This is a genomic window from Nodosilinea sp. FACHB-131 (assembly GCF_014695395.1).
In the GTDB taxonomy this organism is placed as follows: Bacteria; Cyanobacteriota; Cyanobacteriia; order Phormidesmidales; family Phormidesmidaceae; genus Nodosilinea.
This window is the reverse complement of the sequence record NZ_JACJOF010000033.1, coordinates 1-57481: the sequence shown is the minus strand read 5'-3', so window position 1 is coordinate 57481 and position 57481 is coordinate 1. Positions and strand designations below refer to the sequence as shown.

Here is a 57481-nt window from a genome sequence, read left to right as displayed (position 1 = left end):
ATTCAAAAAATGGGCGGCAAAATCGTTAAGGTTGAGCTGGCTACTGGTCGGCAGGGTGCCAATACCGGTTTGCTCTAATACGCCTACTTCAGCAAAGCGTCTGATAAAAATTTTACTGCTTTTTTTCATGCTGCGATACGTGCAGGGTCGGCCTAGGGGTCAGCCCTGCCGTTGTGTTTTTAGGGGTATTTTGATGTCTTTAGGACATGCTCCACAAACTCGAAAACATACTCAAAATCTTGAGCGGCTTTCGAGTCCCTCAGCTATACTGAGCCCTTGAAAGATTTGGCCCTTAGGCACGTGGGGTAGTAGGGTGAACATTGCTCAGTTGGTTCCATGGATTGACCCCACAGTAGGCCAGTGGTCAGCGGAAGCGCGCTGGCTGCGTTGGTTGACCTTTGTCTGGCTGGGCAGCGGTCTACTGATATTGTTTTCAGCGTCCTATGCAGTGTCCGTGACGGAGCATGGCTATGGGCTGCACTATGTGATGGTGCAACTGCTGTGGGTAGCAATTGGTTTGGTAATTTTTAACCGGATCGTTCATACCTCTCTGGATCGGCTCATTCAGGGTTCGGGTATTGTGCTGCTGGTGCTGGTCGGTTTGGTAAGCCTAACGTTGGTGCCTTCCCTAGGGGTAACGGTGAATGGGGCTACTCGCTGGCTGCCTTTGGGCCCGTTTATGATTCAGCCTTCCGAACTGCTCAAGCCCTGCTTGGTGTTACAGGGGGCACGACTGTTTGGGCGGTGGCCACAGCTTACCTGGCCATCCCGGTTAACCTGGTTGGGCATTTTTGTCGCTATTTTGGCGCTGATTTTGTTGCAGCCCAACTTGAGTACAGCGGCTATTTGCGGTTTAACGCTTTGGCTAATTGCTCTGGCGGCGGGGCTGCCCTATCTGTATCTGCTGCTAACGGCGGGAGGGGGGCTGCTGACTGCGACGGTGAGTGTCAGCCTCAAGACTTATCAGCGCCAGCGAATAGTCTCGTTTTTGGACCCCTGGGCCGATCCGGGCAATCAAGGGTATCAGCTAGTGCAGAGCCTGTTAGCTGTTGGCTCTGGCGGGTTTTGGGGCCAGGGTTTTGGGCTGTCTCAGCAAAAGCTGTACTCGTTACCTATTCAATACACTGACTTTATTTTTTCGGTGTTTGCCGAGGAGTTTGGCTTTGTGGGTTGCTTAGTGTTGCTGACGGTTTTAGGCGTTTACGCTTCCTTGGCCCTGTTGGTAGCGCTCCGCCTGAAGCAACCCCTGCACCGTCTGGTAGCGGTAGGTGCGATGGTGCTACTAGTGGGGCAAGCGCTGCTAAATATGGGTGTGGCTACAGGGCTTTTGCCGACGACAGGACTGCCCTTTCCACTGCTGAGCTACGGCGGTAGCTCGATGGTAGCTAGTTTGGCAACGGCGGCGCTGTTAGTGCGGGCGGCACGGGAGATTAATTTGGATATGCCAGTACCTTTGCGGCGACGATGGTTTAAGACGGGCCCTCAGGAGTCTCTGCCCCTGTGAGTACTGGGTGGCAGCAGTACGCTTTCTTGACGCAAAAATCTGAGAGCGGGTTGCAGGATTGTTACAATAGTGAGTGCCTTTGCGTCTCACTACCTCGCTGATGTTTGAGAGCCTGCAAATTTATCTATACGAGATTGCCCAGTGGGCCAATCAACTGGTGAGTGAACAGCTCACTCAGGTGTCTTGGATGAGCCTATCAGTGGTAGGGCTGGCGGGGCTTTTAACCAGCCTATCTCCTTGTCTGCTATCGATGCTGCCGATTATGGTGGGCTATATGGGCGGCTATGAGGAAGGTAATCGAGGTGGTGCGATCGCGCGATCGCTCTCCTTTGCCCTTGGCCTTGCTACTACCCTGGCTCTGTTGGGCTTGATTGCCGGGCTTTTTGGTTATGTCTACGGTCAGGTGGCTTGGGGGCTACCAATTGCGGTGAGCCTGGTGGCGATCGTGATGGGGCTCAATCTGTTGGGAGTCATTCCCTTGGCCTTACCCGCTGGGGTTGGTCCCACCTTTGAAAATTTGAACTTCCCCCCCTGGCTGCGGGCCTATGCTCTGGGTCTCACCTTTGGCATTGTGGCGTCGCCCTGCAGCACCCCAGTGCTCGCTACCCTCCTAGCCTGGATTTCAACTACGAAAGATCCGGTGCTGGGCGGTGCTCTGCTGCTAGCCTACGCCGTGGGTTATGTAACGCCACTGGTGCTGGCTGGCACCTTCACCGCCTCTCTCAAGCGACTGCTGGATTTGCGTCAGTGGTCGAGCTGGGTGACTCCGGCAAGCGGCGCTCTACTGCTGGGCTTCGGAGTATTTTCGCTGCTGTCTCGGCTACTGCCAACCAGTTTGGTGTAATTGTCTGAATACGTCATCCGTTTCTGAGGGATACTATGGCCCCGTCTGAAGCTCCTCAACCGACTCTTTGGGACGGGGTGCGCGACTACTTTAGACAAGATCTGCTGCCGCTGCTGGCAGATTTGCGGTTGGCAATTGTGCTGCTGTTGGCGATCGCGGCTTTCAGCATCAGCGGCACAGTTATCGAGCAGGGCCAAACCCTGGAGTTTTACCAGACCAACTATCCCCAAGATCCGGCCCTGTTTGGATTCTTGAGCTGGAAGGTGATTCTCACCCTGGGGTTAGATCACGTCTACCGCACCTGGTGGTTTTTGGCGCTGCTAATTGTGTTTGGCGCTAGCCTGACCGCCTGCACCTTTACTCGCCAGTTCCCGGCTCTGGGGGCGGCTCAAAAGTGGAAGTACTATACTCAGCCCCGTCAGTTTCAAAAGCTGGCTCTGAGTGCTGAGCTGTCTGAGACCGATCTAGCCTCCCTATCGAGGAGATTGAACCAACGACGCTATCGGGTGTTTCAGGACGGCAACCAGCTCTACGGACGCAAGGGCATTGTGGGCCGCATTGGCCCCATTGTGGTTCACGCCAGCATGCTGCTGATTTTGGCGGGGGCTATTTTAGGAGCTATGACCGGCTTTTTTGCCCAGGAGATCGTGCCCAGCGGCGAGACCTTTCAAATTCGCAATATTTTTGATGCCGGCCCTTGGGCTGAGGCTCAGATTCCTAAAGACTGGTCGGTGCGGGTGAACCGATTTTGGATTGACTACAGTCCTGAAGGCAATATCGATCAGTTCTATTCTGATCTGTCCGTGCTAGATCGAGCGGGAGATGAAATCGATCGCAAGACCATCTTTGTCAATCAACCCCTGCGCCACAAGGGCGTGACTTTATACCAAGCCGACTGGGGCGTGGCGGCGGTTCAGGTAAAGCTCAACAACAGTCCGGTGCTGCAGCTACCGATGCAGCAGCTTGAAAACGATGGCCCGCGCTTTTGGGGTACCTGGCTACCGACGAAACCCGATATGAGCGAAGGCGTGACTTTGCTGGCCAGCGATCTTCAAGGTTCTGTGCTGATCTATGATAACGCCGGACAGCTCATCTCCACCGTACGTAAAGGCATGGCGGCAGAGGTAAATGGCGTTAGGCTTTCGCTGGTGGATGTAGTGGGTAGCACAGGCCTGCAAATCAAGGCTGATCCGGGCATTCCTCTGGTTTATGGGGGGTTTGGCCTGCTGATGCTGGGGGTGATCATGAGCTACGTGTCGCACTCTCAGGTGTGGGCACTGGCGCAGGAGGGCACGGTGTATGTGGGTGGCAGAACGAACCGCGCCCAGGTAGCCTTTGAGCGCGAGCTACTCGCCCTGCTGGAAGCTGTCTCTGCCGATGCTAACGAGGCCGAACTGGCTGAAGCTTCAGTTAGCTGATTTGGGTGAGGTCGGGGTAGGCAGCAAGCATTTCGTCATAGCTGAGGCTATCGCTGGCCGCTTGCGGTGCCCAGAGCAGTTCATAGACCAGCAGATAGTCGGGCGTGACGCCGCCGAGCCGTCTCAGAGCTGCCTGTAGATCGCTGGCAGAATGGATCGGCTGAGTGATCAGGGGTTGATCGTCGGCTGTGCCCACAATTAGCGTTACCACGATGTAGGCGGCCGGGTCCGCGTCAGGCTTGGGCTGATAGGTTTGGCGGCTGACTTGACCGCCGACGTTGACTAGGGTTTCGCGGCTAAATTTGCTGCGCTCGGTGACGGAGAGCTGCTCAAAAACCTGGGACGCCTGGGCGCGGGAGCGAACGGTTTGGTCGGTAACCTTGGCATGGGACCAATATTCGGGCGATCGCAGCAGGGCCAGCGCCGTCTCTTGCAGCAGCCGATTTAACCCAGGCTTGGTGTCAATATCGCTGCGAGCGGCGATGGTCTCTAGCTCGGTCTGGAGCTCGCGGGCCTGGGAGAGCAGCGCCACCTGGAGCTGAGTTATGGTGACGACATCGTTGGTCAGCTCGTTGCCGCTGTTCACAACCTGGATGCCTTGGCCAGATCTATTGACCCCCAACCGCATCAAATTTGTAATCAAAGGTAGGACCGTGAAACCGAGCACCGCCAGCAGAAACAACAGGCCGACATCGCCGCCGATCGCAATGCCGCCACCGGGGTAGCTGCCCACGTAGCCCCCGGGGTAACCACCCACATAGCCGCCAGGTATGGGCACAATCACTGGACCGCCGCTGGGGTACGAGGGATAGCCGCCACCATAGCCTGGGCCGCCATAGCTTGGACCTCCCGCAGGAGGCAATGCACCACCGCCTCCCGAAAAACCTCCCCCAGGTGAGCCGCTGCCGGAAGGACTGTCAAAGCCACCGCCGCGAGCCCGGCCGCCCGATACTCCTTGGGGGGTGGTGTCGGTAGATAATAGCCCTTGGGCATCGGTAAGGCGGGCTGTTTCGTTGCGCCGCTCAACAAAAAATCCCAGGCAGCTCAGGGTCAGCATCAGCACAATCAGGCAATAAACATTGCGGCTGTGGTGATTGGGCGAGCGCGGAGGGGTAGCCATGATCCTTCTCCTGAGCGAGCTAGGGGAGGTGGTACTGTGCAAAAACTGTGGAACAAACCGACGCTAAGGCTAGCCTAACCGGCAAACTTCAGGCGTTCAAAGAACAGGATTTTATCACTGTCCTTTGAGGGTCTGCGCCCTCCGGTTTAGCTATGTCCTTTGGCAGAATCTAAAGGGGTGATGCTCTAGACTGCCCATCGCCCTAACGCTGGTTGAGCGGCTGTGCCTACCAAGCATCATTCACGCTAAACCTAAGGTTGGCTGCCTAAATAGTTGAGAATTCCCTGGGCAATGGACTGCCCCATCTGCGCTTGCCAGCGCGGGTCGCGGAGTTTAGGGGCATCGATGGCGCCGGTCACAAAGCCAATTTCGATCAGGGCCGCGGGCATAGCGGTGCGGCGCAGCACCAGAAACCGTGCCTGGCGAACGCCGCGATCGTTCATGGCCATGGTGCTGAGCACCTGGCGCTGGAGGGCAGCCGCCAGCACTTGCCCAGCATCGGAGTAGTAGTAGGTTTCGAGCCCATTCACCTCTGGGCGCTGCATGTTGACTGCGTTGGCATGGATGCTGACAAACACCGTGGCCTGAGCCGTTGTGGCCATATCGGCCCGGGGCTGCAAATCGACGGTTTGATCGCTCTGGCGAGTCATCTGCACAGCAATGCCCTGGGCCCGCAGCACAGCTGCGGTGTGCTGGGCCACTGCCAGCACCACCCCTTTTTCTTGCAGCCCGCCAATGCCCACCGCTCCAGGGTCAGCGCCGCCGTGGCCTGGGTCGAGCATGACCAGCACCTGACCTCGGACGGGGCTAGGGGTAGGTGTTGGAGCGACGACCGATGCCGGAACTGCCGCAGCGGGGGGTCGGGATTGGGCGATCGGCGGTGGCGTTGTCACCGGGTTGAGCACAGGCAACACGACTGTGGTGGGCGGGGCCGTAATTTGGCTGGGGGCGACGCCAATGGGGGTGACCCAAATGCCGCCGCTGGGCAAGGGAGTGATTTGCCAGTCGGGGCTAAAGCCATCGAGGGTGAGGGTAAGGCGAATAGCAGGCGGGGCGGTAGCAAACTGGTTGATGCTCCAGCGATGAATGCCGTAGCGCCCCTGGGGCAGTGCCTCGGGGGTAAGGCCGGGGGCAATGGATGCGTCTAGCAGGTCAATAACGATCTGCCGCGCTTGACTGGCATCACGAGTGCGGTACACACGCACCTGAGGTGCGGCCCCAGCGGTAGGAATGAAAAAGCCCTCTGCGGTAGTTTGAACGCCGCGCAGTACGGTGGCCGTTGCCCTGACGGCGACGGTGTTGACTTGGTTGCGGCTGATCAGCGGCGGCAGCGGTTCGGCCCCAGCCGCTGTCAGCGATCGCGGTCTGGCTGCTTTAGAAAAATCTGGCATGCTCAAGCCGTCATCGGCTGCGATCGCCGGCGTCGAACCCGGTAGCTGCACCACCCACTGCTGGCTGGTCAGGCCCCACACCTTCACCTGCTTGGGGTCGAAGCTGTAGTTGGGGTTGATCTCTAGAACCATGCGGGTGGTTTGGGCGTCGGCCTGGGTGATGCGTACCGCCGTGACCGCTCCGCCAACAAACTGATTACCTAGGGCTTCCTCAGTCAAAATGCCCGGTAGATCGATGACCAACCGCTGAGGATCGCTGAGCCAGCTGACCTGAGGCTCTACCCCGCTTTCGGTGGAAAACACCAGACGGTTTTGGCCAGTGTCAAATTCCCAGGCTTGAAGCCGTGCGCTGGCTTTGGCCGGTAGGCTGCCAAATAGGCATGCCCCAGCCACCCCAACCACTCCAGTAAAAAGCTGCCTTAGCCGCAATCGGGCTGATCTCCCACACACCACAGAATTCAGCCCGCAACCGTTTGCGGCCTTACCCATTCTGCTTATGGGCTGTGAGCTCTAGTCCGCAAGCAGTGGCCTTTCAAAGGAAAAGGCTGAATCGGCTTAGATATTAGCTCACTTTTAATGAAGCAATAGACCAATTGTTTAGCTGGGATAAAACTTTGCCACAGCTTGGAAATGGGATACCACACCCATCGGTGCAGTCTGTACCATAAGCCCAGGGTGCGGACGGGGCGTAATGAGCCGTTGCCCGCCCTGTTGCTTTGGTCAATTGCTCAGGAGAGTTGCTGAGAATGCTGTTTGCTACCGTAGGTCGCTGGCCCCGCCGGACCGCGTTTTTGCTTGGGCTGCTGACATTTCTGATGGCTTGCACAGCCGGTACTAGCTGGTTGCCCAGCGCTAATTCGGCTCAGCCCGCTGTGACGGTAGCCGTGGTGAGCCCTGAGGTCATCGTGGTCTCCCTGCGCCAGGGTACCGTAACCCACGCTCGCCAGGAGCCCTACCGCCCTCAGCCCCAAGACAAGCTAGAAACTTCCGGTAACGACACTTGGGTGCTGCGGCAAGGGCAGGCTCTGGGTACCTTGGTCGGCTCCGATCAATCTGTGCTCTACGGCTTCGACCGCTACAGTGAGGAGCCGTTTAACGCCAATCGCGCCAGTCAACCGTACGGCTATCGCATTCAGTCCCAGGACGATGCCAGCTACCGACAGCCCGTAATGCCGACGGAGGTGTATCGCAAAAGCAAGCCTGTGGACACGGCCCAGGTCACCCGAGACGATCGCCGCTGGGCTATGGAGCATCGGTTCTATCTGCGGTTGCCCACTCCCCTGACTCCAGGGCAAACCTACCAAATTCAGATCACGGGGCAGGAGCTACCGCCCTTAACTCTGGCCTACCAGCCCGATCGCCAGATCAGTGAGGCCGTGCATGTGTCGGCCTTGGGGTTTCGCCCCGACGACGCCCTTAAAGTAGGATTTCTGTCGACCTGGATGGGTACGGGCGGAGGGCTGAGCTATCCCGAAGGCCTATCGTTTCAAGTCATTGACGAAGCGACGAACCAAGTGGCACTGACGGGAAGGGCTAACCGCCGCTATCGCCGTGAAGCGGTAGAGGATGCCCGCGATCGCACCTACACCCTCACCGACGTCGACCAGCTCGACTTTAGCGCCCTTAACCAGCCCGGGCAGTATCGGCTCTGTGTAGGCACCGTAGGCTGCTCAAACTCCTTTACGGTAGCTGAGAATAGCTGGCAGCAGGCCTTTTATGTGGCGGCCCGCGGATTCTATCACCAGCGCAGCGGCATTGCTCTCGGGCCGCCCTACACCGATATTGAGCGCCCTCGCCCCTTTCATCCCGACGATGGCGTCAAGGTCTACCAATCCACCGCCGGGCTGATGGATACGGGCAACGGCCTCAATGCCCAGGGCACCGACACCGGCAACTTTGCCAATCTGGTCAAGGGCAAGACCGATACGGTGGTGCCCAACGCCTGGGGCGGCTACTTCGATGCGGGCGACTGGGACCGCCGTGTTCAGCACCTGGATGTGGCTCGCTGGCTGCTCGAACTGCTCGAACTATTCCCTGAGCCTCTAAGCGATATGGCGCTCAATATTCCAGAGTCCGCCAACGATCGTCCCGATTTACTGGATGAGGCGCTGTGGGGCGTCGACTTCTATCGCCGTTTGCAAACTCCCGAGGGCGGTGTGCGGGGCGGCATTGAGTCGGCAGAGCATCCCAAGCGGGGCGAAACCAGCTGGCAAGAGTCGCTGCCGGTGATGGCCTACGCCCCCGACCCCTGGAGCAGCTATGTTTACGCTGGGGTGGCGGCCCGCACGGCCCGACTGATGGCAACCTATGTCCCCGACCAGGCAGAGGGCTACCGCGACAGCGCCCTGGCGGCGATGGCCTGGGCCGAGGCCCGTCATCAAGCCGGAATTCAAGCTCAGGAATGGCCCCGCCACCGCATTGAGGCCGATCGCGCCCTGGCGGCCCTAGAGCTTTACAACCTCACGGGCGATCGCATCTGGCACGATCGCTTTGTCGCCGCACGCGCGGCCATTCCCGCTGAGGCGCGCGGCGACTACCGGATTGCCACCCCCCAGCGAGAATTCAACTTTCTCTACAGCCGCCTACCCGCTGACCAGGTCGACGCCGAACTCCAGGCCGAGCTGCGGGCCGCGCTTCTAGCCGAGGCCGACGCCGCCGTCGAAACGGGGCAGACCACGGCCTTTGGCTGGACCAAGGTGCTCCCGACAACCCCCGTCGGCTGGGGCGATGGCCTCGGAGCGCCCAAGGCGCGCATCCTGCTGCGGGCCCACGCGCTGACCGGTAGCGATCGCTACCTCAATGCCGCTCTGCTAGCCTGTCAGTTCTCCGCCGGAGCTAACCCTGACAACATGACCTATACCACTGGCCTGGGCCACAAGTCGCCCCAAAATCCCCTCATCCTTGATCAGCGTATTACTGGTGACCTGCTGCCAGGCATTACCCTCTACGGCCCCATTGACAACGACTTTTATGGCTCTGAATGGTTTTTTGATGTGCTGGAGTCGGTGGCGGTCCCCCCGGCTCGGCAGTGGCCTTCGGTCGAGACCTATTTCGACATTTACTACGTGCCCAACATCAACGAGTTCACGATTATGCAGAGTATGGGTGATGCGGCCTACGCCTGGGGCTATCTGGCGGGGCGATCCACCCCATAAACGTCAAAAAAACCGGGTTTCTGTGCAACCTCCAAGCGTTGGAGTTAGCCTACAGAAACCCGGTTTTTAGGGACTATCGCCTCGGCTCGATTCGCGAGCCAGACGCCGTTCAACCTAGAAGAACGAGGGCTGATGGCGAATCAAGCTGAGAAACTCTTCGCGCGTCTTAGAATCTTCCTGAAATACCCCTAGCATGGCGCTGGTCACGGTCCAAGAGCCGGGTTTTTGCACGCCGCGCATCACCATACACATGTGGCTGGCCTCCACCACTACGGCCACACCCTTGGGATCTAAAATTTCCTGCACCGCTTCAGCGATCTGGCGGTTGAGGCGCTCCTGCACCTGAAGGCGGCGCGAATACATCTCAACAATGCGGGCCAGCTTGCTCAGCCCCACCACCCGCTGATTAGGAACATAAGCTACATGGGCACGACCCATAAACGGCAGCATGTGGTGCTCACATAGACTAAACAGGTTGATATCGCGCACTAGCACCATTTCGTTGTGGCCCTCGTCGAAGATGGCACCGTTGACCAGTTCCTCCAACGACTGCTGATAACCGCTGGTGAGAAATCGCATAGCCTCGGCGACGCGCTTGGGAGTTTTGAGTAGTCCCTCTCGCTCTGGGTCTTCACCCACCGACAGCAGCATAGTGCGCACCGCGTTGCTCATGTCTTCTTGGCTAGTTTCGGGGATGGGGTACTGGTCGCCCTCTTCCCGGTAGCTATGGGTGCGATCGGGCCGAATTTCGGGGGTTATGCCCTTGAGGCCAGTGCCAATGCTGCTAGAGCTGTTAGTCGCTTTGTCGTTGAGGCTGCTTGAGGATGCGGTAGTCATAGGGTTTCTAAATATCTCTAGAGGTTCAACAAAATTGAGGCCACTCGCTGAGTTGGCCAGGGCACAACAGGGTAAAAAACTAGTTACAGGGCACCGCCTGCGGGCATTAGGGTGAGGTCTTCGATCACCGCCTCGGGGGGCAAGAGAATGGTGTGCAGAACGGTCTGAGCTACAATCTCTGGCGTTAGCATGGACGACCGATCAAAATCGGCCTGCACCGTATCGGTATCCCAAATCGGGGTGTTAACCGCCCCCGGTGATACCGTTACCACCCGGATGCCGTGGGTGCGTTCTTCTGCGGCTAGAACCCGCGACAGGGCCACAATGGCGGCTTTGCTCACGGTATACGCTCCCCAATCGGAAAAAGCCGACCGGGCTGCAATGGAGGCGATGTTGACGATGGTGCCGCCACCGCCCTGCCGCAGCACAGGCAGCACCGCCTGGATGCATTGAAAAACGCTGGTAACGTTCAAATCCATCACCTGTTGCCAGTCGGTTAAGGGCATGGTGGCTAGCGCCCCGGTGTAGCCCATGCCAGCGTTGTTAACCACTACGCTAAGGGGGCCAAAGTCAGCAAGCACCGCGGCTAGTTGGGCCTGCAAACCCTCTACCTGAGCTAAGTCAACGGCATAGGCTTTTGCCAAAACGCCTTGGGTGCTCAACTCCTCCTGCACCGGCTGCAAAGTCTCTAGGGAGCGACCGAGCAGGGCGACGTCGTACCCAGCTAACGCCAGGGATTGGGCGATCGCTTTGCCGATGCCACGGCTTGCCCCAGTTACCAAGGCACGGCGCGGCAGGTCAGAAGATACAGGATTCTGCAATGGTAATCACCAATCAACGAGGAACTCAGAACGGATCGTGCCCTAGAAACGCGAGCGAATCAGGGCAGACTGCCCCTGGGAAGGGCCCGTGGGGCTAGGCACTTTTCCTATGTTAACAAATGTAAACACTTTATGAGCGCCGGTGTCGTCGGCAATCGTCTAAGTCGTCGCCTATCCTAGTGCTGACCTCGACCGAGAAAATGAGCAGGGGACTAACTCCTTCCTGGGGAAACAGGGATTGGAAACCTAGAGCACCGAGAATTTGATCAAGTAGAGCGGGTAACCCTCGCCGGCCCTAGGCGGCCTCGGCAAAGACCCCAATCTGGCGATACTTCTGATAGCGCAACTGCTGGAGGGTCGCTGGCGCGAGCTGAGACAGCTCGGTGATTTGCTCCATCAGCGCCTGCTTGAGAATGTCTGCCGCTTGAATGGGGTTGGCGTGGGCTCCACCCACGGGCTCGGGCAGCAGCTCGTCTAATATGCCCAGCTGCTTGAGATCCCAAGAGGTGATTTTGAGGGCTTCGGCTGCCTCACCCGAGCGACCCGCATCTTTCCACAAAATGGCGGCGCAGGCTTCGGGGCTGGCTACGGTATAGACCGAGTGCTCAAACATCATCAGGCGATCGCCCACGCCAATCCCCAGGGCACCGCCAGACCCCCCTTCCCCAATGATGGTGCAAACAATTGGCACCGTGAGGCCAAACATTTCTCGCAGGTTGTAGGCGATCGCCTCGCCCTGCCCCATCTCCTCGGCCTCATAGCCGGGATAAGCACCCGGAGTATCAATAAAGGTGATGATCGGCATAGAAAAACGATCGGCATGGCGCATCAGCCGCATGGCCTTACGGTAGCCACCGGGAGAGGCCATGCCAAAGTTGCGCACTACATTGTCTTTGGTGTCGCGCCCCTTCTGATGGCCCAAGATCACCACAGGCCGACCTTCGAGCCGGGCGACCCCCCCTACCAGGGCAGGATCGTCTTTGCCCGAGCCGCGATCGCCGTGCAGCTCCAGCCAGTCGTCAGTAATGGCCTGAATGTAGTCGAGGGTGCTGGGGCGGCGAGGATGGCGGGCCACCTGTAGTCGCTGAGCTGGAGTTAAGTTAGAAAAAATCTCTTGGCGAAGGTGAGTGGCGCGGGCCTCCAGCTGACGCAGCTGGGCCGACACATCCACATCGTTTTCTTCCGCCAGTTCTCGAATCTGGGCGATACGGGCCTCTAGTTCAACCAGGGGCTTTTCAAAGGACAACAAAATTGACTTGCGCTCAGGTGGGGCCATAGCCAGGGAAGAAACGAATTGTTTAAACACACCAAATTGGGCTAGGAACGCCCTGGTCGCCCAGAAAATTCTTGCCCGTCTGCCATCTAGGATACCAAGCTGAAGCCCCTCTGCTTAGGGTATAAACTTACCCGATGAGGTCATTAATTTGCGTTCAGGAAAGCTCAGTGACCAACAGAGACGTATTGAGGTCGAGCAAGGGGCGAAACCCATGCCGCCGCGATGCCTGACCGATCAAATCCATTTTCTCAAGGGTGATTTGGTTTCGCCCCCACGAAAAATTGGTGTACCACTTCTCAAACTCCAGCAGCATGGCCTCTGCAAAACAGGCGAACAGCTGGCGTCCGGGCACATCCATGTTCACAATCTGCATAATCCGCCAATCGATGTCGAGGGAGTGCTCGACAATGCCGCCCTTCAGCACGTGAACGCCATCAAAGTTAAAGTGCTGGTCGACATTTTTGGGATAGCCGCCGTCAATCATCAGGCAGGGGCGCTTGAGGCTGTTGGGGTCAACCTCAACTCCCTTGGCCATGCTGGCCACCCACACCACAATGTCAGCCTTGGGCAGAGCGGTATCGAGATCCATGGCCACGCCGCAGCCCAGCTCTTCCTGCAAACGCTGAATCCGCTCTTGATTGCGGGCAATCAGCAGCAGCTCTTTGATGTCGGTGCGGGCGGTCAGCCAGCGGCAAACGGCGCTGCCAATGTCCCCAGTGGCACCGCACACCGCCACGGTGGCATCAGAGAGGTTGATGCCAAGCTTTTCGGCAGCGGCTACTACCTGTTGGCAAATGATGTAGGCCGTGTGGGTATTGCCTGTCGTAAACCGCTCAAACTCTAGGGTGACGTTGCGCACCTGCTGAATTTGGTTGAGGTTAAAATTCTCGAAAATAATTGATGAGAAGCCGCCTAGGGCCGTGATGTCGATACCGTGCTTTTGGGCATGGGCCATGGCGTTGATGATTTTGCGGGTGGCCGCTTTAATGCGCTTGGCGGCTAGCATTTCGGGTAAAAAGCATGACTCAACGTATCGGCCCTCGATCTGCTGGCCGGTGGCGCTGGTGACTTTGATCGTGTCAACAATTTGGGGCGGGGCGCTGCACCAAAAATCGAGCCCCTGGTCAGCATATTCTGGGTATCCCAGATCTCGGGCTACAAGCTGGGCGTGGTCAAGGCTGGTTAAATGTCCGATTAGGCCAAACATTGCGTATCTAGGGTGGGGGAGAGGGAAAGTGCGCCAAAAGGTTATGGTGCAGGTCAACAATTTACCTACGATAAACTGCCCAGTGCTTGATTGAATAGCACACTGGGCAGGTCAGAGAGGTTTGAAATGGAAATGGCCGGGCCGCTGACGTTCAGGCTGTTAGTGGCTGTCGGATAGTGGTCTAGACAGCAGCTAGACCCTGGGCTGAGAGTTTCATCACCTCGCGGCTGGAGAAGCCGATGTTGGCCAACGCCTCACCGTAGGTAATCATGAAATCTTCAACTAGGGCGTCTTTTTCCATGCCGAGCACCTGGGCATCGTCAGCCACCTGATTGAGCATGGCCCAAATGATGGGTAAGTTTTGGCGATTGGCCACTTCAAGCTCGGCCTTGGCCGACTCAAAATTAGCTTTGAGCCATTCTTCCCCAAAGTTGAGGTGGCTGTATTCGTCTTTGACTACGCCCTCGGTGACTTTGCGCGCAAAGTCGTCGGCTACGGGAATGTAAATGTTGTAGGCCGCGATCGCAAAGGTCTCAATGATCAGTGACTGAATGAGTAGGCAGGTGACAATTTTGCCCTCGGCCCAAGCTTGCTGAAAATTTTCGTGCAGCTGAGAGAAAAATTTGGCGGCAAACTCCATATCGGGAGTGACAGCCAAATTTTTGCCGCAGGCCTGAAAACCTTTCATGTGACGGCTTTCCATCTTCGCTAAGCGCAGTAGGTCATCCTTAGAGTCAGGAATTGACTCTGCCAGCTTGCAGTAGTTGTCGTAGGCTTCTTGCTCACCCTCGATCACAATGGCATTGATGCGGCTGTAGGCATCTTTGTAGTGCTCTGACTGGTAGTCAAGGGTCGAAGTTGTCTCAAGCTGTTGCATGGCCATGGGTACCTGCTGGATAGCGGATAAATGTCGTTAGGGATTAATCGCAATAATACTATGCCAAAGTCAACGGGCTTGTGGGGGCACTCAGTGGACAGATATAGGGCGATGTTGCCCTAAACCCAATTCAACCCTGCTGTAAATCATCTGCCCTATAGAGAAAATAGAGACAATTGTAGAGTTTTATAAGTATTGCTAATGGATGGTTGGGCAGAGAAGAAAACCCTCAAACAGGCGATCGCCCTCAACTTGGAAAGGCGTTGGCTTAAAGTTAGCCCTAAATCTAGATGGTTTTTATGTTAGAGCAAATAGCTGCATTAAAGTCTTGAGAGGCTGTTTAAAGCGAAATTGGTTGTCGCTTTAGCCATCTGCTGCTTCCTTAAAAGAAGGCGGAAGCAGACTCAAGTTTTTCTTGAAAAGGAAAGAATTTGAGGAGATCTCAACCGTTTGTGCTACAAGACAGAATCTTTAAAGCAACCTCTGGACTTTCCCTCATGCGTACTTTAGATCAAGGCTTCTAGTAACATGCTCTGAGCCTTAAAGCAGCTTTTATCCTGCCATAAGATTATGGCTGAAAGCCGCAGCCCAAAACGGTAAATTGAACAGGGTTGACAGAGGGGCGGGCACCATATCGCCGCGAAAATCGAGGAGCTGCACTAGCACTAAATAACCAACTGCTAGCAGCAGAGAAATAACGCCGGTAACGATAGCAACGAGCTTAGAGCGATCCATAGCAGCAATTGGGAGGAGATATGACAACGGAGGAGAGAGTCGCTCTGGGCTGAACCTATACCAGGTTAGCGATCGCCCGGACCAGCGCTAGGTCAGTACCATAGTGCCACGGGGCGGGTACCCTAAACAGTAGAGATGCTGACGTTGCCTGACGTCTTAATACGGTTCTATCACGGTTTTGCGAGCACGGGTATGGGCGCTGTATTGTCACAGAATGAGCTAACCACACCGCTAGATTGGGTGCCGGTAGTGCAAACCGAGGGGCTAGGTAAAGCCTACCGCACTGGGTTTTGGCTTAACCAGCGAGTTACTTCCCTCAAGCAGTGTTCTCTCACGGTTTACCAGGGGGAAACCTTTGGTCTGCTCGGCCCTAATGGGGCTGGTAAGACTACGCTGCTGAAAATTTTGCTGGGCATTGTTCGCCCGACGGCGGGCAATGCCACTCTACTGGGTCACGCTCTGGGCGACAGTGCGGTAAAACAGCGCATTGGCTACCTGCCTGAAAATGCTTACTTCTACGACTTTTTGACCGGCTGGGAGTTTTTGCAGTATACCGCTGGTCTATTTGGCCTGTCGCGGGCGGCTCAGCAGCGCCGAATTGTGGAGCTGCTCGATCTGGTGGGCTTATCCCAGGAAGCGGCGAAGAAAAAGCAGCTGCGCCAGTACTCCAAGGGTATGCTCCAGCGAGTGGGCATGGCCCAGGCGCTGATGAACGACCCTGACGTGGTGTTTCTCGATGAGCCGATGTCGGGGCTTGACCCCACTGGGCGCTTTCAAGTGCGAGAAATTATTTTGGCCCTGAAGCGGGAGGGCAAGACGATTTTTTTTAATAGCCACATTCTGTCGGATGTGGAGGTGATCTGCGATCGCATCGCCATTCTCGACCAGGGTGAGCTGATTGCCAGCGGCAGTCTAGACCAGCTGCTGGGCACCGCCGACCAGTACGTGGCAAAAGGTCGCGGCGGTCGCCTCGTCGAACTGGAGCCCTGGCTCGACCCGATGACGGTGCAGGGCGATCTCTGGCAAGGCCATGTCAAAGGCGACCCCTATGAGTTTGCCAAGCAAATTTCCCTAGTTGGAGGGCACCTGATTGCCCTCCAGCAGACTCGCCCAACGCTGGAAGAGTTTTTTATTGCCCAAATTCGCCAGCGTCGGGGCGGGTAAACGCTTGGGCGATTTACACTTCAGCATGTTTAGGCAGGGGACACCTCAGATTGCTAGGTGTCCCCTGCCCTTACTCCACCGTCACCACTACTGCTGAGCGCGAGGGCAACACCAAGCTGTTTTCGGCCCAGGTAGCCCCGTGGTAGCTAAAGACTTCGTGGACGGTCTGCCCTTCAGAAATTACGGTATCGGTCGAGATTGGGGGCGCACTCTCTTCGCTAGCGTTGAGGACGACGATGAGGCGATCGCTCCCCAGCGTGCGACTAAACCCATAGATCTGGCCCTCGGCGTGCAGCACATCATAGGTGCCAATGCGCAGGGCCGCGTGCCGGTGGCGCAGCGCAATCAGCTCTCGGTGAATAGTCAACAGATCGAGGTGCCACTCTTTTTCAGCGGGAAAGGTGCGGCGGCAGTCGGGGTCTAGCTCGCCCGGTAGCCCCACCTCATCGCCGTAGTAAATGCTCGGAGCCCCTGGGAAGGTCAGCAACAGCAGCGTAGACAGCACCATGCTGGCGTCATCTCCATTCACCACCGAGTGGATGCGGGCGACATCGTGGCTAGAGAGCAGGTTGAGCTGGGTCAGCTGAATCTCCCAGGGGTAGAGCTTGAGCAACTGCTGAATTTTTTCGCCATAGCCCGCCGCATCCAGAGCTGGATAGGGATAGTAGTGGGGCTTTTCGACTAGATCCATGCGGATGCGATCGCCTGCCGTAAACGCCATCGTTGGCCCGGTAAACAGGTAGTTCATCACCCCATCAAACTGAGTGCCGTCGAGCCACTGGCTGGCATCGGTCCACACCTCGCCCACAATGTAGGCTTCGGGGTTGATGGCCTTGATGCGATCGCGAAATTCTTGCCAAAAACCCTCGGTTTTGATCTCAAAGGGCACATCGAGCCGCCAGCCATCAATGCCTTGGCGCACCCAGTACTCACCCACCCGCATCAGATATTCTCGCACCGCCGGGTGATCGTGTTTGAAGGCCGGCAGGGCCCGGTTGTCGACCCAGCTGCGGTAGTTGGCGGGCAGCGACCCGTCGTAGGCCGCCAGGGGCCAGCCCTCCACCTCAAACCATTCCAGCCAGGGCGAGTTGGGGCCGTTTTCAAGAATGTCGTTAAAGAAGAAAAAACCCCGGCTACAGTGGTTAAACACCCCATCTAACACCACTTTGATGTCTTTGGCGTGGGCGGCCTCCAGCAGATCAAAAAAAGCCGGATTGCCTCCCAGCAATGGGTCAACCTGGTAGTAGTCGTGGGTATGGTAGCGGTGATTGCAGGCCGACTGAAAAATCGGCGTCATGTAGATAGCTGTAACCCCTAGATCTGCCAGATAGTCGAGTTTTTCGGCCACGCCCCAGAGGTCACCGCCCTTGTAGCCAAAGGGCGTCGGCGGCGATTCCCAGGGTTCCAAGGTCACGGCCATGGCCGGGTCATCGAGATGCTGTTGGGTACGGGCAAACCGGTCGGGGAAAATTTGGTAGAAGACCGCGTGCTTTACCCAGTCTGGGGTTTGAAAAGCCATAGATGCATTGCCTCGGTTGCTACCGTCAGGCTACCGTTATCTGACCGGAGTGGCTACGTTTCAACGACATGGGTGCAGGCGCCGAGGAAGCAGCCGCTAGAATGGCGTCCCAGCAGATATAACGTCACATTGCTCACACCCACGCGAATGCTCTGGAGGTCTTCCAGGTGGGTTTCTAGCACATCGCGAAGGTTGGCGAATTTCTGCGCCAGGTGGCCGCCCTGTTCACTGGCCCAATAGGGATTGTTGAGCACAGGCCGAAAAAACGTTTCGGCGGGCCGAATTTCGAGGTGCTCCTCGCCAGCCCCCAGCTTTTGGGCTAGGGCCTCAGTATCGGGCAGGGGGTCGGCATAGATTACCAGGGAAACTAGGGCATCGCTTTCACTGGGATACCAGAGACCGGCCATTGCCCCTTCTATGGCCGATAGGGCGATCGCCAGTTCATAGTGCTCGGGTTGAAGTTCCATATCAGGCGGGTTGTAGGGTTTTGAGAATGCCCATGGCCTGCTCTACGTGGCCCTTGGGGTTGAATTGGGAATTAAAAATATGCCTTACCCTGCCGTCTTTGTCGATGATGTAGGTAACTCGACCCGGCAGTAGCCCTAGGGTGGCGGGCACACCGTAGGCCTTGCGCACGGCAGAGCCGCGATCGCTAACCAGAGTGAAAGGCAGATTGTGCTTCTGGGCAAAAGCTTTGTGGGAGTCGGGCGAGTCGCTGCTGATGCCGATCACCTCGGCCCCCACCGCCACAAAGTCTTCGTAGCTATCGCGAAACGAGCACGACTCCACGGTGCAGCCAGGGGTATCGTCTTTGGGATAAAAGTACAGCACTACCGCCTTCTGGCCACGAAAGCTGCTTAGGGTGACGGTCTCGCCCGCCTGGTTAGGCAGCGTGAAATCGGGGGCGACATCACCTACTTGGACGGCCATAGATGCGAATCTCCTGCACGGGAATAGATAGTTCTTTAGAATACTTAATAAAGCAGCTCTGCCGTCAAGCGGATCACAGTCCGCTTGGCTGAACTGGATCTTCTAGACCATCTTGAAAAGGCATCTGCTTCGAGATGGGGCAGTAGCGGAGCTGGAATCGGGAGTTTCATAACTCTCATCACCCCTATCATTCGCCAATGACTACCCTTGTCTGGTTTCGCAACGACCTTCGCCTCCACGACCATCAGCCTCTCGATGAGGCGCTGCGGGTCGGTCAGCCGGTTATTCCTCTCTACTGTTTTGACCCGCGTCAGTTTGGCCAAACCGCCTTTGGTTTTCCTAAAACGGGAGCCTATCGGGCGCAGTTTTTGCTAGAGAGTGTGGCAGATCTGCGGCGATCGCTCCAAGCCCTGGGCAGCAACCTTGTCGTGCGTGTGGGCCAGCCCGAAGACATTATTCCAGAGCTGGTCAAAGCCCACAGCGTTGAGGCGGCCTACTGGCACGAGGAAGTCACCGCTGAAGAACTGCGGGTAGAGCAGGCGGTGGAAACTAAGCTAGCGGCTATGGGCTGCAAAACAGAGATGTACTGGGGGACTACCCTCTACCATCCCGACAACTTGCCCTTCGCAATTAACCGCTTGCCAGAGGTCTTTACCCAGTTTCGCAAACAGGTAGAACAGCACAGCACGGTGGATGTGGCCCTACCCACGCCCACAAAAATGTTGCCCCTACCTCAGGTCAACCCTGGCACTCTGCCCACCCTGGCAGACTTTGGCCTGGAGGCTCCAAACCCTGACAGCCGTGCCGTGCTCACCTTTGAGGGGGGCGAAACGGCTGGCGTGGCTCGCCTCAACCACTACGTGTGGGAAGCCGACTGCCTCAAGACCTATAAGCAGACCCGCAACGGCATGGTGGGGGCCGACTATTCCTCAAAGCTGTCGGCCTGGCTGGCGATGGGTTGTCTCTCACCCCGACGGGTGTACGAGACGGTGCAAGCCTACGAGGCGGAGCGCATTCGCAATGACTCCACCTACTGGCTGGTCTTTGAGCTGCTGTGGCGCGACTACTTTCGCTTGATCTGCGCCAAGCACGGCAATAAAGTATTTTATCCCTCTGGTCTGCGGGGGCTGTTGATTGACTGGAAGCAGGACTGGCCTCGCTTTGACGCCTGGTGCAACGGCGAAACCGGCTTTCCATTGGTGGATGCCAACATGCGCGAGCTGGCCCACTCCGGGTTTATGTCGAACCGAGGGCGGCAGAATGTAGCCAGCTTTCTCACCAAAAACTTGGGCATAGACTGGCGTCTGGGGGCCGAGTGGTTTGAGTCGCTGCTGATTGATCACGACCCATGCAGCAACTACGGCAACTGGAACTACACCGCTGGAGTTGGCAACGACGCGCGGGGCTTTCGCTATTTCAACATTCCTAAGCAGTCGAAGGACTATGACCCCGACGGCCTCTACGTAAAGCACTGGTTACCAGAACTAAAAGATGTCCCCGCTGCCAAGGTGCATGAGCCGTGGAAGCTTCAGCCGGTGGAGCAAAAGCGCTTCGGGGTTATCCTTGGCGTTGACTATCCGCGCCCGGTGGTAAATTTGCAGAAATCGGTGCAGGCTAACGAAGCAATTTATAATGCCGCTCGCGAAATTGGGTAGGAGTTTTACTCACCCTAAGCTGTAACAATTTACCGATAAAAAACTGGCGGACTGTTATCCCTAGCCCCTAAAAAGTGGAAATAGGTCGATTTTTTTTTGCGCTCGGCGGAGGCTAAACAGAGCATGGCAACGCTGCTCCACAATTTACCTAAACGTAGTCTGTGTAACGGCGGTCGATGTTGAGCTAACATACACTTTATGCAGTGTTGACAATGTCATAGTTCACTGACTGATGCTGGCGGGCTGGACCCAAAAGATAACGTTAATGACTAGAACAAAAGCACCACTAACGCATTTCCATAAATCAAACCGTTAAATCAAAACCTTAAATCAAATCGTTGAATCAGCCATTTAACCTGATAACCCCAGCTTTGGACGGCTGGGGTTTTTTGTGGCCGTTATGGGCGCTGATGACACTACAGCGGGGTGGCAGAACGGGCGCAAGTGCCACGGCCCCACTGCCCGTCGTAGCCCACTGATATCTGATCACCGACCTGAGCCGCACGGGTGGAGAGATGCACTAGCGTCACACTGGCTGCGTCATTGACTGCGCCACGCCAGATCGCCTGGCCCTTGGTGTTTTTGCGATCGTAGCTGAGGAAGGTTTCGGCAATTTGTTGTCCGGTACTGCGCCGCTGCAGCACAATGCGCGAAAACCCAGCTTCTCGGGTGAAAAACACAGTGTAGTTAATGTCATTGACCAGAAATGAGCCGGGGCACTGCATTTGCAGGTTGTCTTGGTTGGGCTCGACCTGGGCTAGGGCAGGCTGATCGGAGGGAATGCTGGCGCTGGGGCTAGCGACGGAGGCTGTTACTGAACTCTGGCTAAGGAGGCCAAACCCGACAGCGAGAGCTATCTTGATTAGCGCGCAGGACATAAAAAATCCTTCATCAACACTAAATTGATGAAACGCTAATTTGCTATGAATTTTGTAGGGCGGTAGGGGAGATCGCCAACCCCTACCGCCTATTAGCCCGACAGAACCGGGCAATTCAGTAGATAAACCTACACCTTGGCAGCCAGTCGCTGGGCGACCTCAGCGGCGTACTGATCGGCGTTGAGCCCAGTTACCAGGTGCAGCACGTCATTCTGTAACCGCATAATGCCTTGAACTCCAGCGGCCTGAAGCGCAATTTCGTCGATAGCAGCGGGGTCGGTGACTTCTACCCGCAGGCGGGTCAGGGCGACGGGGTCGACAGTGCGAATATTGTTGGCACCGCCTAGGGCCGCAATCATGGCCTCGGCGTTTTCAGCGGCTTGAGGGTCAGGGGCAATTTTGACCGGATCGGGAGTGGTCTCATCCACAAAGCCCGTAGCAGGAATCTCCACGATATCGGCTTCGGGGCCGGCGGTTTTGAGGTAGTCGGCCATATCAGTCTTGAGGTTGTCAGACTGCGGCCCAAAAATAGCCTGGGCATTCTGCCCCATCTGTAAAACCCCAGAGGCTCCTAGGGCCTTTAGACGCGGAACGTTGACCTTTGCCATGTCATCTACGGTGATGCGCAGACGGGTAATACAGGCATCCAAATTTTTGATGTTGCTGCGACCGCCAAAGGCCAGCACCAAGGCCTTGGCCATTTCAGCTTTGTCGCCTGTAATGGCGGCAGTCGATTCATCTGTCTCCACATCCTCTTCGCGGCCTGGGGTCATGAGGTTAAACTGGCGAATGGCAAAGCGGAAGATGAAGTAGTACAGGGCGACAAATACCGGAGCCAGGGCTGGGATCAGCCAGACCCGCGTCCCCAAACTGTTGAATAACACAAAGTCGATCAGCCCGTGGGAGAAGGTGAAGCCCATGCGTCCGCCCAGGGTGACAAATAACCAGTCGGCGAACCCAGCCAGCACGGCGTGAATGGCAAACAGCTGGGGGGCGACGAATAAGAATGAGAACTCAATCGGCTCGGTAATGCCGGTTAAGAAGGAGGTCAGAGCGGCAGAAATCATCAGACCGCCGACCTGCTTGCGGTTCTTGGGTTTGGCACTGTGCCAGATGGCGATCGCCGCTGCCGGTAGCCCAAACATCTTGAACCAGTAGGCCCCACCCAAAATTCCTGCCGTCGGGTCGCCTGCAAAGAAGCGCGCAATGTCGCCCCGCACGGTTTCCCCAGTAATCGGATCCTGGAATGAGCCAATCTCGAAGAAGAACGGCACGTTCCAGACGTGGTGTAGACCAAAGGGAATTAGCAAGCGCTCGATGAAGCCGTAGAGGGCCACGGTCAGCGGCACGTTGCCGCCCTCCGCTGCTGCTTGGGCAAAGCCGTTGATGCCAGCCCCAATCGGTGGCCAAATCACGCTCATCACTAAGCCTGTCAAAATGGCGGCAAAGGCGGTGATGATCGGCACAAACCGCTTGCCCGCAAAGAACCCTAGGTAGCGCGGCAGGCTGATGCGAAAGAATTTGTTGAACATGTAGGCGGCGATGCAGCCCATAATCAAGCCGCCAAACACCCCCGTATCTAGCGTGGGGATGCCTAGCACTGTCTTGGTCTCCAAGCCCATGCCGAGGGCAACGGTGCCCAGGGTGGCGAGAAACACCACGAAGCCGACGGTGGCGGCCAGCGCCGAGACGCCGTCGTTGCCGGTGTAGCCGATCGCCACGGCGATCGCAAAAATCAGCGGCAGGCTGGCAAAAATGGCGTCTCCAGACGTTTTCATAATGGCGGCCAGCCACTCCGGCAGCCACCAAAACTTCGGATCGCTGAGAACGCCCTGCTCAATCTGCTGAAGCTCGATCAGGCGAGCGCTGCCCAGGCCCAGCAGCAGGCCCGCCACCGGCAGCACCGACACGGGGAGCATGAGCGACTTTCCCATTTTTTGCAGCAGCCCGAAGGCGTGGTTCCAGGTTTCTTTGATTTTCATAGGAGGTGAAGGGGGCGGATGGGTAAGGGGGTAGGGGGTGGATGGGTATGGAGTTCAAAAAGGGGCCTACACAGCAGGGTTGATGTCTTTCACCAGTCTGTTAGCAGAACAGAGGTTTAAACCGATGATCAGCTAATCCTTTCCGTGGGGTGAAGGGCGGCGGAACGCCTTTCTCGATGGGGGTCTGGGGCCAGCGAAATGGCCCCGGCGGTAGGATTGGCTTTCGTCCCTAGCTGTGCGCCACGCTTCCCCGAAAGTAATTGACTTGAATACTGCATAGTTCATGGTGGGCATTGCCCACCCTACGTGCTTTGGGTTCTTGAAGATGGTGCATTGGCGGGGCAAGAGTGGAATGACACCGATCGCAACCCTTGCCGCCGAATGCACCCTACGCTTCTTCTAGGGGCACCAGATCGCGTACTTGGGCGGCAGAATCCAAATTCAACGCCTGCTGCGCCAACTCCTGGCAGTGGGAATAGCTCAAAGCCCGTACCTGGGCCTTCACCGCCGGAATCACGGGCACGCTGACGCTTAGTTCCTTCACCCCTAAGCCCATCAGAATGGGAACGGCCTGAGGGTCACCCGCCATACCGCCGCAGACACCCACCCATTTGCCGTGCTTGTCAGCCCCCCGCACCGTCAGGTCAATCATCCGCAGCACGCTGGGGTTGAGGGCATCGACATAGGGAGCCAGCTTGGGGTGACCGCGATCCATCGCCAGGGTGTATTGGGTGAGGTCGTTGGTGCCGATGGAGAAGAAATCGACGTGCTGAGCAAAGCGCTCCGCTGACACAGCGGCGGCGGGCACCTCGACCATGATGCCAATCTCAATGGGCGGAACGCCCAGCTTCTGACGTTCCTCTTCCATCACGGCTGTAGCCATCTCCAACTCCTCCATGCGGGCAATCATGGGGAACATCACCCGTGCTTTGCCAGCGGTAGAGGCTCTAAGAATGGCGCGAAACTGGGTGCGCATCAGCTCGGGGCGATCGAAGCCCAGGCGAATGCCCCGTTCGCCTAAAAAAGGATTCTCTTCGTGGGCCATGGGTAGGTAGGGCAAGGGCTTGTCGCCGCCCACATCCAGCGTGCGAATGATCATGGGGCGATCGCCCAACACCCGCAAAATGCCGGCGTAGATTGCCTCTTGCTCATCCTCTGTGGGGGCCGAGCTGGCCTCCATAAAGACAAACTCTGTTCTCAGGAGACCAACGCCTTCGCCGCCCACCTTAAGCGATGCCTCAGCGTCTTTTTGGCTGCCGATGTTGGCGACCACCTCAATCTGCTGCCCATCCTGGGTGATGGCGGGCGCAAAGGCATGCTCCAGATCCTTCGCCTGCTTAGCCTTTTGGCGGGCAATGCGATTTTGGGTTTGCTCCAGTTCGTCTACGGAGGCGTTGAGCCTCACCCGGCCCTTGGTGCCGTCGAGAATTACCGGGGTGCCGTCAGCTAAGTCTAGAATGCGAGGTTCGATGCCGGCGATCGCCGGTATGCCCATCGACCTGGCCAAAATCGCTACGTGAGAAGTAGCCCCGCCCGCCACCGTGGCAAAGCCCACCACTCGGGCCGGGTCAAGGTTGGCCATGTCCGAGGGGGTGAGGTCTTCGGCCAGCAAAATGCTGTTGGCGGGCAACGCCAAAGCCTCTGCCTTGACGCCTGTGAGAATGCGCAGCACGCGATCGCCCACATCGCGCAAATCGTTGGCCCGCTGGGCCAGCAGCTCGCTCTTGAGCCGGGCCAACTGGTCGGCTTGGCTGGTGTAGGTCTGCTGCCAGGCAAAGGCGGCGCTCTTGCCCTGGTCAATGATGCTGGTGGCGCTATCCATCAGCTCTGGGTCGGCGAGCAGTTCCTGGTGGGCGGCGAAAATGGCGGCTTTGCTGGGGTCGCCCTGGCCGTGCACCTTGGCGCGCAGGCTCTCAATTTCGAGTGCGGCCTGGTCGATCGCTCTGTCGAGCTTGCGATGCTCGTCCTTAGGACTGTCGGCGGTTTCGTCAACGCGCAGGGCCTGCCGCTGCTGACGGTAGGTGTTGCCCACCGCTACCCCGGGTGAGGCGGCTACGCCCAAAATGATGTCGGGGTCGTCGCTCTTGGGACGCGGGGCCGGGGCGGAAATTTCGGCTTGGGCGACACTGGCCGCAGCGGCGGTTACGGGGGCAGCTCCCTCTTCACCCAAGCCATCGCGCAGGGCGGTGGAAAGGTCTGCGATCGCCGCCGCCGCATCAGCCCCGGTCGCCTCTAGCGTCACCGTATCGCCTCGGCCAATCTCTAACCCCATAATCGCGACCACGCTGCGCACGTTGGCGCTGTCGCTGCCCCGATGCAGGCGAATAGCCGACTGATACTGTTTCGCCAGCTGAGCCAGCACTGCCGCCGGTCGGGCATGCAGTCCCACCGGATTGGGAATGACAATGGCATCGGAGGTCACCGTTGGCCCCGATTCCTGAGCACTCCCGGTAGTTTCTCCGACCAGCACCAGTTCCAAGATGGTGTCGCGGGCGGCGTTGACCATACCGCTGGCGGGTTTGAACTCGGCTATGCGATCGCTGTTGGTCACCACAATCTGAGTCAGCAAACTGCGGGCGTGGAGCGCCACGTAGTCGGCATCAAACTCAATCAGGATATCGCCGGATTTAACGCGATCGCCCACTTTTACCCGGGCCGTAAACCCCTCACTCTTTAGAGCTACGGTATCTAGCCCAATGTGCATCAAGATTTCAATGCCCTCAGCGGTTCTCACGGTGACCGCATGGCTAGCGCTGTGAATTTGTAGAATATCCCCATCGCAGGGGGCTAGCAGCACCTGGCTGGTTGGGTCGATAGACACACCGTCGCCCACCATTTTTTGCGCAAATACTGGATCGGGCACGGTTTCTATGGGCACCACCAGCCCCGACAGCGGGGCCGTTAAAACCAGTCTATTGGTTTTGGTCGGGGGGGCTTCAAGGGCTGTCATAGGTAAATCCTGGGGAAAAACAGTTTTAATCGGGGCTTAATTAGGGACTGCCAAATGACCTTGGAGGCGTAGCAAAGTTCGATCTGAGCCAGACAAAGGCGTTGTGTTGAGCGTTGCCTTTGCAGGGGGAATATAAACATCAAAGATGATGGCTACCTTAGTGGGTTCAATTCAGCAATCTAACGTTGCAAAATAGCCCGGTAAGTATCTGTTTTGTTAGGTGCAATCGCGCCCTAGCGCCGTCAGCCTCGATAAGGCTGGGCACGATTGGTTTAGAATCACCACAGATAACCCTTAACCTCTCTGCATTTGGGAATGGCCCAGTCCTCTACTCCTCGCCGCCCTTCAATCAGCCCTTGGGAACGCTTGGTGGTTTTTGCCAACAGCGAGACTACCCTTTACGTGCTGAAGCGCATCTTGCAGGCCGCCCTGACGCTGCTGCTGGCCTCGGCCCTCAGCTTCTTTGTGATTCAGCTAGCGCCAGGCAATTTTCTTGATCAGTATCGACAGAGCCCGCAGTTTTCGCCCGAGACCTTGGCGCAGCTAGAGGCTCAGTTTGGCCTCGATCAACCCGCCTGGCGGCAGTACCTCAACTGGCTCTACCAGGTGATCTTCCACGGTAACTTTGGCCTCAGCTTTGCCTACCAGCGCCCGGTAGTCGACCTGCTGTGGGAACGGGTGCCCAATACCCTATTGCTCGCCTTGGCGGCCTTTCTGGTTACCTGGCTAATCGCCATTCCCATGGGCATTGTCAGCGCTGTCAACCAAAACCGTCCTGCCGATCGCGTGTTGCGGGTGCTGAGTTATCTGGGGCAGGGCATGCCCAGTATTGTGACTGGCCTGCTGCTGCTGTTCTTTGCTCAGAGCGTAGCACCGCTGTTCCCCATTGGCGGACGCACCAGCATCATCCACGACGACCTCAACTGGTTTGGCAAGATCATCGATGTGGGCTGGCACCTGATCTTGCCGACTCTGGCCCTCAGCATCACTAGCTTTGCTGGGCTCCAGCGAGTTACCCGCGGTCAGCTGCTCGACGTGCTGCGCCAAAACTACATTCAAACCGCCCGTGCTAAAGGGCTGTCAGAAAATCGGGTGGTCTACGTCCACGCCCTGCGCAATGCGGTCAACCCGCTGATTACGCTACTGGGCTTTGAGTTTGCTGGCCTGCTGGGCGGTGCATTCATCACCGAAACCTATTTCAACTGGCCTGGTCTAGGAAAACTAACCCTCGAAGCGGTACAGGCCCAGGATTTGTACCTGGTGATGGCCAGCCTGATTATGGGGGCGGTATTGCTAATTGTTGGCAACCTGCTGGCCGATCTAGCCCTGAGTTTTGTCGACCCCCGCATTCGCCTGTCGGACATTAACTGAGGCCGCGAGAAATTATGGTGTCTCAGCTCTACTATTTGCTGCGATCGCGCGCCGACGGCAGCTATTTGGTCGCCCGCCCCCACGGTGCTAGCCCCGATCAGCCTCTTCCTACGGGGTTTCTGCTGGTGTTTACCGCTGACTACGATGCCCTCAGCTATCTCAACGCCCATGCCCCCGAGCTGAGCGACAAATTTGCGATCGAAACCATCACCGCCTCCAGCCTCAAACCCTTGATCAACCGCTGGGACTTTCAGGGTCTAGGCATGGTTAATGACCCTCGCCTGCCCCAAGTCGAGTTCTTCAACCGTAGCTAAGCAGATTCATTGGGCAGGCTGAATAGCTCAACATCTAGTCGTTAAGCCATGGCCGATAGAACTCAATATCTGTTGACCTTAGTACAGCGCAGCGTCAGGCCCTACATCGCGAACCCAAAGACGAAAGCGGTGATGGTTACAGGCTCAGTGGCAGAAGGGCAGTGCGATGAGTATTCAGACTGCGACGTGATGCTGTATTACGATGAGCTACCCACTGAGGATGAGTTGACTCTGGCACGGCAGCGCAATCAGGGTGCAGAACTGATTGAGTTGTTGGGCGATCGCCAGTTGGGTGCGTTCGGTGAAACCTTTCGAGTGCAGGGGGTTGAGTGCCAGTTTGCCCACACTGCGATCGCCCAGTGGGAAGCAGAAATGGCCACTGTACTGGAAAAATTTGGGATTCAACCCGGCATTATGAAGATGCTGCACGGTACCTTGATCGGCATGCCGCTCCACGGAGAAGCCCTCATCCAGCAGTGGAAAGCCAATATCGCTAAGTATCCTGACCAGCTCGCCCAAGCCATGGTGGAGCACCATCTCAAATTTTTTGCTCTCTGGGGCATGCAGCCAAAGCTGGCTCGGCGCGATGCCACCCTCTGGTACTACCAAATTCTGGTCGAGTCTGCCCAAAATATTCTCGGTGTGCTGTCGGGCTTGAATCGTCTGTACTTCTCAACGTTTCAATTCAAGCGCATGGGCACCTTGGTCGAGCAAATGGAGATTGCCCCTCAAAATCTTGCGCTACGGCTGGAAGATTTGTTCCACCAAGAGGCTGCGATCGCCGCGCTTCACCTGGAATCCTTAGTACAGGAAACCGTAGCGCTAGTCGAAGCCCACATGCCTCAAGTCAATACCGCTTTTGCCAAGCGACAGCTAGGCTGGAGACAGCAGCCGTGGCAAATTATGTCAGCCGATCAGTAACTCAGGGATAGCGGCTCCTCTGGCCGTCAGCTCTTGCTGGAGCGAGTAAAGAGCCTGAAATAGAGCCCCTGACTCAATTCTTTGATCGGAAACAACAGGTAGGTCAGCGGGTTGATGGTGACAATGATGTTGCGCACGTTGCGCTTGGCTAAGGCCACCACCGCCCAGGCTATCCAGTCGGCAGACATCACCCCAACGGGGTTGAGGTTGCTCTTAAACGGCCCCAGTATCACCTTGCGCACGACGCAGGGGGCATCGAGCCGGCGCAGATTAACTAGGTCGCCCATCAGTCGCTTAGACAATTCGTATAGCGGGCTAAAGGCCGGGTTTACCTCAGCTTCGGAGGTGTTGACCCAGACTTCCTTGGTTGCCCGCTGGGGCGAAGTCTCCACCGTGCTGAAGAAGACCTCCATCAGCCGCCAGCCAGAGAGGGCGTTGGCCTCTAGGGAGGTTTGAATGGCCTCAGAGGTGCGATCGCCGTGCACATTCAGCCCGTGGTTCAAAACCAAAATGTCCACCTTCTTGAGCGCCTCGCGCAGATCAGCTTCAGCTCCAGGTTGCCAATGCCAGCAAGGAACGTTCTCCTCAAAGGTAGCGTTGGCAGAGGTTGTCAGGGCAATGGGCCGGGCCTTCTGACGAACGAGTTCGTTGATCAGAGCGCGACCCAGGGTGCCCGACGCGCCAGTGACTGCTACGGTTTTGCCCTTGAGAGAAACAGCGGTGCCCATCAGCTTATCCAGACCGGTAAAGTAGCCGGCGAAGTAGGCGTTGGTGTCGTCGAAGTGGTGCCGCCAGTGATAGGTGCGGTTGACCCACCAGTTGCCGGGAATCGTAGTGAGTTCGCCGGGTTCGTGGGTGAGGTCGGTGGTGAGCAGCCAGCCCTGGGAGCGCGCGATCGCCGCTAGCAAAAATCCCAGCCCATACACTGACCCTAGCCACAGCCCAGAGATGCCAGTAGAAATCGCCAGACCCGCCAGTGCCCCAGTCATAACAATGGCTTCGGGAGTGTCGTTATAGAGCTGAGCTTGGCGATAGAGGTCGGGGCTAACGGGGCTAAAGTCTTTTTTGTAGGCCCGATGATGCCAGTTGTGAAGGCGCATGAGGGGCGGCCAGTAGTGGCTGACCACATGATAAATATCGCGTACCGCCTCTGCTACTAGGATCGCGATCGCACCCCACAATCCCTGCCAAATTACCGTTTCAAGCGGCATATAAAATTCCACACCACATCGAGCAATTCACATTCTGACACGACTTGCTGCGGGGTGCAGGCTCCTGAACAATAGCAAAGCCCGGAGGCGACCCTCCGGGCTTTGCTATTGTTCAAGATTTAATTAAACAGCTAAGCCGCAGGCTCTTCGGCTGTAGCAGTCGGAGCACCCACTGGGCGCGATACCTCAATGCCGTTTTCTTCTAACACCACCACCGGATCGCTACCGCGCATATCGATGCGCTTGACCAGCACCTGACCATTAGAAACTCGCTGACCTGCTTTGACATACTGGCTACCAGCCGAGGTTTGCACCACGGCAAAGTTTTCGTTGCCGATGGTCATCACGCCAGTTACCAACACGGCCTGTGCCAGAGTAGGCTTCGGCAGCTCGGGCAGAGGTGCCAAGGGCGCAGGGGTTGCAGAGCGCCCGCCACCAGCGTTGCCCGCAGCAGCCCCTGACCCACCCGACGTCGTACCACCAGCGCCACCGGCACCACCAGCCCTAGCCACAGCGGATCTGCCGGCACCACCAGCACCTGCTCTGCCACCAGCCGCAGCAGTACCAGCCCCACCACCCGCAGTGGTACCAGCCCTAGCTGTGCCGCCAGCCGCGCCTCCTGGGGGTGACGGTGGGGCAATCACCCGGGGCGGCGGTGGCGGAATGGGCACTATGGCGAAGGGATCGGTACGGCTGTTGTTAATTTGCTGAAGGCGCTCGTTGGGGTCTGTAGACTGAATCAAATCGGCCCGAGCAATGGGAGAGAACTGAGGTGCAATGGGCACCAGAGGCTCAGCAAAGTCTTCTTGGGTAGCCACCGGCTCTTCAGGCACTGGCACTGACTCTATAGGGGCTCCTTCAGCGGGAACGCTCTCATCGACGGGGGCACCGGCCTGCTGGGTTCGCTGGGCAATGAACCCACCCAAGAAGGGAATCGACGCCAGCATGGCCAGCAGACCACCTAGAAATATCATGAGGCTGTTGCGGGCCCACTTGCGGCCTCGAAACTTAGCCCAAAAGACCAGCAGCGCAAAGGGGATAAACAGTGACAGCAAACCCCACACGGGGCTGACCTTAAACGCGTCTACAACGCCAATGAGGCTGCCCACAGTAGCCAGCACAGCGCCGAGAATAAATAAGACTAAAAACGCGATCGCCCCCATGGCTGAGCCTCCTTGCTTCCTGAGCCGATGTTCCTAAACGATAGCTCAATTCCGAGGATGCAGAGCGTTTTAGGCGGTTTCATCTTCGTTAGACACCATTAGCACCTGCAAATGCTTAAGCCCTTGCTTCACCCGGCGCGATACGGTAACGGCGCTAATCCCCATGCGCTCGGCGGTTTCTTTTTGGGTAAGGTCGTAGAGAAAGACAAATTCCAGCACTTCGCGGGTGCGATTCTCAAGCTGGTGCAGAGCCTGCTGGAGGCGAATTTGATCTTCCTGGGCCAGCTGAAAGCTTCTGTATTTGAGATCGGGCAGCAGGTCACCTAGGCAGCCTGATTCCTCGTCTTGCACTGGGGCGTCGAGGCTCAGCAGAGAGCGGTTGCGAGTGGCCAGCTTGACCTCTTGCCACTCGGCTATTGTGATATCGAGGGCAGCAGAAATTTCAGCATCGTTGGGCAGACGACCTAGGTCGGCTTGCAGTTGGCGAATGACCCGGGACGACTGACTCTGCAACGCCTGCCACCGCCGCGGGATGCGCATAGAGGTGCTTTTGTCGCGCAGGTAGTGCTGAATTTCACCGCGAATGTAGGGGATTGCAAAGGAACTGAAGGCATAGCCCTTGCCCATGTCAAAGCGTTCAATGGCGCGAATCAGCCCTAGGCTACCTACCTGCATGAGATCGTCAAAGGTTTCGTTAGATTGTTGCAGCCAACGGTAGGCCTCACGCCGGACTAAGCCAATGTTGAGCTGCACTAGCTGATTGCGCAGATTGAGATCGGGATTGCTTTGATAGAGCCGCAGCAGTTCTAGGGTGCTGCCTGTAGCTTGAAATCGGGAAGTAGCGACCATGGCGATCTCAGGAAGTGGTGAATCCAGTTGGGTAAACCGAGAACTATGCTGCCTGACGGTGGGGCCTTAGACGGTAGCAAAGGTAGCTGGGGGATAGGCGGCAAAGAAAACCTTGCTACCCTCGCCCGGCTGCTCTCTGTTAACGACAAGGCAGTGCATCACAGGATCGTGTGCTCGTGATATAAGCCTAAGGGCCGACGGAAGCGACCACAATGGCGTAACTACGGATACCTATGGACTCGCCTCATTAGTATAAGAGCTGGCGATTCTGTTCTAAAGTCTTCCTGCTTGGGCACTTCCCGCCGGAGCCCTAATGGGCTAATTTGGGGTGCTACCCTCGAATTTCGTGAATTGCCAGGCCTTGCACTCCAAGGGGTCTAGCCCCGTTCACATAATTTCTACGGCTCTGTAAATTTTTGGCGAAGTCTGCCGATTCTTACGGAGATGACCGAGCGCACCTAGCTCTGGATTGAAATTAAGTCTTTAACTTCTGCTTGGGTGACTAGAACAAAGACCCGTATTTTCCCTGGGGTGGGTCTAGAAGTGTTACATAAGTTCGGAGTTAATGCTTAGGTTCGGTGCAGCGGTGCCTTTCTCACTTCAAATTCATCTAGGGCCAGAAAGACAATGCCAAAATGGGTTTTAGACTGGCGATCGCCGTCTGTAATCCTAGGGCTCACCGCTATGGTTTTCTTTCGGTCTCGCCCCAACTGGCAGCTGCCAGAGTCTCGAGTAACGGCTGAGGGGGTATTTTGGCAGCGACGACGGTTTATGAAGTCGTTGATTGGGGCTGGCGTAGGGTTTGCGGCTGCTTCAGCAGGGGGCTGCCAGCGATCGCCGGCAATGGACGCAGACTTGGCAAATACCCTAGGAGAACCCTTGAGTGGGGCGAGGCTCAACGCTGCCTTTGCCGATGCTGGACGAGAGCCGACGCCACAACAGTATGCCAGCCGCTACAACAATTTTTACGAGTTTGGTAGTAGCAAAGATATCTGGGCGAGCGCCCAGGCCCTGCCCACTGACCCGTGGAGCCTAGAGGTGACAGGGCTAGTAAAAAATCCTCAAGCTTTTAGCTTAGATGACCTAACTCAGCGCTTTGCCCTAGAGGAGCGCATCTACCGGTTTCGCTGTGTAGAAGCCTGGGCGATGGTGGTGCCCTGGATTGGTTTCCCCATGCGATTGCTGATAGCGGCGGTGGAGCCCAACTCAGCGGCTAAGTACGTTCGCTTTACCTCCTACTATGACGCGGCGGTGTGTCCAGGGCCCAGCCTGGGCTTTGCCCGCAACCTGCCCTGGCCCTACACCGAGGGGTTGACCGTGGAGGAAATGGCCAACGACCTGGCCTTTTTTGCGGTGGGCGTGTACGGGCGTCGGTTGCCGAAACAGCACGGTGCGCCAATTCGCATGGTGGTGCCCTGGAAGTATGGCTTCAAGGGGGCAAAATCGATTGTCAAAATTGAGTTTGTAGCCGAGCAGCCCGCCACCTACTGGAATACGCTAGCCCCCAATGAGTATAAGTTTGAGGCCAATGTAGAGCCCGATGTGCCTCACCCCCGCTGGTCGCAGGCTAAAGAGCGGCTGATCGGAAAATCTACGGCGATGTTTTCCTGGGAGCAGCAGCCCACGGTGATCTACAACGGCTATGGGGAGTATGTGGCAGGGCTGTATGGGTAGAGGTTAGGCGGCGATCGCAGCCCGAATCACCTCTTGATCCAAATCCTTACCAATTACGACCAGTCTCGTTTGGCGAGGCTCGCTGGGTCGCCAGGCTCGGTCAAAGAAGGAGTCAAACCGCTGGCCAACGCCGTGAACTACCAGGCGCATGGCTTTGTTGGGAACATCAACGAAGCCCTTGATGCGGTAGATTTCGTGGTTGGCAGCAAGAATTTCTAACCGCTTGACCAGAGCCTTTGGTTCAAAACTTTGATCGAGCACGATGGGGATAGCGACGATGTCGTCGTCATGGTCGTGATCATGCTCATGGTCGTGGTGGCTAGGGCGGCTATCAAGGTTGTCTTCGACGGCGGCGTTAAAGCCCAGCAGTAGGTCGGGGCTGATCGGGTTGCTACCCTCACCCCCGGCCAAACTTAGTACTTTGACCGGGTGGGGCAGCTGCTGGGTAAGCCAAGTTTCGATGCGGGTGCGATCGCCTGCGCTTACCTTATCTACCTTGGTCAATAACACCAGGTCGGCGCAGTTGAGCTGGTCTTCAAACAGTTCTTCGAGGGGTGTTTCGTGGTCGAGGCTGTCGTCGGCCTGGCGCTGAGCCTCCAGAGCGGGTAGGTCGCCCACCAGGTCGCCAGCGGCCAGCGCTTCGCAGTCAACTAGGGTAATGACGCTGTCAACGGTAGCAGCGGTGCGAATTTCAGGCCAGCGAAAGGCTTGTACCAGAGGCTTTGGCAAGGCGAGGCCAGAGGTTTCGATCACAATGCAGTCGATCTGGTCGCGACGGGTCATGAGCTGCTGCATGGTGGGCAAAAACTCCTCCTGCACGGTGCAGCAGAGGCAGCCGTTAGTGAGTTCGAGAATGTTGGTTTCGGGGGCGATCGCCTCCCCATCTTCGTCACACACCTGGCAGCTGCGCAGCAGGTCGCCGTCAATGCCGACTTCGCCAAACTCGTTGACCAGCACGGCAATGCGCCGACCCTCTGGGTTTTGCAGCAGCTGGCGAATCAGGGTGGTTTTGCCTGCCCCCAAAAAGCCGGTAATGATGGTGACTGGAATTTTATGCATAGCCTTTCCATTGCGCTGACCCTCAACCTATCACGGCGACAGCCGGGGAGAGAGAACAACTTCTATTGCGACTCAGCGGTGGAGTAGCTTATTGGGCATCTCCCACTCGAGCCTCGTCAACCTCGCCAAAGATGGCGCTGGGGTGACAGTAATACTTAAACTCCAGTAGGTTAAAAAATGGATCCTGCAAGAAGAAAGTGCGATGTTCTAGGATATTGCCCACAAAGCGTCGCTTTTCGCCCTGGTAGAAATTGAGTTGCTTATCCTTGGCCCGGTGCAGCAGGGCTTCCCAATCGGTCTCGGCCAAAAACACCAGGCCAAAGTGGCGGGGATAAATTCCCTTTTGCGGAGTGATCTCAGCGGTGGTGTGGGCCACGAGCTGATGGCCACAGAGGTTGAGAATGAGAGAGCTGGCCGTTTCCCGTCCTGGCTTACAGCCCAGCCCAGTGACGTAAAAGTCCTTCGCTGTGGAAATGTCGGCCACAGGAAAAGCAAGGTGAAATAGAACGGCAGCAGAGTCCATAGGGTTAGCGGTTGCAATTTGGGGCGATGGGCCGCGATCGCCCTAGTCTTAAGTTGCGGCTGCGCCATTCGTGCAGCGTCAATCCTAGGGCATCCCAGAGACAGGAACCGACTCGGCACGAGGATCTCTGCCGGAATCGACGGCATTGAGCAGGGCTTTGAGGGCAGTGTCTTCAGCTTGGCTAATTTGCTGGTCTAGCAGGGCAATGTGAATGGCTTTTGACAGCACAAAGGCGGCTACTTCGGGTTCGAGTTGCTCCACTAAAAGAGCCATCGGCATGGGTACCTTTAGGGCTGCGTGAATGCCCATCAGCAACGATTCTTCCATGCCCATGGACACTAGTCTGGGACGCAGGGCGAGCCAGTCTGCGAGGGGGTCTTGTCCGCTGGCGTGGAGAATGGCGGCCAAAAGTCGCTGCACCTTGCTCTGATGAGCTGGGGGCATAGCACTGTAGGCGAGGGTGTCGACGGCGGGGGCAGCGTTGACATCTCGGTTGAGGTTATCGAGAATTTGCTGCCACTCAGCCTCAGTACACTGCTCCGGCTTGCCCACACAGAGCGAGACCTGAATGCGATTGCCGGTGGTTTGCAGCTGGGTCACTTCGGCATGAATGCCTAGGTAGCCGAGCCACTGCGATACCATGCCCACCAGCTTGCTGCTGGCCGACTGAGCCTGAGCCAGCATTTGCACTTGGGTGCGCACCAGGGGGCGAACAAGCTGTACAAGCATGAAGCTTTCCTCGCGATCGCGTAATCTGAAGTCGCTTTGATCTTACACAACCCCTTGGGCTGTGGTGGTAATGCAGTATGCCATTGGGCAGTTAGCCAAAGATTTGGGGCTGTGGCCCTAGACCATAGCGCCCTGGGTCAATAAATAGGAAATAGGGATTTGAGGCAATCCCCGTTGTATCAGGTAATTCTCCTGCCTTGCTAAGGACAGCTGAGACGGCGATTGCCCACGCCTGAATTTTTGATGCTTAACCGACGGGGCCGAGGCGATCGAGGGGCCAAAACCGGAACCGGGCGCGGCCAATGATGTTTTGCTGAGGGAGCCCGCCCCACACGTGGGAGTCGTTGCTGTCGTTGCGGTTGTCGCCCATGACAAACACCTGCCCTGGGGGGACGGTGACGGGCTCTAACGTGTAGGCCGGTGCTTCGAGGGTGTAGTCCTCTTGCAGCGGTTCGCCGTCAACGATCACCTGTCCTTGGCGAACGGCGATGGTTTGGCCAGGCTCGCCAATCACTCGTTTGATAAAGGCCTGACGAGCCTCATATCCTAGCTGAGCCAGCTGCGGCGGTGGCGCAAACACTACGATATCGCCCCGGTGGGGGGGCTGCCAGCGGTAGCTAATTTTTTCGACCAGCAGGCGATCGCCGATGTGCAGCGTCGGATCCATTGAGTTCGAGGGAATGTAGCGAGGTTCAGCAATCAGCACCCGCACTGTGAGGGCGATGGCTAGGGCGATCGCCAGCACTCGGATATTGCTCCACTGCCCTGTCCACAGCGATCGCCAGCGAGCCCAAGCTGAACCCTCCGCTGATAGCGCTTTTTCTTCAGTAGGGGGTGTGGGTGGGGCAGATTGCGGCAGCTTAGGATCCATCGGCTTGTCGTTGTCGTGGTATGGGGCAGTGTTTCTTTTCCCTTCCACCTTACAAGCCCAGCGTTGCCCCTGAGCTCAAGGCTGAAATCGAAATTCTACAACTGCGCCAGTGTTCTCATTGAACTGCTCGTAGCTGGTAATACCCCGCACGGTAATCTGGTCGTTGATGCGATAGCGCACGCTAAACACGGCGGGGGTGACATTCGTAAACACTTTTTGCACTGACACCGAGATACTGGGAGAAAAGTTAAAGCCAATCTCGCCGCCGATGTCGAGAGCACCTGTCTGCTGCCCCGGTGGCGAGGCCGAAAACAGGCGTAGCTCGGTGCGATCTAGCCCTGACCCCAGCAGATTTTGCAGGTTGTTGAGCAGGGCCGAGCCCGCAAAAGCTAGCAGACCCTGAAACCCATCGCCGCCGCCTGAGACACTGCCCAAGGTGGATTCAAGCGCTGCCAATAGCCCACCGCTGAGCAAGGCCACAATCTCACCCTCGGAGCGGGGTGGGGTGCTGGATAGCTCTACCCCCTGCAAATTCACTACGCGGCTAACGCGGCCGTTGACGCTGGCGCGAATGCGTACAGTCTGCACCCCAGCCTGGGTGAGACCCAGCTGGTCGATGCGAGATACGCTAATTTCGTTGCGGGGGAAGGGGGTGGCTACAGCTAAGGCGTTGCCAGCCGCCGCGCTATCGGGCACTGCCGCTGATAGGTTGGCTACCAAGTAGGGGTCGATGGTTTCGTCAAGATCGCTAAACTCGGCGTAATTCTCGTCGCCTGTGAGGCGAAACTCGGTGGTCAATAGGTTAATGCGGCCCGAAGGTAGATTGATGCGGCCATCAGGTCTGATGTTGGGGACAGTACCCACCAGGTCTAGCGTACCTTCGGCCCTCACATCCACAATGCCGGGGACGGCCAACCGCACATTCTCAGCTAGCACCAGCTTAAAGTCTTCTAGCACCGGAGGAATGGGGTCAAAGATGCTGGGCTCTGCGGTAGAAGCAAAGGTGGTTGGGGTGCCTCCTCCAACGCTGGTATCGGGCAGGGTGAGCAGCCCGTTTGACAGCTTTACTTCGCCGTAGACCAGGGGCGGCAGCAAAAAGACGCTGCCGTCGACAACAACGTTGCCATCGACGCGACCCCGATAGGTGCCAGCGGGGTTACGCAGGTCAAGGGCAATGTTGTCGAGGGTCACGCGGAAGGGGTTGTCACCTGCGGGGAGGGGCGATTCCCCATTCTCCAGGGCCGTGCGGGCGTCAAATAACCCAGGGGCTAAGTCTTGCACTGAGGGCAGCAGCTTGAGGTTGCCCTCGGCTGTTACCTTACCGTTGCTAAAGTCGCCCTCTAGATTTTGGACGGCGAGCACTAGGCCGTTGGTGTAGACAGAGTTGCCGCGGATGGTGTCTTGGCCTTCGAGCACGTCGATACGGCCCTGGATATTGGTGAGGGGCTCGGACAGACTGCGGGAGCTGATAGTGACACCCTCAAGGTTGGCATTGCCGGTCACATTGAGGGTGGTGAGGGCTTCCTGAATGGGTTGGTTGACGGGCCAGCGCCCTTGAACGGCTAGGTCGAGGCTGGCTGGGCCTGACTCCCAGGTGATGGCGCGGGTGAACAGATTGAGCAGGGCAAAGCCCTCGTCGCGTACCCTGAGGGAAATGTCGACCGTGTCGGTTTCGGGCTGTTGACGGAGACCGGGCAGGGGCAGGGGCACGGTGGCCACCAGCCGCAGCGGGTCGACTTGTTCGTCAATGGCGACCCGGCTGATCAGGTTGAGGCGGGCGTCTTCGTACCGAAAGTTGGCGGTGGCCAAATCGATGGCGTTGCGGTTGATGGTGGCTTCGTTGATTGCTAGCTGGCCGCGCACCTGGGGAGCAGCCAGAGTGCCGGTGAGGGTGGCCCCCAGGTTGACCAGACCGTCAAGGTTGTCGGGTAGGCGTAAGGGCTGGCGCAGCGCGTTGATGGGCACGTCACTAACCTCTAGCCGCAGCGTGCGGGCCACGGGGTCATCAGGACGCAGGCTAAAGTCGCCGTTGAGGGTAGCCAGCCCGACACCCTGCTGGGTGGTGTCAGAAAAGTTGGCGAAGTTGGAGCGTAGGCTGACCGGCTCGAAGCGAATGACGCTGTCCTGGTAGCTGCCCTTAGCAATCACCTCGTCGATGCGATAGGTGGCACCGTTGCTGCCGTCGGCGTTGCCCCAGACCCAGTCAGCCCCGGCCAGGTCGAAGGTGACGTTGAGGCTGTCAGGCACGGTACCGTTGGCGGTCACTTTGCCCGAGAAGCTGCCGACAAACTCATCGAGAGGGGGCAGGGTAGCGGTTTCGCCCTGGGCTGCCAGCATATCTTTGAGCTCTTGCACTTCGGCCAGACGGCGGAGCTGATCGAGCAGGCTGGCGTTGCGATCGCCCACGGGCTGCACCTGCTCTAGCGAGGCCAAATCGGCTGGGGTGGCGGGGCGGAACCACTCGGGGGGCCGCAGCGGGTTAAAGCGAAAATCGGCCTGCTCAAAAATGAGAAACGTTCGGAGAAGGTCTTGAATTTGGCCATTGTCAACCACAAGTTCGCCGTTGATCTGGGGCTGGTTACCCAGGGTGTAGGTGCCGCTAACCAGGTAGCGGCTGAGCCCAGAGGCTGACTCGAGCACGACCCCGGCCAGACCGATGACGTTATTGGCGTAGGTAACGCTACCCCGCAGACGACCGTAGCGGGTAAACTCAGCCGGGCGCTCGGGGGCAGTGGGGTCGATGGCAACGGTAGTAGTTTCGTTGGGCAGTCTGAGGTAGCCAACGCTGGGGTCTTGCACGTCGAAGGTGGCCTGCAAGGTGGGCTGCCGCAGGTTAGCGACGATTTCGGCTCGACTGATCAGACCGCTGACAGTGCCAATGCCGTTTATGCCAGCCTGGGGCAGGTGCAGGTCGTCCAGGGGTAGATTTTCGACGGTGGCATAGAGGTTATCGCCTCGGGTGTAGCCCTCGGCCAGGGCTTCGCCGCTGCGGATCTCAAAAGCTAGATCGCGCTCGCCCCCGGCGGTGGCAACATAGACGCGATCGCCGCCGCCCGTTAGATCAACCGCCAGCGCGGCGCCCTGGTTGTAGTTGACCGGGCCGCTGAGGGGAGAGGCAAAGGCCAGATCGCCCGCCTGTAGCCCCACCAGAGAGGCATCGCCGCTAAGGGCCAGCGCACCGGGACGACCGCGCAGCCGTCCGTTAAAGAAGGCGTTGCCCGTCAGGGGAATTACCTGGGGTATGGGCAGTGCCGCCAGGCTGAAGTTATCGACGTTGAGGTTGAGATCGAGGTTGGCGATCGCTGGCGCTCCAGGGCCACTGAGCTGCGGGGTGATAAACCCATTCGCCTGTATTCCGGCGGTGTTGGCTTGCTGCACAAGCACCGCCTGGCCATTCCAAACCAGGTCGGCGGTGAGAGGCCCGCGCACCTGGGCGAGCTGGGGTGAACGGGCCGCCGCAGTGGCTAACCCGTCCGAGAGCACGAGCTGCCCCTGCCCTCGCGCTCCGGCCAGGGTGAGGTTGTCGGTGCTGCCCGTAAAGCGAAAATTGCCCCTAGCTGTGCCTTGGAGATCGGGAGCAAAGGCTGCCATTTGCAGCTCGCGCCCCTCGACATCGGCGCTCCACTGGCCACCCGCCAAGCTCACGTCGGTGAGCACAGTGCCGCCGCCAGCCAGGGCGATCGCGCCATTGCCCTGGCCTCGAACACCCGCCAGCCCAGGATTGTTTAGGGTGCCTGACAGCTGAGCGGTGCCGCTAGCCACTCCATCTACACTGGCCCCCAAGCGGCTGAGCTGCACCCCCTGTCCCCGTAGATCAGCGTTCCACTGACCGTTGGCGAGCAGGCCATCGCCCGCTATAGTGCCCCCAGCTACCTGCACAAAGGTATCGGTAAAGCGCACCTGGTTGCCCGCCAGTCTGAGGTTGCCCTGGGCCGGGTAGTTGCCCATGGGGGCGCGCCAGCTGGCCGTGCCGACGAGCTGATTGACAGGGCCAGCGATCTCGGCCTCAAAAAACACCGGCCCTAAGGCGACCTGCTCAGACAGCCCATAGGCCTGGCCGATGGTGTCGGCGGGAATGCGATCGCCCGCTAGCACCAGCGTCAGCCGCCCCGGTTCGCCAAAGGTAAAAACGCCGCTGCCGGTTAGGGTACCGCCCCCGACAGGCACCGCCAGAATGTTATCAATCGCTAGGTTGGGCGATCGCAGAGTACCTGTTGCCCTGACTTCTCTGAAAGCTATTCGGTCAATGGTGACTTGATCTTGGGAGATCAGCTCGGTAGTCAGCACCGGCTTGCCCAAGGGCCCAGTCATGGTCACGTCGGCCCCAAAGGTGCCGCTGGCCTCTACCGGCAGACTTCTATCCAGCAGTTCAGAGGCCTGGGCAACGGTAAACGGGTTGACCTGGCCGCTGAGGTTGTAGCCCTCATCTAAGTTGAGGCTGCCCCCAGCGCGGGCGGTCAGGTCGCCCATGCTGGCGGTGACATTCTCAAATTCAAAGGTGCGGCCCCGAAAGCGCACGTCGCCCTGAACATTTTGTAGGGGCTCGGGCAGAATGGGGTGAACGACGCTGCCCTCCTCTACCCGGGCTGTACCTACAACGTTGGTGGGGATGCCAGCACCGCTTTCAATATCGGCCTGGCCGCTGATCACGCCAGCGGGAAACTGCACCGGCAGCGGCTCCTCCAAAAAGGAGTCAACCAGGGGCATGATGTCGGTAGTCCGAGCCTTCTGGGTGCGCAAATTAATGTTGGCTCGCAGGCCAGGGCCAGCTACCTCGGTCGGGTCGACTGGGGAATCAGCAGTTTCACTGGGGGTTTCTTTGGGCGGCGGCAGTAGCACCGACCCAGTCAGATCCAAGTCGCCTCCCTGAATAGATTCACCGCTGAGTTTTAAGTCGAGCTGCCGAGTTTCGATGGGTGAATTAGGATCTTCAGGTACCTCAATGAACGTTTCGTTGAAGTCTAGCTGGCCCTGCAAGTTTTTGATCGCCACCTGCACTGGCTCGACATCACCCTGGACGTAGGGCACCATGGTTAGCTGAGAATCTTTGACGTAGAGCTGGTCGAGATTCACGTTAATGAAGGGATCGCGCTCTGGATCGCGATCGGATAGGTCTAGATCCAGGTCAAACCATTCGCGTTCGGCATTCTGCTCGAGGTAAAGCTCCCCCTGCTCTAGGGTCACCGTGAGGGGCAGTTCCCGCCGCCACAAATCCCATAGCTTAAACTGCACCTCTACCGCTGTCAGCGACAGACTGTCGGGGTCCGTCGGTGTCGGTGGAATCTTGGACGGCCCCAGCCGCACCCCTGATAGACCGACCCGTTCCACCGGTCCGAGCTCCACCGGGCGTTCAAGGGCTTCCGATAGCTCCCTGGCCAGTAAGGGCACGAGATGGTTGCGGCTCCACAGCCAGCCTCCCAGCGCTGCCGCACCTCCCAACACCAGCAGCGCGCCCAGCAATAGGCCCGCTGTGAGCCAACGGCCGCTGCCGCCCGACTCCGGTTCTTGAAAAGTCTCTGGTTCTTGAGAAGTTTCTGGTTCTCGAGAAGGCTCTGGTTCTTGAGAAGGGGTCATACCCGTTTACGCCACCGCAGAACACCCACCAATAGTAATGAACTCCCCGCCTTCTGCCTACCACTTCCGACGAACTTAATGGTCGGTGCTGTTTGTAGTGAAACTACTGGGCCTAATCGCAAGGAAACCTGAATCGCCCAGCTTCAGTCACTTAACTGAGAGCCTTAACCGTAGACGACTACTGAGGCGGCTTTGTTCGCGGGGCAGCGGCCCGGTACAGTAAACAAGTAATGCTGTTAGCGAGATAGGGCCATGGTGGTGTACGTGCTGTTGTTCAATGCCCGCACCGACAACGAGGGCATTCATGCCGAAACCATTAACGGGGAGAACATCATCTTGATGTTTGAGCATGAGGACGACGCCATCCGCTATGCCCTGATGTTGGAGGCCCAGGACTTTCCAGAGGCCACCGTGGAAGGGTTTGACCAGGTTGAAATTGAAGAATTTTGCGAATCGGCTGGGTACGGCTATCGCCTGGTACCTGAAGGCACTTTGGCGGTTCCCCCCGATCAAACCCTTGAGGAAATTACCTGGGACCCCAACGATCCCGACGCCGTTGCTCCGCTGGCCGACAGTGCTCCGCCCACCGACGACAACGGGCTTTCTCAAGCTGAGCTAGACCGCATGCGCCAGCAGCTTGAGAAATTGCTCTAGGGGCACGGGCCATGTCAACTCCGATCTCGACTCTGATTGCCCATGCTCGCCAGGGCGATGCCCGTGCGATCGCCCACTTGCTGACTCCCTCTCTGGCCCCCGGTGTGGTGGCTCGTGGCCAGTGGCGGGGCACCATGCTCCACCTCGATCTAGAGGCTGATACCGCTATCCCTCAAAACTTGGTGGTGCCTCACATTCGCCGGGGGATGATGCGTTTGGGGCTAACTTGCCCGATCGATGGGGTGTGGGTAAGTGGGCGACAAACCGGTGCTGACACCGCCGACTGGCAAGAATGCTTTAGTCTCAAGGGCGCGTCTACCCCAGCGGATACTCAGGCGGCTGGAGCGGCTGAGGGCGCTGGCGGCGCGACATTGCCTTTACCTACTACCGCAGAGAATGCTGAGTCAACGGTACTGTCTCACGATTCTTTGGCTGGGGCAGCGGTTTCCTCGCCTACGGACAGCTTGCCCTCTAATTCCGGTAGTAACAAGGCGGTTGTGTCAGACAAAACCCTGGTCGTGCTGACTCACCTGGTGCCGCTGGTGAGCTATCTGGCGATCGGAAGCCAGTGGTTAGGGGGATGGCCATTATTTTGGGGCAGTTCGTTTCTGCTTCCCTGGCGGGTGGTGGCACCGCTAGCGCTACTTTTGGTGAAAGGAGCGGGGTCTTCATCTAGCCCCGATGCGGCTTCCAACGCTGCCCCAAATCCTACTTTTATGCAGAGCCAGGCCAAAGCGGCCCTGAACTTTCAGCTGACGATGCTGATTGCCTGGGTCGTGACCATTGCCCTGATGTTTGTTTTGGTGGGCTTTTTGCTGGTGGTGCCCCTGGCCCTGATCGAAATCGTCAGCTGCATTGTGGCGACGACTCAGGCTGCTGAGGGCAAGCCCGTTCGCTATGGGGTTGCGATTCGGTTTGTGCGCTAGACCCGCCATCCCTTACATTAGCGGCAGTGTATGTCCTTTCTGAATGCTGCCTGTGACCGCTGATTCTTCCCTTGCTAACCCTGCCGACCCGACCGATCGCGGCCACTTGCTAACCGAGCAAGCCAACCCCCGTAGCGCCCAGCTCGATCGGCTCAGCGCTCTGGAACTCGTCGATCTGTTTAACCACGAAGACCAGCGGACCCTAGCCGCGATCGCTGGGGCGCGGCAGGCGCTGGCAGCGGCGATCGATGCTGCTACCGAGGCGCTGCGGCAGGGGGGGCGACTGTTTTATGTAGGCGCGGGCACCAGCGGTCGCCTGGGAGTGCTCGACGCGGCGGAATGTCCGCCCACCTTTTGCACCCCGCCCGATCTCGTGCAAGGCATCATTGCGGGGGGAGCCGGCGCGCTGGTAAAAAGCTCTGAGGGGCTGGAGGATATTGCTGAAGACGGAGCGGCAGCGATCGCCGAGCGCAACGTGCAGTCCCACGATGTGGTGGTGGGCATTACCGCTGGGGGCACGACACCCTATGTGCAGGGGGCGATCGCCGCTGCCAATCAGCGCGGTGCCACCACAGTGTTCATGGCCTGTGTGCCCGCCGACCAGGTGCCCACCGGGGCCGACATCGACATTCGCCTGTTGGTCGGCCCAGAGCTGTTGGCGGGCTCGACTCGGCTAAAGGCGGGCACGGTCACCAAAATGGCCCTCAACATTCTCTCTACTGGGGTGATGGTGCGCTTAGGGAAAGTTTATGGCAACCGCATGGTCGATGTGGCGGTGACCAACACCAAACTGCGCGATCGCGCCCTGCGCATTCTCTGCGACCTGACCGACCTCGACCGCTCAGCCGCTGCCGACCTACTCGATCGCAGCCATCAGCAGGTCAAACTCGCCCTGATGATGCACCTGGGCAACCTCGATGCCCAAGCGGCGGCTGAGCGCTTAGCCCTGCACCAGGGGCAGCTGCGGCAGGCTTTGGCCGACGGTGCTGAGGGGTAGGCGAGGGAGAGGCCTAAACCTTGGAAGATAGCTCGGGGTGAGGTGGTTCGGCTTCGTCCATCCAAGCGCGATCGAGGCAGGTGCCCTCTAGCTGGGCCAGTCCCAGGGTCGTGTTCCGCAGATTAGCGCCAGTGAGGTCGGCACCGCGCAGGTCAGCGTCGGTGAGGTTGGCACCGCGCAGATCGGCGTAGCTGAGGTTGGCATTGCGTAGGTCAGCGCCGATCAGCGTGCTGTAGTGCAGAGTAGCTAAGCGTAAGTCGCTACAGCGCAGGTTGGCCCCCGTCAGGTTGACACGACTGAGTTCAGCTCGAATCAAAACTGCCCGAGCCAAGTCGGCACCCTCCAAATTAGCGCCTTCTAAATTGGCGCGCCACAGATTACAGCCGCTCAGTTTAGCCCCGGCCAGCATGGCCCGATGTAGATTGATCGACACCAGATTAGCCTGGCCCAGGTTGATGCCGGGTAACTCTAGCCCAGGCATCCATGCTTCGTGGAAGTCGAGGTGGCTAAAATCGCGGCGACCAGCGGCATACAGGTCTAATACTTGGCCCATGGTTACGGGAATGGATTGAGAATCCATAGGACTGTTGTTACCCATCAGACACTACTTCAGCCGGTTCTGCCATTCAGGCAGATAATCTCTCGCATGCTTTCGGATCAAGACCTCAACACGTTACCAATCGTTACACCTTTGTAAACTAATGTAACGAATCCTTGTCCTGGTTGCAAGCGCAGCAGAATCTACCGGCCCCAGTCGCGGAAGCTGTCGGCAGCCCGAAGTTGGCAAGACGCTTTACGGCACTTTGCTTGTCTGCCTGTCTAAAGGCCCGCTCGCGGACTACTTAGCTAAGAGGAATCACTCAGTCAAGATTATTGCCACGAGTTCTTGGTGGCTTCGGCTTTAGCAAAAGCTTTAGGGGAAGTTGCTCGGCAGGGCGCCTGCCCTGTCCTGGTGCTTTGGGTCAGGGGGTAAGAAGGTCCATTTTGACCAGTTCACGGGGCCTGCCCACCCCCTCTTCCGTAGCCCGCCAAGCGACTACTCGGCGCTTGGCGTCTCTGCGCCAACCTCTAGACTGGGCTGGCTAAACAGACCAAATACGGGGCCCACCAGCGCCCCAATGGCAAAGCCGCCGGCGTGGGCCCAATAGGCAATACCGCCGCTTTCCATGCCGATCATGGCCGGAGCCCCAAGGCTGGCGAAGCCGTAGAATGCCTGTTGCACAAACCAAATGCCCAGATAAAACAGCGCCGGAATTCTCAGCGGTAGAGGAAACGGTCCTAGAGGCACCAGGGTGAGAATGCGCACCTCTGGGAAACGGAAGATGTAGGCCCCCATGACGCCCGCGATCGCGCCGCTCGCCCCCAAAGACGGAATCTCTGAACCCATGGCAAAAAACCACTGAGCCAAGTTAGCCAGCACGCCGCACAGCAGGTAAAACACCAAAAACCGCCCGTGCCCCATCTGGTCTTCGACATTGTTGCCAAAGATCCATAGGTAGAGCATGTTACCGGCCACGTGCAAAAAGCCACCGTGGAGAAACTGGCTGGTGAATATCGTCACCCATTCTTCAGCGTTGGGGGCTGAGACTCCCGTAGTGAAGCTGGTGGAAAGCTCGTCGGGCACCAAGGCCCAGCTGTGGAAAAAGTCGGTCAGTCCGTAGGCGGGCAGGCTGAGCTCATAGACAAAAATGGCTATGTTGAGGGCGATTAGCCCGTAGGTGACGTAGGGTGTACGCTGACCTGGGTTGTAGTCTTTTAGGGGTACCACCAGTTACCTCGCAAATAATGCCGGAGACAAAGACACTATTGCAGAGTGTCCAAAGAATGAAAATCTGTCTCTGGTTGGCCTTTGGGTCAGATTTAGCGACTATCGGTAGCAGAATGAACTCGGTATGGAGTGCTCGTGGGGCAGCAGTCGTCGCGCCTGAAAGCTACCTAGATTTTGAATGCGGGGTTTGAGAATGCGATCGCTGGCGGCTGACATCAATAGCTAAACTCAGGAGGAGCACAAAACCTGCTCCCGCTGCCGTTTTGGCAAGGGCGTAAGTCGAAGAGCTAAGGGGAATGCTTTCTGCCCGGCGACACAATTTTCTACACTGGGATTAGGGGCTGGGGCACAGCACATTTCCTGGACCTACCATTCGTCACCATGCCCTCGAACAGCCATGACTAAACTCTTCACTTCTCGCGCTGGGCTGGTGATATCGCTGTCGTTGGGCACGCTACTCTCCTGCTGCATTGGCTCCCCCGGCCCTCAAAGCATTTCCCAAGCTGGCAACGGCGAAGCGGCGGCAGCGATACCCGCCGACCCCTGGCATGGGGCTATCAGTGAGGCCAACCGAGCCAGTCAGCTTGCAGCAACCGCTGCGACCGCCGTCCAGTGGCAGCAGGTGGCCGGAGCCTGGGGGCGATCGCTGACCTTGCTGCAAGCCATCCCCGTCGACGACCCTCGCTATGTTTTTAGCCAACGCAAGGCCCGCGAATATCAGCAAAACTTGCTGCTGGCTTACCAGAAAGCCGACCAGCAGGGGCTGCCCCGCGCGTTTCCGGCCTTAGGTAGCGATGTGCTAGACGAGCAGGTCAGCCTTTACCGGGCCTATGTTGCGGCCCAGGGACCGCCCGATGTGCTGATTGTGGGCAGTTCGCGATCGCTCCAGGGCGTTGACCCCCAGGTGCTGCAACAGGCGCTGGCGGTGGAGGGTTACCCCAGCCTGCGGGTCTACAACTTCAGCGTTAACGGTGCCACAGCCCAAGTGGTGAGCTTTGTCACCCGGCAGCTGTTGGCCACCGATCTGCACCCTCGGCTAATTGTCTGGGCTGAGGGCTCCCGCGCTTTCAACAGTGGCCGGTTTGACCGCACCTTTGCCGAAATTCTAACGTCTCCAGGCTATGCCGCTGTGCAGGAGGGTACAAGGTTGACCCTGCAAGCGCAGGCTCCTCCTGCCTCTGCGGCTGAAGATCCTGCTGAGGCGTCCGTTGAAACCGTCGAAGCATCCCCTGAAACCGCTGAGGATGCTGAAGGTGTCGAATCGTCTGAACCAGTTGACGAAGATGAGCCTGAGCCTGCCGAAGAGCCTGAGACACAGGCTGAAGGGGTTACTAAAACCCCCACCGCCGCTTTAGAAAATTCCTCTGTAACAACCGCCGCAGGCTATGGAACCGTACCGCTGACCCCAATCAACTCCCAAGGATTTTTGGCCGTCAACGATCAGTTCAATCCGGCGGTGTATTATCGTCGCTTTCCCCGAGTCCGGGGCCAGTACGACGACGCCTACCGCGCCTTTCGTCTGGAAGGGGTGCAAACCCAATCTTTGGCGGCGATGACCCAATTTTTAGAGAGTCAAGGCATTCCATTGGTGTTTGTGAATTTGCCCCTCAGTAACGACTACTTAGATAGGGTGCGTATGGGCTACGAGCGACAGTTTCAACGGTTTTTGCAGACCTGGGCCAACCAAGGTGCGTTTACCCTGGTGGATCGGTTGGAGGAGTGGCGCTGGCAGTCTCATCTGTTTGCTGACCCCAGCCATGTCAACCGCTACGGGGCGCGGGAGATGGCCCGACTGCTAGCCGCTGATAGCCGAATTCCCTGGCCCCAACCCGAGTCACCCGACGGAGCCGACAACTCAACTGAAGCCGAGGCGGAAAGTTCTGACGCTTCGCCTCCAGCAGAAGAATAATTACAGGGGGACAGCGCTAGGAATCCCTGGTTTTTTGCCACTTGGCTAGATCGCTGGGCGTGTTGACGTTGGCGAACATGGCCTCATCAATGTCGGGGATGGAGGCGATTCGCGAAGCGTTTTGGAACCGACTCGAAACGAGTATCCGTCCCGGAATTGTCTGCTGATTGAGCCAAGTTTGCAGCGATCGCCGGCCGGTATCCGCATACTGCTTCAGGGACTCTAACGCGGCGACTCGGTAAAACCCGCACAGGGGTTCCCAACGCTGCTGACACTTGGGCAAGTAAGCCAGGTATTGCGGTTCGAGATTGTCTAATTGGTTCCGCCAGTTAGACAGCACCGCTGCCGATAGGTTGGGCATGTCGCAGGCCAAGGCTAGCACCCAGGCCGGGGGCTGCTCCGGTCTAGCTTGCAAAACGCTCAGGGCCGTTATGAGCGCCATCAGCGGCCCCTGAAAAGTACCGGCTTGGCCTGGACTTGGAACTTCTGCAATGAAATCGACCGTATTGGGCACAGCAGGCCGATAGCGATCGGGCCAGGGAGTAACGACATACACGCGATCGGTACATTGCAGTGCAATCCGACAGGTGCGCTGAATCAGCGTTTCTTCACCCACCGAGATCAGGGCTTTGTCGCGCCCCATCCGCGAGCTGCGGCCCCCCGCCAAAATCACGGCAACTAGGGAAGTCATCTCATCCAGGCCCTACGCATCAACTTCGACTCGCTTAATGCGGGCGGTGTGCCCCGACTTAATGTGTACCTGGGTTTTAGCAATACCTAATGTCTGTGCCAGTAGGGCGACCAGCTCTTGATTGGCCTTGCCATCTTGAGGCGGAGCCTTGAGGTGAAGGAGCCAGCTGCCGTCGTCGAGACGGATAGCTTTTTGCTGTTTGGCGTTGGGCTTAACCCGCACCGTCAGTACCGTCATGCCTTGCTCTGAGTGACGGCACCCTGGGCAACCTTGCGCAGCCGAGCAGCGTCGGCCCAAACCAGCCCCTTAAAGAAGTAGATGACGCCCGTGAGAAAGGCTAAAACCATATAAAACAGACGAATACCCCATCCGGCCCCGTCAAAAATCATTGAAAACACACCTGGCTCGATGCCGCTGAAGCGGGTGAGCTCGGAGCGAAACCACTTTTGATCTTCAACCATGCGCTTAAGCTCGGGCACAGTGGCGGGCAAAATGGGCATGCGAGTCGTCGTCGTGTAATAGCCCCAAAAACCCTGACTGCCGCCTTCGCTGGAGAGCGCTTGATTGGCTAGCGCCGTAACTTCTGGTCGAGTCAGGCCTGACTCGGCGGTAAGCTGGCTTAGCCACAGGTGGTGCCGCAGCCAGTAGCTGCTAAAAAACACCAGCGGTAGCACTACAACTAGGGCAATAGACTTAATCGCCACGGAGGTTTTGGCGGCCAGGTGATGTGAGGCTGCACCCAGCCCAAAGCCCAAAAAAGCAAATAATATGATGACGCTCAGCTCGACAATTTCAAGACTTTTGAGCCAGCCGCCCAAAATGGGAATGGGGTGCAAAAACGCCTCCGCTGCCCAGGTAATGAAAAACCTCGCTGCCAAGACAGCCGCAGTAATGGCAACAACCATCAGCAAATACCGAGACACATTAGCTGAGGGGCGCGGGATGGGCATGGTTAGGGATGACGAAAACAGAGCGGGGGGCAATAATGCCCTTAATCATAATGGTGATTCAATCTTTGGCTTTTAATCTAGAAGAAAAGTTAGTTTTCTAGGCTGTGCTAGAGCTGGCTGACTCTCTCTAGTTGGTGAGAGGCAAAAGCTCCTTTTTCGGTCACGATCGCCGTAATTAAACCAGCTGGGGTAATGTCTGAGGCAGGGTTGTAAAACTCGGCACCGTTGGGAGACGTGACGCGATCGCCCAGTTCGTAAATCTCCTCAGGGGGGTGTTCTGCGATCGCCATCTGTTCGCCGCTGGCGATCGTGGGGTCAATGGTCGATACTGAGGCCGCTACCACAAAGGGAATGTTGTGGGCTTTGGCGACCAAAGCCAGGCTATAGGTGCCAATTTTGCTGAGGGTATCACCATTGGCAGCGATGCAATCGGCCCCGGCCAGCACCCCGTGAATCAGTCCTCGCTGCATGCAGTGGGCCGCCATGCTGTCGGTCACGACAGTTACCGGAATGCCCTCCTGCACGCACTCCCAGGCGGTGAGGCGCGAGCCCTGGAAGGTGGGGCGAGTCTCGGCGGCATAGATGCGCTCTAGGCGACCCGCTTGCCACAGCGATCGCATAATGCCCAACGAGGTGCCATAGCCTGAGGTGGCCAACGCCCCGTGGTTGCAGTGGGTCAGCAGGGTCAGCTTCTCTGGGCTCTTGGGCAATACCGTCATGCCGTGGTCGCCAATGGCATGGCACAGGTTAAAATCCTCTGCCTGCATCGTCTGAGCCTGGGCTAAGAGCTGACCTCTGACCACTTCAATAGCATCGCTAGAGTGGTGGGCCACCGCCAGCATTCTATCCACTGCCCACTGCAGGTGGGCCTTGTCGGGCCGGGTCTGCTTAAACTGGTCGCCCATCGCCTCCAGCCGTTCCCAAAAGGCGATGGAGTCGTCTGTGTGAATCTCGGTGGACCCCAGGTAGAGGCCGTAGGCAGCTGCGAGACCCATGGCCGAGCCACCCTGGACAATGCCAGAGCGGAGCGATCGCACCACATCGTCGCAGCGGCGAATCGCCACAATGTTGTAGCGCTCCGGCAGCTGCCGTTGGTCAATCAGCACCAGGTGATCGTCTTGCCACACCACCGGATAAACGTGGGTATCGCTAGGAGCCATCATCACAGTTTCGACGCAATAAAAGGGCAGCCGCTCAGCCAATGACATTCAGTATGGAGGTTTCTGAGCCCCTGTCAATGCAGTGGCCATCTGTGAGCTAGCGAATGGGTAGCTCACAGGTCAGCTCTGCCAACCGGCCATCAATAGTAGGGCGCGTCCCATAGCCGGTGAAGCTTGGGTTAGGACGGCCCAAGATGCCAGGATTTAAGGCTATTAGGCATCTTTTCCATTTTTCGCTCTTCCATTTTCGTTCTTTTGCCATACCCCAGTTCCCCTACCTTGGGAGAGCACAGGACTTCCTAGCCTATTTCACGATCAAACTGTGCCTCTAGTTTGGGGAGAAGGGCGTATGGCAAGGCGATTGCTACTGGCGACAATTTGGATTGGATTTGTCGGTTATACCCTCTGGCTGGCTCCGCTCGATCAACCGTTCACCTGGTTCTTTGCTCGCAACCTAGTGACGTTGCAGTGGGGCGAAATCAATGCCTATCTGATGGCCATTTTTTGGATGATGGGAGTCTGGCCGATGATTTATGCCTGCCTGATGTTTGCCGATGGTCGCATGCAGAATTTTCCAGTCTGGCCCTTTTTTATTGCCTCAAATCTGAGCGGAGTGATTGGTTTGCTCCCTTACCTGCTGATGCGGCAGCGCAACCAAGCTTTTCGCGACAAAAAAGACTACTGGCTTGACCTCTTAGAGCGGCGCTCGACAGGTGTTGTGCTGTTACTGACTACCCTGGCGCTGATTGCTTTTGCGGTTATTGTTGGCGACTGGAACGACTATGTGGCGCAGTTTTACAGCTACGCTTTCGTGCACTTGATCTCTCTAGACTTTTGCCTGATGGGGCTCATCTTTCCGCTGACGTCACTGCTTGACGATGACATGCAGCGACGAGGGGTTTATCGGCCCGAGAGATTTTGGGCGATCGCCTTGGTTCCCCTATTTGGCCCGTTGATCTATCTGTGTTGGCGGCCGGCGTTGCCCAACCTGCCGTCAACCTCAGCGACGGTGAGCAGCAGCATTTTCGAGGCGCTATGATGCGTTTTTGATCCAGTTGATGTCGCTTTGGCTGTTTTGGCCTGTCAACGCTCAGTCGTCCTCAGCATTACCCTATGGCTACCTATGTGATCACCGGTGCAAATCGCGGTATTGGCTACGAGTACTGTCGTCAGCTCCAGCAGCGGGGCGATCGCGTCATTGCCGTGTGCCGTCAGCCCTCAGATGAGTTAACAGCTTTGGGGGTGCCGCTAGAAACGGGCATTGACCTCACCGACGAGGCTGCCGTCGCCGACTTGGTTCAGCGGCTCAAGGGCACTGCGATCGACGTGCTGATCAACAACGCTGGCATTGCAGAGCGCGTCACGCTGGATAAGCTGGATTTTGACAGCATTCGGCGGCAGTTTGAGGTGAATGCGATCGCCCCGCTGCGGCTGACGGCGGCACTGCTGCCCTATCTAAACGACGGGTCAAAGGTGGCAATCATGACCAGCCGCATGGGGTCGATTGCTGATAATACCTCCGGCAGCTCCTACGGCTATCGCATGTCGAAGGTAGCGCTGTCGATGGCGGGCAAGTCGTTGTCCCATGATCTCAAGCCCAAGGGCATCGCCGTGGCAATTTTGCATCCCGGACTGGTACAGACCCGCATGACCGGGTTTACGAATAGCGGTATCACCCCGGAAGAATCGGTCAGGGGGCTCTTGGCCCGCATCGACGAGCTGACGCTGGAGAACTCTGGCACCTTCTGGCATGCCAATGGAGACGTGCTGCCCTGGTAGGCGGCTATCCTCACAGCTTCACCCAGGGCTCATCCCAGGGGCCGCCGCCAACTTCTAGGCCAGCTTGGGTGCTGGTGGCGGCGACTACTAGATCTAGCTCACTGCCCCGCCGCTGCCAGAGCTTGAGGCTGAGATCGCCCAGAGCAGTGTCGCGACAGCAGAAGGCCATACCATCGTGGGTTGGTGCCCGCAGCGGAATCCCGGCGAGATCGGTAGTGCCAGTCACCTCAACCACATAATCAGGGCGATCGCACTGCATATGCCAGTAGCCCCAGGGAGTTATGTGCCAGGTAACGCGGGCATTCCAGGGCACGAATTCATAAAATTTGCCGCCGTGGTGAACCCCCACCATCGCCACCGACTCCATCCAGGTGAGCACCTGGCGGCGACCGCCCCCAGCGGTGAGGGCGAGGTCGGGCACACCCTCAAAGGCGTTGCAGTTGAGCCAAAACCACTTTTTCGGGAACGATCGCCCCCAATTTTTTTCGCTGTAGGTAGGGGCATTGGCAAACTCATACCGTTGCCCCTGCCACTCAATCCATCCTGTAGCGTAGCCGTGGGCCATGAGAATTTGCCAACCCGGCTCAAAAATCGGCAGGCTAGAGAGCAGTCCAGCGGTGGATTGCTGAGGCTGGCCAGTGCTTCCCCAGCCATAGACCGGCTCAGTGTGATACTCCCAAGCCACGGTACCTAGAACCGGATCATTCAAATGACCCTGATGCCAGGTTGCCGTCACCTGATAGCCCTCCGGTACTTGATCCTTAAATTCTGACGACGACAGCAACTGAGGCTGAATTTTAGTCTTTCCTCGCCAATGGCCTAGCCCCAAACCCTCTTCCCAAGCCCAAAACTGCTCTACCTTGGGAAAGGTGCGGCAGAAGTAGCTGTCATCCGGACCTAGAATTTGTGCCGTGCCGCCGCTATGGGGCTGCCCTCCAACCTGGCCTTCAATGGAGTACATAAAGGCAAAGGTCTGGTGAATCTCCGGCAGCGTGAGGCGAAAGTACCAACCCTCGAAGAATCGCTTGTCTTTGCCATCCCAGTGGTAGCCGCTGTGGGGAGTTTGGAGAGGGTGAAGGGGCATGGGGGTGTGGAGGGTGGATGGGTGGGAGAGTAGGGGGTGGGAGGGTAGGGGAGAGTTTAGTTTTGAGTGTTGAATTTTGAGTTAAGTGGTCAAACTTTTGCTTGGTGTACGCCATAACTTAGAACGCAGTCCGGATCCTCAGGGGTTATGCCGCCTATAGGCCCATTTGCAAAACATAGGTTTAAACCGATGATCGGCCAGTCCTTTCCGTGGGGTGAAGGGCGGCGGAACGCCCTTCGAGAAGGGGGTCTGGGGCCAGCGAAATGGCCCTAGCGGCAGATCTGGCTTGCTTCCATTCACCTGCGTCAGCTCAAAAACCCTGCTACTTGAAGCAGCTTATTTCACTGAAAGCTTCTCAGTCCTCAACCCAGCGAGGAACATACTGCCATCCATCGCGAATCTCGTCTCGAAACCGCTGATGCCCTGGCTGCTTTTCCTCCACCAGCTGCCAAAAGGCCGCGGAATGGTTCATATGCACGGTGTGGCACAGCTCGTGAACAAAGACGTAATGCACCAGCTCGGGGGGCAAAAACAGCAGCTTGTAATTAAGGCTGATGTTTTTGTTGCTAGAGCAACTGGCCCAGCGAGTCTTTTGGCCGCGTATCGAGATGCGGCTAAAGGGCAGGTTGATCACAAAACTCAGCTCCCGCAGCCAGGGGGCAAACTCAGCGCGGGCTTTGCGGCTCAGCCATTGACGTAGCAAGTCGCTGCAGGCGGCGCTGTTGTGGATGGGGCCACGCAGTAGCAGGGTCTGGTGGCCGCTTTGGGTCATCGCTAGGGTGCGGGTGGTGGCGGGTTGATAGTTAACCTGCCAGGTTTGATGGCGCGATCGCACCTCGATCTGCCCCGGCTTCTCCTCAAAGTGGTCATCGGTGAGGCCAGCGGTCTGGTGGGCCAAGCGCTGGCGCGATCGCCACAGCCAGTCGCGCCGCCGATGCAGTAGCTCAGGCACCTGACGCTGGTCAAACCCCATAGGCACCACGACTTCTACCTGGCCATTGAGATGCACTTTGATAGAAACGTGGCGGGCGCGATCGCTTTCCCGAATTCGATAGTCGGGCAGTGCCGCCGTCTCAGGCGAGAAAAGCTCTAGCTGTTCAGACGAGTCAGCCATGGGCGGCAGGAACACACTATGTTAAATAGCCTGTTCTATCCTACGGTGCTCTAGAAAAGACAGCAAAATTTGTCGGTGCGGTGGCCCCAACGGGCGCTCCCCACGGGCGCGAGACGAGAACCGCTGGCCCTGGTGAATATCGCCAACGCTCCACAGCCCCAAGTCTAGGCCTTCGGTCAGCACCAGCTGCTCCACCGGCACCACCAGCGGCCCGTGGTAGACATGGCGCACCACGGTTTCATCCTCCACGCGCTCAAACAGCGATAGCTGAGGCGCAATGTAGCCAATTTCTTCCTCTAATTCTCGGTACACCGCCGTGTCGGGGTCTTCGCCGGGTTCGAGGTGACCACCAAAGAACGCCCAGTGGCCGGGCCAGGCAATGGTAGGAATATCATCGCGCAGCTGAAGGAGGAAGCGATCGCCTTGGTACAGAATGGCGATCGCCACTTCAGGTTTAACCGTCATACGGAGCATCACTCACTCTACTTATTACTCCTTATACAGGCAGGTCGCCTAAACCCCTCACTCCTCGTCGTCACGCTCTACCGGCCTGATCCGCGCCCTTCGTAGTCAGCTGACGCACCAAATGTAACGCTTTGCTTAACATTATTGATGTCGAAATAACTATTTCTAGTCATAGGGATGCCTCCTGATTGGTCACACCACCAGATACATCGCCAGTACTTAGGATTTCGGAAACTCTAAAGCCTCTATAACTTGCTAAAGATCAAGCATTGGGCAGCAATAATTAACATTAGTTAATAAAAAGAGGGTGCGATTGCCGATTTGGAGGTATCAACCCCATCTGTTTATTGAGTTTTGTTAATAGAACCCTGATCCAGAGATCAATTTTGTGATCAGAGCAATTCCGGAAGCCTGATGGATCAAGGGATTCCGCAGATTGAATTATTGTAAACCTCGGTCAAAAAGCGTCAAATCGCGAGACTATAATGCTCAAGAGCAATCACCGCCTAAGTATCGGTTGTGCCTGTGGGCCATGGCTCACTTGGGTATAGTTCGACCTAAAGCGATTGATTCTCCATTTGCTTTTGTCTAGAGAGAGGAGAGTCTCCATGACAACTACCCCGCGGGAGCGGGAGGCGAAAGCCAAGGTCATCGTAGATAAGGATCCAGTACCTACTTCCTTCGAGAAGTGGGGTAAGCCGGGTCACTTTGATCGGACCTTAGCTAAGGGACCCAAAACCACCACTTGGATTTGGAACCTTCACGCCGACGCTCACGATTTCGATAGTCATACCAGTGACCTAGAAGACATTTCGCGCAAAATCTTTAGTGCGCACTTCGGTCACCTAGCCGTCGTCTTTATCTGGCTCAGCGGCATGTACTTCCATGGCGCTAAGTTTTCAAACTTTGAAGCCTGGATGACCAACCCCACGGGTATCAAGCCGAGTGCCCAGGTCGTTTGGCCGATCTTCGGTCAAGAGATTCTGAATGGCGACGTGGGCGGTGGTTTCCACGGTATTCAAATTACATCTGGTCTATTTCAGTACTGGCGTGCTGCGGGCTTCACCAACGGCTTCCAGCTCTACTGCACCGCCATTGGGGCGCTGGTAATGGCCGCTCTGATGCTGTTTGCTGGGTGGTTTCACTACCACAAGCGCGCTCCCAAGCTCGAGTGGTTCCAGAACGTGGAATCGATGATGAACCACCACTTGGCGGGCCTGCTCGGTCTGGGCTGCCTCAGCTGGGCTGGTCACCAAATCCACGTGGCGCTGCCCATTAACAAAATGCTGGATGCCGGTGTGGCCATACAGGATATTCCCCTGCCCCACCAGTTCATCCTGAATAAGAGTCTGATGGCTGACTTGTACCCCAGCTTTGCTGAGGGTATCAAGCCCTTCTTCACCCTCAACTGGGGCGTGTACTCTGACTTCCTCACCTTCAAGGGCGGTCTAAACCCTACAAC

48 protein-coding genes and 1 pseudogene (1 of these 49 cut by a window edge) are annotated in these 57481 nt (G+C 57.5%); 18 read left to right on the top strand and 31 right to left on the bottom strand.

Annotation, left to right across the window (positions count from 1 at the left end; genetic code table 11):
• The 4 genes from H6F75_RS22240 to H6F75_RS22225 form a co-directional block, all read left to right on the top strand.
• A protein-coding gene (locus H6F75_RS22240; protein ID WP_073606652.1) for a phycobilisome linker polypeptide crosses the window boundary here: on the top strand, positions 1 to 78 show its final stretch. It extends 126 nt beyond the left edge of the window; 78 of the gene's 204 nt are visible here — the last part of the coding sequence; the start codon falls outside the window, past its left edge; the stop codon is at positions 76 to 78.
• 235 nt (positions 79 to 313) lie between these two features.
• Entirely contained in the window at positions 314 to 1504 is a 1191-nt protein-coding gene (locus tag H6F75_RS22235) for an FtsW/RodA/SpoVE family cell cycle protein (protein WP_190754629.1), read from the top strand.
• A 100-nt stretch (positions 1505 to 1604) separates the two neighbouring features.
• Entirely contained in the window at positions 1605 to 2348 is a 744-nt protein-coding gene (locus tag H6F75_RS22230) for a cytochrome c biogenesis protein CcdA (protein ID WP_190754866.1), read from the top strand.
• Between the two features lie 35 nt (positions 2349 to 2383).
• Positions 2384 to 3766, top strand: coding sequence for a cytochrome c biogenesis protein (locus H6F75_RS22225; RefSeq protein ID WP_190754628.1), 1383 nt, complete (start codon positions 2384 to 2386; stop codon positions 3764 to 3766).
• Here the strand turns inward: H6F75_RS22225 and H6F75_RS22220 are convergent.
• Positions 3759 to 4886 carry a DUF1517 domain-containing protein gene (locus tag H6F75_RS22220; protein ID WP_190754627.1) on the bottom strand — a complete coding sequence of 376 codons (1128 nt, stop codon included), beginning with the start codon at positions 4884 to 4886 and terminating at the stop codon, positions 3759 to 3761. The two genes, H6F75_RS22225 and H6F75_RS22220, sit on opposite strands and share 8 nt — an antisense overlap.
• Before the next feature lie 251 nt (positions 4887 to 5137).
• Positions 5138 to 6670 (bottom strand): N-acetylmuramoyl-L-alanine amidase, encoded by a 1533-nt coding sequence (locus tag H6F75_RS22215; protein WP_190754626.1) that lies wholly within the window; start codon positions 6668 to 6670, stop codon positions 5138 to 5140.
• A 353-nt stretch (positions 6671 to 7023) separates the two neighbouring features.
• Between H6F75_RS22215 and H6F75_RS22210 the strand changes: the two genes are divergently transcribed.
• Entirely contained in the window at positions 7024 to 9432 is a 2409-nt protein-coding gene (locus tag H6F75_RS22210; protein WP_242020278.1) for a glycoside hydrolase family 9 protein, read from the top strand.
• A 114-nt stretch (positions 9433 to 9546) separates the two neighbouring features.
• Here H6F75_RS22210 and folE read toward each other — a convergent pair whose 3' ends face one another.
• The 6 genes from folE to H6F75_RS22180 all read right to left on the bottom strand — a co-directional run bounded on the left by folE (position 9547) and on the right by H6F75_RS22180 (position 15185).
• A complete protein-coding gene (folE, locus tag H6F75_RS22205; protein ID WP_190754625.1) occupies positions 9547 to 10269 on the bottom strand; it encodes a GTP cyclohydrolase I FolE in 723 nt (240 codons plus the stop codon).
• Positions 10270 to 10352: 83 nt separating this feature from the next.
• On the bottom strand, positions 10353 to 11090 hold the full coding sequence (locus H6F75_RS22200; RefSeq protein WP_190754624.1) for an SDR family oxidoreductase: 738 nt from the start codon (positions 11088 to 11090) through the stop codon (positions 10353 to 10355).
• A gap of 295 nt (positions 11091 to 11385) precedes the next feature.
• Complete coding sequence (accA, locus tag H6F75_RS22195; RefSeq protein ID WP_190754623.1) at positions 11386 to 12366, bottom strand: acetyl-CoA carboxylase carboxyl transferase subunit alpha; 981 nt, start codon at positions 12364 to 12366, stop codon at positions 11386 to 11388.
• A gap of 154 nt (positions 12367 to 12520) precedes the next feature.
• Positions 12521 to 13573, bottom strand: coding sequence for a long-chain acyl-[acyl-carrier-protein] reductase (locus tag H6F75_RS22190; protein ID WP_190754622.1), 1053 nt, complete (start codon positions 13571 to 13573; stop codon positions 12521 to 12523).
• Between the two features lie 181 nt (positions 13574 to 13754).
• On the bottom strand, positions 13755 to 14450 hold the full coding sequence (locus tag H6F75_RS22185; RefSeq protein ID WP_190754863.1) for an aldehyde oxygenase (deformylating): 696 nt from the start codon (positions 14448 to 14450) through the stop codon (positions 13755 to 13757).
• 552 nt (positions 14451 to 15002) lie between these two features.
• Positions 15003 to 15185 (bottom strand): hypothetical protein, encoded by a 183-nt coding sequence (locus H6F75_RS22180; RefSeq protein ID WP_190754621.1) that lies wholly within the window; start codon positions 15183 to 15185, stop codon positions 15003 to 15005.
• 192 nt (positions 15186 to 15377) lie between these two features.
• On the opposite strand from H6F75_RS22180, the gene H6F75_RS22175 reads away from it, so the two are divergent.
• On the top strand, positions 15378 to 16349 hold the full coding sequence (locus H6F75_RS22175; RefSeq protein WP_190754620.1) for an ABC transporter ATP-binding protein: 972 nt from the start codon (positions 15378 to 15380) through the stop codon (positions 16347 to 16349).
• Between the two features lie 70 nt (positions 16350 to 16419).
• Here H6F75_RS22175 and H6F75_RS22170 read toward each other — a convergent pair whose 3' ends face one another.
• Genes H6F75_RS22170 through H6F75_RS22160 form a run of 3 tightly spaced genes read right to left on the bottom strand, consistent with a single transcriptional unit; the run spans position 16420 to position 18798 of the window.
• Complete coding sequence (locus tag H6F75_RS22170; protein WP_190754619.1) at positions 16420 to 17868, bottom strand: glycoside hydrolase family 13 protein; 1449 nt, start codon at positions 17866 to 17868, stop codon at positions 16420 to 16422.
• Positions 17869 to 17921: 53 nt separating this feature from the next.
• Positions 17922 to 18335, bottom strand: a complete 414-nt coding sequence (locus H6F75_RS22165) for a nuclease A inhibitor family protein (RefSeq protein ID WP_190754618.1) — start codon at positions 18333 to 18335, stop codon at positions 17922 to 17924.
• 1 nt (position 18336) lies between these two features.
• Positions 18337 to 18798, bottom strand: coding sequence for a peroxiredoxin (locus H6F75_RS22160; RefSeq protein ID WP_190754617.1), 462 nt, complete (start codon positions 18796 to 18798; stop codon positions 18337 to 18339).
• A 197-nt stretch (positions 18799 to 18995) separates the two neighbouring features.
• Here H6F75_RS22160 and H6F75_RS22155 point away from each other — a divergent pair, with 197 nt between their 5' ends.
• A complete protein-coding gene (locus H6F75_RS22155) occupies positions 18996 to 20453 on the top strand; it encodes a DASH family cryptochrome (RefSeq protein ID WP_190754616.1) in 1458 nt (485 codons plus the stop codon).
• Positions 20454 to 20869: 416 nt separating this feature from the next.
• Here H6F75_RS22155 and H6F75_RS22150 read toward each other — a convergent pair whose 3' ends face one another.
• The 3 genes from H6F75_RS22150 to ptsP form a co-directional block, all read right to left on the bottom strand.
• Complete coding sequence (locus H6F75_RS22150) at positions 20870 to 21331, bottom strand: hypothetical protein (RefSeq protein WP_190754615.1); 462 nt, start codon at positions 21329 to 21331, stop codon at positions 20870 to 20872.
• Positions 21332 to 21459: 128 nt separating this feature from the next.
• Positions 21460 to 23313, bottom strand: a complete 1854-nt coding sequence (ptsG, locus tag H6F75_RS22145) for a glucose-specific PTS transporter subunit IIBC (RefSeq protein WP_190754614.1) — start codon at positions 23311 to 23313, stop codon at positions 21460 to 21462.
• A 388-nt stretch (positions 23314 to 23701) separates the two neighbouring features.
• Entirely contained in the window at positions 23702 to 26263 is a 2562-nt protein-coding gene (gene ptsP, locus H6F75_RS22140) for a phosphoenolpyruvate--protein phosphotransferase (RefSeq protein WP_190754613.1), read from the bottom strand.
• Between the two features lie 315 nt (positions 26264 to 26578).
• Between ptsP and H6F75_RS22135 the strand changes: the two genes are divergently transcribed.
• From H6F75_RS22135 to H6F75_RS22125, 3 genes are read left to right on the top strand one after another with little or no spacing between them, the layout of a single operon-like run.
• On the top strand, positions 26579 to 27634 hold the full coding sequence (locus H6F75_RS22135; RefSeq protein ID WP_242020277.1) for an ABC transporter permease: 1056 nt from the start codon (positions 26579 to 26581) through the stop codon (positions 27632 to 27634).
• A 14-nt stretch (positions 27635 to 27648) separates the two neighbouring features.
• The gene (locus H6F75_RS22130; RefSeq protein WP_073606671.1) at positions 27649 to 27948 is read left to right on the top strand and encodes a hypothetical protein; all 300 of its coding nucleotides are present in this window, start codon (positions 27649 to 27651) and stop codon (positions 27946 to 27948) included.
• Between the two features lie 48 nt (positions 27949 to 27996).
• Positions 27997 to 28869 carry a hypothetical protein gene (locus tag H6F75_RS22125; RefSeq protein WP_190754612.1) on the top strand — a complete coding sequence of 291 codons (873 nt, stop codon included), beginning with the start codon at positions 27997 to 27999 and terminating at the stop codon, positions 28867 to 28869.
• A 26-nt stretch (positions 28870 to 28895) separates the two neighbouring features.
• Here the strand turns inward: H6F75_RS22125 and H6F75_RS22120 are convergent, their stop codons facing one another.
• The 3 genes from H6F75_RS22120 to H6F75_RS22110 form a co-directional block, all read right to left on the bottom strand.
• Positions 28896 to 30080 (bottom strand): bifunctional sterol desaturase/short chain dehydrogenase, encoded by a 1185-nt coding sequence (locus tag H6F75_RS22120; protein ID WP_190754611.1) that lies wholly within the window; start codon positions 30078 to 30080, stop codon positions 28896 to 28898.
• A gap of 131 nt (positions 30081 to 30211) precedes the next feature.
• Positions 30212 to 31243, bottom strand: a complete 1032-nt coding sequence (locus H6F75_RS22115) for a hypothetical protein (RefSeq protein WP_190754610.1) — start codon at positions 31241 to 31243, stop codon at positions 30212 to 30214.
• 69 nt (positions 31244 to 31312) lie between these two features.
• Entirely contained in the window at positions 31313 to 32092 is a 780-nt protein-coding gene (locus H6F75_RS22110; protein WP_190754609.1) for an RNA polymerase sigma factor SigF, read from the bottom strand.
• 684 nt (positions 32093 to 32776) lie between these two features.
• Here H6F75_RS22110 and msrP point away from each other — a divergent pair.
• Entirely contained in the window at positions 32777 to 33766 is a 990-nt protein-coding gene (msrP, locus tag H6F75_RS22105) for a protein-methionine-sulfoxide reductase catalytic subunit MsrP (protein ID WP_190754608.1), read from the top strand.
• Positions 33767 to 33769: 3 nt separating this feature from the next.
• Here the strand turns inward: msrP and cobW are convergent, their stop codons facing one another.
• From cobW to H6F75_RS22080, 5 genes are all read right to left on the bottom strand, one after another.
• The gene (gene cobW / locus H6F75_RS22100; protein ID WP_190754607.1) at positions 33770 to 34825 is read right to left on the bottom strand and encodes a cobalamin biosynthesis protein CobW; all 1056 of its coding nucleotides are present in this window, start codon (positions 34823 to 34825) and stop codon (positions 33770 to 33772) included.
• Between the two features lie 88 nt (positions 34826 to 34913).
• Positions 34914 to 35348, bottom strand: a complete 435-nt coding sequence (locus H6F75_RS22095; protein WP_190754606.1) for a VOC family protein — start codon at positions 35346 to 35348, stop codon at positions 34914 to 34916.
• Between the two features lie 84 nt (positions 35349 to 35432).
• Complete coding sequence (locus tag H6F75_RS22090) at positions 35433 to 36077, bottom strand: hypothetical protein (RefSeq protein WP_190754605.1); 645 nt, start codon at positions 36075 to 36077, stop codon at positions 35433 to 35435.
• Positions 36078 to 36324: 247 nt separating this feature from the next.
• The gene (gene lepB / locus H6F75_RS22085) at positions 36325 to 36948 is read right to left on the bottom strand and encodes a signal peptidase I (RefSeq protein ID WP_190754861.1); all 624 of its coding nucleotides are present in this window, start codon (positions 36946 to 36948) and stop codon (positions 36325 to 36327) included.
• Positions 36949 to 37023: 75 nt separating this feature from the next.
• The gene (locus tag H6F75_RS22080; RefSeq protein ID WP_190754604.1) at positions 37024 to 42522 is read right to left on the bottom strand and encodes a translocation/assembly module TamB domain-containing protein; all 5499 of its coding nucleotides are present in this window, start codon (positions 42520 to 42522) and stop codon (positions 37024 to 37026) included.
• A gap of 252 nt (positions 42523 to 42774) precedes the next feature.
• Between H6F75_RS22080 and H6F75_RS22075 the strand changes: the two genes are divergently transcribed.
• The 3 genes from H6F75_RS22075 to murQ are packed head-to-tail and all read left to right on the top strand — an operon-like array spanning position 42775 to position 45099.
• The gene (locus H6F75_RS22075) at positions 42775 to 43176 is read left to right on the top strand and encodes a DUF3110 domain-containing protein (RefSeq protein WP_190754603.1); all 402 of its coding nucleotides are present in this window, start codon (positions 42775 to 42777) and stop codon (positions 43174 to 43176) included.
• Between the two features lie 11 nt (positions 43177 to 43187).
• The gene (locus H6F75_RS22070) at positions 43188 to 44102 is read left to right on the top strand and encodes a DUF4870 domain-containing protein (RefSeq protein WP_190754602.1); all 915 of its coding nucleotides are present in this window, start codon (positions 43188 to 43190) and stop codon (positions 44100 to 44102) included.
• A gap of 52 nt (positions 44103 to 44154) precedes the next feature.
• On the top strand, positions 44155 to 45099 hold the full coding sequence (murQ, locus tag H6F75_RS22065) for an N-acetylmuramic acid 6-phosphate etherase (protein ID WP_347710691.1): 945 nt from the start codon (positions 44155 to 44157) through the stop codon (positions 45097 to 45099).
• A gap of 13 nt (positions 45100 to 45112) precedes the next feature.
• Here murQ and H6F75_RS22060 read toward each other — a convergent pair whose 3' ends face one another.
• Complete coding sequence (locus H6F75_RS22060; protein ID WP_190754600.1) at positions 45113 to 45679, bottom strand: pentapeptide repeat-containing protein; 567 nt, start codon at positions 45677 to 45679, stop codon at positions 45113 to 45115.
• Between the two features lie 456 nt (positions 45680 to 46135).
• Complete coding sequence (locus H6F75_RS22055) at positions 46136 to 46867, bottom strand: rhomboid family intramembrane serine protease (protein WP_190697078.1); 732 nt, start codon at positions 46865 to 46867, stop codon at positions 46136 to 46138.
• A 397-nt stretch (positions 46868 to 47264) separates the two neighbouring features.
• On the opposite strand from H6F75_RS22055, the gene H6F75_RS22050 reads away from it, so the two are divergent.
• The gene (locus tag H6F75_RS22050) at positions 47265 to 48776 is read left to right on the top strand and encodes a hypothetical protein (protein WP_190754599.1); all 1512 of its coding nucleotides are present in this window, start codon (positions 47265 to 47267) and stop codon (positions 48774 to 48776) included.
• 16 nt (positions 48777 to 48792) lie between these two features.
• Here the strand turns inward: H6F75_RS22050 and H6F75_RS22045 are convergent, their stop codons facing one another.
• From H6F75_RS22045 to mtnA, 4 genes are all read right to left on the bottom strand, one after another.
• The gene (locus tag H6F75_RS22045) at positions 48793 to 49467 is read right to left on the bottom strand and encodes a molybdenum cofactor guanylyltransferase (protein ID WP_190754598.1); all 675 of its coding nucleotides are present in this window, start codon (positions 49465 to 49467) and stop codon (positions 48793 to 48795) included.
• Positions 49468 to 49479: 12 nt separating this feature from the next.
• A complete protein-coding gene (locus H6F75_RS22040) occupies positions 49480 to 49704 on the bottom strand; it encodes a DUF167 domain-containing protein (RefSeq protein ID WP_190754597.1) in 225 nt (74 codons plus the stop codon).
• Positions 49701 to 50417, bottom strand: a complete 717-nt coding sequence (locus H6F75_RS22035; protein WP_190754596.1) for a hypothetical protein — start codon at positions 50415 to 50417, stop codon at positions 49701 to 49703. Before H6F75_RS22035 ends, H6F75_RS22040 begins: the two co-directional genes overlap by 4 nt.
• 107 nt (positions 50418 to 50524) lie before the next feature.
• A complete protein-coding gene (gene mtnA / locus H6F75_RS22030; RefSeq protein ID WP_190754860.1) occupies positions 50525 to 51580 on the bottom strand; it encodes an S-methyl-5-thioribose-1-phosphate isomerase in 1056 nt (351 codons plus the stop codon).
• Between the two features lie 346 nt (positions 51581 to 51926).
• Here mtnA and H6F75_RS22025 point away from each other — a divergent pair, with 346 nt between their 5' ends.
• Together H6F75_RS22025 and H6F75_RS22020 are read left to right on the top strand one after the other, a co-directional pair.
• Positions 51927 to 52616 (top strand): DUF2834 domain-containing protein, encoded by a 690-nt coding sequence (locus tag H6F75_RS22025; protein WP_190754595.1) that lies wholly within the window; start codon positions 51927 to 51929, stop codon positions 52614 to 52616.
• A gap of 74 nt (positions 52617 to 52690) precedes the next feature.
• The gene (locus tag H6F75_RS22020; RefSeq protein WP_190754594.1) at positions 52691 to 53356 is read left to right on the top strand and encodes an SDR family oxidoreductase; all 666 of its coding nucleotides are present in this window, start codon (positions 52691 to 52693) and stop codon (positions 53354 to 53356) included.
• 10 nt (positions 53357 to 53366) lie between these two features.
• Here the strand turns inward: H6F75_RS22020 and H6F75_RS22015 are convergent, their stop codons facing one another.
• From H6F75_RS22015 to H6F75_RS22005, 3 genes are all read right to left on the bottom strand, one after another.
• The gene (locus H6F75_RS22015) at positions 53367 to 54440 is read right to left on the bottom strand and encodes a tocopherol cyclase family protein (protein WP_190754593.1); all 1074 of its coding nucleotides are present in this window, start codon (positions 54438 to 54440) and stop codon (positions 53367 to 53369) included.
• A gap of 355 nt (positions 54441 to 54795) precedes the next feature.
• Positions 54796 to 55554 (bottom strand): SprT family zinc-dependent metalloprotease, encoded by a 759-nt coding sequence (locus H6F75_RS22010; RefSeq protein ID WP_190754592.1) that lies wholly within the window; start codon positions 55552 to 55554, stop codon positions 54796 to 54798.
• 21 nt (positions 55555 to 55575) lie between these two features.
• Positions 55576 to 56019, bottom strand: coding sequence for an NUDIX domain-containing protein (locus H6F75_RS22005; protein WP_190754591.1), 444 nt, complete (start codon positions 56017 to 56019; stop codon positions 55576 to 55578).
• A 608-nt stretch (positions 56020 to 56627) separates the two neighbouring features.
• Here H6F75_RS22005 and psaA point away from each other — a divergent pair.
• Positions 56628 to 57481 (top strand): annotated as a pseudogene (gene psaA / locus H6F75_RS22000) (photosystem I core protein PsaA); the annotation flags it as partial.

What these genes read in the sequence shown, in the direction of transcription:
- H6F75_RS22230 (WP_190754866.1), top strand. Translation starts at nt 1,605, where the DNA reads ATGTTTGAGAGCCTGCAAATTTATCTATACGAGATTGCCCAGTGGGCC.
- H6F75_RS22225 (WP_190754628.1), top strand. Translation starts at nt 2,384, where the DNA reads ATGGCCCCGTCTGAAGCTCCTCAACCGACTCTTTGGGACGGGGTGCGC.
- H6F75_RS22220 (WP_190754627.1), bottom strand. Translation starts at nt 4,886, where the DNA reads ATGGCTACCCCTCCGCGCTCGCCCAATCACCACAGCCGCAATGTTTAT.
- H6F75_RS22210 (WP_242020278.1), top strand. Translation starts at nt 7,024, where the DNA reads ATGCTGTTTGCTACCGTAGGTCGCTGGCCCCGCCGGACCGCGTTTTTG.
- folE (WP_190754625.1), bottom strand. Translation starts at nt 10,269, where the DNA reads ATGACTACCGCATCCTCAAGCAGCCTCAACGACAAAGCGACTAACAGC.
- accA (WP_190754623.1), bottom strand. Translation starts at nt 12,366, where the DNA reads ATGGCCCCACCTGAGCGCAAGTCAATTTTGTTGTCCTTTGAAAAGCCC.
- H6F75_RS22190 (WP_190754622.1), bottom strand. Translation starts at nt 13,573, where the DNA reads ATGTTTGGCCTAATCGGACATTTAACCAGCCTTGACCACGCCCAGCTT.
- H6F75_RS22185 (WP_190754863.1), bottom strand. Translation starts at nt 14,450, where the DNA reads ATGCAACAGCTTGAGACAACTTCGACCCTTGACTACCAGTCAGAGCAC.
- H6F75_RS22180 (WP_190754621.1), bottom strand. Translation starts at nt 15,185, where the DNA reads ATGGATCGCTCTAAGCTCGTTGCTATCGTTACCGGCGTTATTTCTCTG.
- H6F75_RS22175 (WP_190754620.1), top strand. Translation starts at nt 15,378, where the DNA reads ATGGGCGCTGTATTGTCACAGAATGAGCTAACCACACCGCTAGATTGG.
- H6F75_RS22170 (WP_190754619.1), bottom strand. Translation starts at nt 17,868, where the DNA reads ATGGCTTTTCAAACCCCAGACTGGGTAAAGCACGCGGTCTTCTACCAA.
- H6F75_RS22165 (WP_190754618.1), bottom strand. Translation starts at nt 18,335, where the DNA reads ATGGAACTTCAACCCGAGCACTATGAACTGGCGATCGCCCTATCGGCC.
- H6F75_RS22160 (WP_190754617.1), bottom strand. Translation starts at nt 18,798, where the DNA reads ATGGCCGTCCAAGTAGGTGATGTCGCCCCCGATTTCACGCTGCCTAAC.
- H6F75_RS22155 (WP_190754616.1), top strand. Translation starts at nt 18,996, where the DNA reads ATGACTACCCTTGTCTGGTTTCGCAACGACCTTCGCCTCCACGACCAT.
- H6F75_RS22150 (WP_190754615.1), bottom strand. Translation starts at nt 21,331, where the DNA reads ATGTCCTGCGCGCTAATCAAGATAGCTCTCGCTGTCGGGTTTGGCCTC.
- ptsG (WP_190754614.1), bottom strand. Translation starts at nt 23,313, where the DNA reads ATGAAAATCAAAGAAACCTGGAACCACGCCTTCGGGCTGCTGCAAAAA.
- ptsP (WP_190754613.1), bottom strand. Translation starts at nt 26,263, where the DNA reads ATGACAGCCCTTGAAGCCCCCCCGACCAAAACCAATAGACTGGTTTTA.
- H6F75_RS22135 (WP_242020277.1), top strand. Translation starts at nt 26,579, where the DNA reads ATGGCCCAGTCCTCTACTCCTCGCCGCCCTTCAATCAGCCCTTGGGAA.
- H6F75_RS22130 (WP_073606671.1), top strand. Translation starts at nt 27,649, where the DNA reads ATGGTGTCTCAGCTCTACTATTTGCTGCGATCGCGCGCCGACGGCAGC.
- H6F75_RS22125 (WP_190754612.1), top strand. Translation starts at nt 27,997, where the DNA reads ATGGCCGATAGAACTCAATATCTGTTGACCTTAGTACAGCGCAGCGTC.
- H6F75_RS22120 (WP_190754611.1), bottom strand. Translation starts at nt 30,080, where the DNA reads ATGCCGCTTGAAACGGTAATTTGGCAGGGATTGTGGGGTGCGATCGCG.
- H6F75_RS22115 (WP_190754610.1), bottom strand. Translation starts at nt 31,243, where the DNA reads ATGGGGGCGATCGCGTTTTTAGTCTTATTTATTCTCGGCGCTGTGCTG.
- H6F75_RS22110 (WP_190754609.1), bottom strand. Translation starts at nt 32,092, where the DNA reads ATGGTCGCTACTTCCCGATTTCAAGCTACAGGCAGCACCCTAGAACTG.
- msrP (WP_190754608.1), top strand. Translation starts at nt 32,777, where the DNA reads ATGGTTTTCTTTCGGTCTCGCCCCAACTGGCAGCTGCCAGAGTCTCGA.
- cobW (WP_190754607.1), bottom strand. Translation starts at nt 34,825, where the DNA reads ATGCATAAAATTCCAGTCACCATCATTACCGGCTTTTTGGGGGCAGGC.
- H6F75_RS22095 (WP_190754606.1), bottom strand. Translation starts at nt 35,348, where the DNA reads ATGGACTCTGCTGCCGTTCTATTTCACCTTGCTTTTCCTGTGGCCGAC.
- H6F75_RS22090 (WP_190754605.1), bottom strand. Translation starts at nt 36,077, where the DNA reads ATGCTTGTACAGCTTGTTCGCCCCCTGGTGCGCACCCAAGTGCAAATG.
- lepB (WP_190754861.1), bottom strand. Translation starts at nt 36,948, where the DNA reads ATGGATCCTAAGCTGCCGCAATCTGCCCCACCCACACCCCCTACTGAA.
- H6F75_RS22080 (WP_190754604.1), bottom strand. Translation starts at nt 42,522, where the DNA reads ATGACCCCTTCTCAAGAACCAGAGCCTTCTCGAGAACCAGAAACTTCT.
- H6F75_RS22075 (WP_190754603.1), top strand. Translation starts at nt 42,775, where the DNA reads ATGGTGGTGTACGTGCTGTTGTTCAATGCCCGCACCGACAACGAGGGC.
- H6F75_RS22070 (WP_190754602.1), top strand. Translation starts at nt 43,188, where the DNA reads ATGTCAACTCCGATCTCGACTCTGATTGCCCATGCTCGCCAGGGCGAT.
- H6F75_RS22060 (WP_190754600.1), bottom strand. Translation starts at nt 45,679, where the DNA reads ATGGATTCTCAATCCATTCCCGTAACCATGGGCCAAGTATTAGACCTG.
- H6F75_RS22050 (WP_190754599.1), top strand. Translation starts at nt 47,265, where the DNA reads ATGACTAAACTCTTCACTTCTCGCGCTGGGCTGGTGATATCGCTGTCG.
- H6F75_RS22045 (WP_190754598.1), bottom strand. Translation starts at nt 49,467, where the DNA reads ATGACTTCCCTAGTTGCCGTGATTTTGGCGGGGGGCCGCAGCTCGCGG.
- H6F75_RS22040 (WP_190754597.1), bottom strand. Translation starts at nt 49,704, where the DNA reads ATGACGGTACTGACGGTGCGGGTTAAGCCCAACGCCAAACAGCAAAAA.
- H6F75_RS22035 (WP_190754596.1), bottom strand. Translation starts at nt 50,417, where the DNA reads ATGCCCATCCCGCGCCCCTCAGCTAATGTGTCTCGGTATTTGCTGATG.
- mtnA (WP_190754860.1), bottom strand. Translation starts at nt 51,580, where the DNA reads ATGATGGCTCCTAGCGATACCCACGTTTATCCGGTGGTGTGGCAAGAC.
- H6F75_RS22025 (WP_190754595.1), top strand. Translation starts at nt 51,927, where the DNA reads ATGGCAAGGCGATTGCTACTGGCGACAATTTGGATTGGATTTGTCGGT.
- H6F75_RS22020 (WP_190754594.1), top strand. Translation starts at nt 52,691, where the DNA reads ATGGCTACCTATGTGATCACCGGTGCAAATCGCGGTATTGGCTACGAG.
- H6F75_RS22015 (WP_190754593.1), bottom strand. Translation starts at nt 54,440, where the DNA reads ATGCCCCTTCACCCTCTCCAAACTCCCCACAGCGGCTACCACTGGGAT.
- H6F75_RS22010 (WP_190754592.1), bottom strand. Translation starts at nt 55,554, where the DNA reads ATGGCTGACTCGTCTGAACAGCTAGAGCTTTTCTCGCCTGAGACGGCG.
- H6F75_RS22005 (WP_190754591.1), bottom strand. Translation starts at nt 56,019, where the DNA reads ATGACGGTTAAACCTGAAGTGGCGATCGCCATTCTGTACCAAGGCGAT.